Annotated in this window: 55 protein-coding genes and 1 tRNA gene (2 of these 56 running past the window's edge); 34 read left to right on the forward strand and 22 right to left on the reverse strand. The window is 72.8% G+C overall.

The genetic code is table 11. The features are described from left to right. Positions 1 to 352, forward strand: partial view of a DUF5926 family protein gene (locus tag J3P41_RS14565; RefSeq protein WP_210651084.1) — the end only. It extends 581 nt beyond the left edge of the window; only the last 352 of its 933 coding nucleotides appear in the window; its start codon lies beyond the left edge, outside the window; its stop codon occupies positions 350 to 352. 200 nt (positions 353 to 552) lie between these two features. On the opposite strand, the gene J3P41_RS14570 is transcribed toward J3P41_RS14565, so the two are convergent. Further along, on the reverse strand, positions 553 to 1290 hold the full coding sequence (locus J3P41_RS14570) for a GAF and ANTAR domain-containing protein (RefSeq protein WP_210651085.1): 738 nt from the start codon (positions 1288 to 1290) through the stop codon (positions 553 to 555). Between the two features lie 276 nt (positions 1291 to 1566). Between J3P41_RS14570 and J3P41_RS14575 the strand changes: the two genes are divergently transcribed. Continuing rightward, positions 1567 to 1998: a hypothetical protein gene (locus J3P41_RS14575; RefSeq protein ID WP_210651086.1), complete on the forward strand. Its 432-nt coding sequence runs from the start codon at positions 1567 to 1569 to the stop codon at positions 1996 to 1998. A gap of 33 nt (positions 1999 to 2031) precedes the next feature. Here the strand turns inward: J3P41_RS14575 and J3P41_RS14580 are convergent, their stop codons facing one another. The 6 genes from J3P41_RS14580 to J3P41_RS14605 all read right to left on the reverse strand — a co-directional run bounded on the left by J3P41_RS14580 (position 2032) and on the right by J3P41_RS14605 (position 7428). After that, positions 2032 to 3051 (reverse strand): adenylate/guanylate cyclase domain-containing protein, encoded by a 1020-nt coding sequence (locus J3P41_RS14580; protein WP_307862010.1) that lies wholly within the window; start codon positions 3049 to 3051, stop codon positions 2032 to 2034. A 5-nt stretch (positions 3052 to 3056) separates the two neighbouring features. Beyond that, on the reverse strand, positions 3057 to 3431 hold the full coding sequence (locus J3P41_RS14585) for a cyclic nucleotide-binding domain-containing protein (protein WP_210651087.1): 375 nt from the start codon (positions 3429 to 3431) through the stop codon (positions 3057 to 3059). A gap of 58 nt (positions 3432 to 3489) precedes the next feature. After that, entirely contained in the window at positions 3490 to 4725 is a 1236-nt protein-coding gene (locus J3P41_RS14590) for an arginine deiminase (protein ID WP_210651088.1), read from the reverse strand. An 84-nt stretch (positions 4726 to 4809) separates the two neighbouring features. Then, positions 4810 to 5952: a GNAT family N-acetyltransferase gene (locus tag J3P41_RS14595; protein WP_210651089.1), complete on the reverse strand. Its 1143-nt coding sequence runs from the start codon at positions 5950 to 5952 to the stop codon at positions 4810 to 4812. Continuing rightward, entirely contained in the window at positions 5934 to 6536 is a 603-nt protein-coding gene (locus J3P41_RS14600) for a TMEM165/GDT1 family protein (RefSeq protein WP_307862011.1), read from the reverse strand. The genes J3P41_RS14595 and J3P41_RS14600 overlap by 19 nt, the downstream gene beginning before the upstream one ends. Before the next feature lie 16 nt (positions 6537 to 6552). After that, positions 6553 to 7428 carry a prephenate dehydratase gene (locus tag J3P41_RS14605; RefSeq protein WP_307862012.1) on the reverse strand — a complete coding sequence of 292 codons (876 nt, stop codon included), beginning with the start codon at positions 7426 to 7428 and terminating at the stop codon, positions 6553 to 6555. Positions 7429 to 7497: 69 nt separating this feature from the next. Between J3P41_RS14605 and J3P41_RS14610 the strand changes: the two genes are divergently transcribed. The 8 genes from J3P41_RS14610 (at position 7498) to J3P41_RS14645 (ending at position 17876) form a co-directional block, all read left to right on the forward strand. Then, positions 7498 to 7896 (forward strand): DUF4446 family protein, encoded by a 399-nt coding sequence (locus tag J3P41_RS14610; RefSeq protein WP_210651090.1) that lies wholly within the window; start codon positions 7498 to 7500, stop codon positions 7894 to 7896. Between the two features lie 67 nt (positions 7897 to 7963). Continuing rightward, entirely contained in the window at positions 7964 to 9037 is a 1074-nt protein-coding gene (locus tag J3P41_RS14615; RefSeq protein ID WP_210651091.1) for an NADH:flavin oxidoreductase/NADH oxidase, read from the forward strand. A gap of 85 nt (positions 9038 to 9122) precedes the next feature. Beyond that, on the forward strand, positions 9123 to 10184 hold the full coding sequence (locus J3P41_RS14620) for a permease (protein WP_210651092.1): 1062 nt from the start codon (positions 9123 to 9125) through the stop codon (positions 10182 to 10184). 216 nt (positions 10185 to 10400) lie between these two features. Then, positions 10401 to 12059 carry a potassium-transporting ATPase subunit KdpA gene (gene kdpA / locus J3P41_RS14625; protein WP_210651093.1) on the forward strand — a complete coding sequence of 553 codons (1659 nt, stop codon included), beginning with the start codon at positions 10401 to 10403 and terminating at the stop codon, positions 12057 to 12059. Continuing rightward, complete coding sequence (gene kdpB, locus J3P41_RS14630; RefSeq protein ID WP_210651094.1) at positions 12056 to 14074, forward strand: potassium-transporting ATPase subunit KdpB; 2019 nt, start codon at positions 12056 to 12058, stop codon at positions 14072 to 14074. Before kdpA ends, kdpB begins: the two co-directional genes overlap by 4 nt. Before the next feature lie 13 nt (positions 14075 to 14087). Further along, positions 14088 to 14687: a potassium-transporting ATPase subunit KdpC gene (gene kdpC, locus J3P41_RS14635; RefSeq protein WP_307862013.1), complete on the forward strand. Its 600-nt coding sequence runs from the start codon at positions 14088 to 14090 to the stop codon at positions 14685 to 14687. A 4-nt stretch (positions 14688 to 14691) separates the two neighbouring features. Next, positions 14692 to 17202, forward strand: a complete 2511-nt coding sequence (locus tag J3P41_RS14640; RefSeq protein ID WP_210651095.1) for an ATP-binding protein — start codon at positions 14692 to 14694, stop codon at positions 17200 to 17202. Then, positions 17199 to 17876, forward strand: coding sequence for a response regulator (locus J3P41_RS14645; RefSeq protein WP_210651096.1), 678 nt, complete (start codon positions 17199 to 17201; stop codon positions 17874 to 17876). The genes J3P41_RS14640 and J3P41_RS14645 overlap by 4 nt, the downstream gene beginning before the upstream one ends. Positions 17877 to 18261: 385 nt before the next feature. On the opposite strand, the gene J3P41_RS14650 is transcribed toward J3P41_RS14645, so the two are convergent. Beyond that, positions 18262 to 19836, reverse strand: coding sequence for a YegS/Rv2252/BmrU family lipid kinase (locus J3P41_RS14650; protein WP_210651097.1), 1575 nt, complete (start codon positions 19834 to 19836; stop codon positions 18262 to 18264). A 116-nt stretch (positions 19837 to 19952) separates the two neighbouring features. On the opposite strand from J3P41_RS14650, the gene serS reads away from it, so the two are divergent. Genes serS through J3P41_RS14670 form a run of 4 tightly spaced genes read left to right on the forward strand, consistent with a single transcriptional unit; the run spans position 19953 to position 23497 of the window. Continuing rightward, complete coding sequence (serS, locus tag J3P41_RS14655) at positions 19953 to 21221, forward strand: serine--tRNA ligase (protein WP_210651098.1); 1269 nt, start codon at positions 19953 to 19955, stop codon at positions 21219 to 21221. Continuing rightward, positions 21211 to 22110 (forward strand): HAD family hydrolase, encoded by a 900-nt coding sequence (locus J3P41_RS14660; RefSeq protein ID WP_210651099.1) that lies wholly within the window; start codon positions 21211 to 21213, stop codon positions 22108 to 22110. The genes serS and J3P41_RS14660 overlap by 11 nt, the downstream gene beginning before the upstream one ends. A gap of 1 nt (position 22111) precedes the next feature. After that, entirely contained in the window at positions 22112 to 22915 is an 804-nt protein-coding gene (locus J3P41_RS14665) for a Cof-type HAD-IIB family hydrolase (RefSeq protein WP_210651100.1), read from the forward strand. A gap of 9 nt (positions 22916 to 22924) precedes the next feature. After that, positions 22925 to 23497, forward strand: coding sequence for a hypothetical protein (locus J3P41_RS14670; protein WP_210651101.1), 573 nt, complete (start codon positions 22925 to 22927; stop codon positions 23495 to 23497). Between the two features lie 15 nt (positions 23498 to 23512). On the opposite strand, the gene J3P41_RS14675 is transcribed toward J3P41_RS14670, so the two are convergent. The 4 genes from J3P41_RS14675 to J3P41_RS14690 all read right to left on the reverse strand — a co-directional run bounded on the left by J3P41_RS14675 (position 23513) and on the right by J3P41_RS14690 (position 26562). Continuing rightward, positions 23513 to 24139, reverse strand: coding sequence for a bacterial proteasome activator family protein (locus J3P41_RS14675; protein WP_210651102.1), 627 nt, complete (start codon positions 24137 to 24139; stop codon positions 23513 to 23515). 475 nt (positions 24140 to 24614) lie between these two features. Then, positions 24615 to 25580: an NAD(P)H-quinone oxidoreductase gene (locus tag J3P41_RS14680; RefSeq protein WP_210651103.1), complete on the reverse strand. Its 966-nt coding sequence runs from the start codon at positions 25578 to 25580 to the stop codon at positions 24615 to 24617. A 5-nt stretch (positions 25581 to 25585) separates the two neighbouring features. Further along, positions 25586 to 25909 (reverse strand): DUF6457 domain-containing protein, encoded by a 324-nt coding sequence (locus J3P41_RS14685; RefSeq protein ID WP_210651104.1) that lies wholly within the window; start codon positions 25907 to 25909, stop codon positions 25586 to 25588. Positions 25910 to 25983: 74 nt separating this feature from the next. Beyond that, complete coding sequence (locus J3P41_RS14690) at positions 25984 to 26562, reverse strand: molybdenum cofactor guanylyltransferase (RefSeq protein ID WP_210651105.1); 579 nt, start codon at positions 26560 to 26562, stop codon at positions 25984 to 25986. Between the two features lie 80 nt (positions 26563 to 26642). Here J3P41_RS14690 and J3P41_RS14695 point away from each other — a divergent pair, with 80 nt between their 5' ends. From J3P41_RS14695 to J3P41_RS14710, 4 genes are all read left to right on the forward strand, one after another. Next, on the forward strand, positions 26643 to 27410 hold the full coding sequence (locus tag J3P41_RS14695) for a carbon-nitrogen hydrolase family protein (RefSeq protein ID WP_210651106.1): 768 nt from the start codon (positions 26643 to 26645) through the stop codon (positions 27408 to 27410). A 284-nt stretch (positions 27411 to 27694) separates the two neighbouring features. Then, entirely contained in the window at positions 27695 to 28657 is a 963-nt protein-coding gene (locus J3P41_RS14700; protein ID WP_210651107.1) for a hypothetical protein, read from the forward strand. Positions 28658 to 28701: 44 nt separating this feature from the next. Further along, positions 28702 to 28929, forward strand: a complete 228-nt coding sequence (locus J3P41_RS14705; RefSeq protein WP_207083409.1) for a biotin/lipoyl-binding carrier protein — start codon at positions 28702 to 28704, stop codon at positions 28927 to 28929. A gap of 43 nt (positions 28930 to 28972) precedes the next feature. After that, entirely contained in the window at positions 28973 to 29977 is a 1005-nt protein-coding gene (locus tag J3P41_RS14710) for an aldo/keto reductase family protein (protein ID WP_210651108.1), read from the forward strand. A gap of 208 nt (positions 29978 to 30185) precedes the next feature. Here the strand turns inward: J3P41_RS14710 and J3P41_RS14715 are convergent, their stop codons facing one another. Further along, positions 30186 to 31472 carry an MFS transporter gene (locus J3P41_RS14715; RefSeq protein WP_210651109.1) on the reverse strand — a complete coding sequence of 429 codons (1287 nt, stop codon included), beginning with the start codon at positions 31470 to 31472 and terminating at the stop codon, positions 30186 to 30188. A 71-nt stretch (positions 31473 to 31543) separates the two neighbouring features. Here J3P41_RS14715 and J3P41_RS14720 point away from each other — a divergent pair, with 71 nt between their 5' ends. After that, positions 31544 to 31939: a helix-turn-helix transcriptional regulator gene (locus J3P41_RS14720; protein WP_210651110.1), complete on the forward strand. Its 396-nt coding sequence runs from the start codon at positions 31544 to 31546 to the stop codon at positions 31937 to 31939. Further along, positions 31936 to 32634: a cation diffusion facilitator family transporter gene (locus J3P41_RS14725; RefSeq protein ID WP_210651111.1), complete on the forward strand. Its 699-nt coding sequence runs from the start codon at positions 31936 to 31938 to the stop codon at positions 32632 to 32634. The genes J3P41_RS14720 and J3P41_RS14725 overlap by 4 nt, the downstream gene beginning before the upstream one ends. 3 nt (positions 32635 to 32637) lie before the next feature. Here J3P41_RS14725 and J3P41_RS14730 read toward each other — a convergent pair whose 3' ends face one another. Further along, complete coding sequence (locus tag J3P41_RS14730) at positions 32638 to 33249, reverse strand: vitamin K epoxide reductase family protein (protein WP_210651112.1); 612 nt, start codon at positions 33247 to 33249, stop codon at positions 32638 to 32640. Between the two features lie 139 nt (positions 33250 to 33388). Between J3P41_RS14730 and chrA the strand changes: the two genes are divergently transcribed. Beyond that, positions 33389 to 34753 carry a chromate efflux transporter gene (chrA, locus tag J3P41_RS14735; protein WP_210651113.1) on the forward strand — a complete coding sequence of 455 codons (1365 nt, stop codon included), beginning with the start codon at positions 33389 to 33391 and terminating at the stop codon, positions 34751 to 34753. Positions 34754 to 34757: 4 nt separating this feature from the next. Here the strand turns inward: chrA and J3P41_RS14740 are convergent, their stop codons facing one another. The 7 genes from J3P41_RS14740 to J3P41_RS14770 form a co-directional block, all read right to left on the reverse strand. Further along, positions 34758 to 35528, reverse strand: coding sequence for an HAD-IIA family hydrolase (locus J3P41_RS14740; RefSeq protein ID WP_210651269.1), 771 nt, complete (start codon positions 35526 to 35528; stop codon positions 34758 to 34760). Between the two features lie 79 nt (positions 35529 to 35607). Continuing rightward, the gene (locus J3P41_RS14745) at positions 35608 to 38115 is read right to left on the reverse strand and encodes an MMPL family transporter (protein ID WP_210651114.1); all 2508 of its coding nucleotides are present in this window, start codon (positions 38113 to 38115) and stop codon (positions 35608 to 35610) included. A gap of 32 nt (positions 38116 to 38147) precedes the next feature. Continuing rightward, on the reverse strand, positions 38148 to 38804 hold the full coding sequence (locus J3P41_RS18995) for a TetR/AcrR family transcriptional regulator (protein WP_210651115.1): 657 nt from the start codon (positions 38802 to 38804) through the stop codon (positions 38148 to 38150). 341 nt (positions 38805 to 39145) lie between these two features. After that, positions 39146 to 39235, reverse strand: a tRNA-Ser gene (locus tag J3P41_RS14755). Positions 39236 to 39279: 44 nt separating this feature from the next. Next, positions 39280 to 39744, reverse strand: coding sequence for a GNAT family N-acetyltransferase (locus J3P41_RS14760; protein ID WP_210651116.1), 465 nt, complete (start codon positions 39742 to 39744; stop codon positions 39280 to 39282). Further along, positions 39741 to 40223 carry a tRNA adenosine(34) deaminase TadA gene (gene tadA, locus J3P41_RS14765; RefSeq protein WP_246862233.1) on the reverse strand — a complete coding sequence of 161 codons (483 nt, stop codon included), beginning with the start codon at positions 40221 to 40223 and terminating at the stop codon, positions 39741 to 39743. The genes J3P41_RS14760 and tadA overlap by 4 nt, the downstream gene beginning before the upstream one ends. Further along, positions 40220 to 40705, reverse strand: coding sequence for a tRNA adenosine deaminase-associated protein (locus tag J3P41_RS14770; protein WP_210651117.1), 486 nt, complete (start codon positions 40703 to 40705; stop codon positions 40220 to 40222). Before J3P41_RS14770 ends, tadA begins: the two co-directional genes overlap by 4 nt. A 134-nt stretch (positions 40706 to 40839) precedes the next feature. Here J3P41_RS14770 and upp point away from each other — a divergent pair, with 134 nt between their 5' ends. After that, positions 40840 to 41481, forward strand: coding sequence for a uracil phosphoribosyltransferase (gene upp, locus J3P41_RS14775; protein ID WP_210651118.1), 642 nt, complete (start codon positions 40840 to 40842; stop codon positions 41479 to 41481). 389 nt (positions 41482 to 41870) lie between these two features. Here the strand turns inward: upp and J3P41_RS14780 are convergent, their stop codons facing one another. Further along, positions 41871 to 42884 (reverse strand): LacI family DNA-binding transcriptional regulator, encoded by a 1014-nt coding sequence (locus J3P41_RS14780; RefSeq protein WP_307862014.1) that lies wholly within the window; start codon positions 42882 to 42884, stop codon positions 41871 to 41873. Between the two features lie 172 nt (positions 42885 to 43056). Between J3P41_RS14780 and J3P41_RS14785 the strand changes: the two genes are divergently transcribed. From J3P41_RS14785 to J3P41_RS14840, 12 genes are all read left to right on the forward strand, one after another. Next, entirely contained in the window at positions 43057 to 44574 is a 1518-nt protein-coding gene (locus tag J3P41_RS14785; protein WP_210651120.1) for a sugar ABC transporter ATP-binding protein, read from the forward strand. A 62-nt stretch (positions 44575 to 44636) separates the two neighbouring features. Beyond that, positions 44637 to 45731, forward strand: coding sequence for an ABC transporter permease (locus tag J3P41_RS14790; RefSeq protein WP_210651121.1), 1095 nt, complete (start codon positions 44637 to 44639; stop codon positions 45729 to 45731). Beyond that, positions 45728 to 46804 (forward strand): ABC transporter permease, encoded by a 1077-nt coding sequence (locus tag J3P41_RS14795; RefSeq protein WP_210651122.1) that lies wholly within the window; start codon positions 45728 to 45730, stop codon positions 46802 to 46804. The genes J3P41_RS14790 and J3P41_RS14795 overlap by 4 nt, the downstream gene beginning before the upstream one ends. Before the next feature lie 21 nt (positions 46805 to 46825). Next, a complete protein-coding gene (rhaS, locus tag J3P41_RS14800; RefSeq protein ID WP_210651123.1) occupies positions 46826 to 47869 on the forward strand; it encodes a rhamnose ABC transporter substrate-binding protein in 1044 nt (347 codons plus the stop codon). Positions 47870 to 47963: 94 nt separating this feature from the next. Then, a complete protein-coding gene (locus J3P41_RS14805; RefSeq protein ID WP_210651124.1) occupies positions 47964 to 48341 on the forward strand; it encodes an L-rhamnose mutarotase in 378 nt (125 codons plus the stop codon). Beyond that, positions 48341 to 49519, forward strand: a complete 1179-nt coding sequence (rhaI, locus tag J3P41_RS14810) for an L-rhamnose isomerase (protein WP_210651125.1) — start codon at positions 48341 to 48343, stop codon at positions 49517 to 49519. The genes J3P41_RS14805 and rhaI overlap by 1 nt, the downstream gene beginning before the upstream one ends. Positions 49520 to 49594: 75 nt before the next feature. Next, entirely contained in the window at positions 49595 to 51637 is a 2043-nt protein-coding gene (locus J3P41_RS14815) for a bifunctional aldolase/short-chain dehydrogenase (protein WP_307862015.1), read from the forward strand. Positions 51638 to 51639: 2 nt separating this feature from the next. Further along, the gene (locus J3P41_RS14820; protein WP_307862016.1) at positions 51640 to 53157 is read left to right on the forward strand and encodes a rhamnulokinase family protein; all 1518 of its coding nucleotides are present in this window, start codon (positions 51640 to 51642) and stop codon (positions 53155 to 53157) included. Positions 53158 to 53166: 9 nt separating this feature from the next. Then, on the forward strand, positions 53167 to 56277 hold the full coding sequence (locus J3P41_RS14825) for a glycosyl hydrolase (protein ID WP_210651126.1): 3111 nt from the start codon (positions 53167 to 53169) through the stop codon (positions 56275 to 56277). Positions 56278 to 56279: 2 nt separating this feature from the next. After that, positions 56280 to 56495, forward strand: coding sequence for a response regulator transcription factor (locus J3P41_RS14830; protein ID WP_210651127.1), 216 nt, complete (start codon positions 56280 to 56282; stop codon positions 56493 to 56495). 42 nt (positions 56496 to 56537) lie between these two features. Continuing rightward, positions 56538 to 57335 carry a (Fe-S)-binding protein gene (locus tag J3P41_RS14835; RefSeq protein ID WP_210651128.1) on the forward strand — a complete coding sequence of 266 codons (798 nt, stop codon included), beginning with the start codon at positions 56538 to 56540 and terminating at the stop codon, positions 57333 to 57335. Then, a protein-coding gene (locus J3P41_RS14840; RefSeq protein WP_210651129.1) for a lactate utilization protein B crosses the window boundary here: on the forward strand, positions 57332 to 57408 show its beginning. Its footprint extends 1426 nt past the window's final position; only the first 77 of its 1503 coding nucleotides appear in the window; its start codon is at positions 57332 to 57334; its stop codon lies off the right edge, out of view. The genes J3P41_RS14835 and J3P41_RS14840 overlap by 4 nt, the downstream gene beginning before the upstream one ends.

Below are 57408 nucleotides of genomic sequence, written 5' to 3' on the forward strand. Positions count from 1 at the left end.
CAGTCGGCTCACGTCGGTCGAGGCGGCGTACTGGACCAACGTGGGCAGCAAGGAGCACCTGCGCTGGGTGATGCCGCACCCCGAGGACACGCTGCTCGACGCGCTGGCCCGGCTGCACGCGGCCGGGCAGGACTCGGTGGCCGAGGGATCGCGCCTCGTCGGCATGTTCCGGGCCCACGGCCTGCTGGCTCCGGTGTGGGACCTGCCCGTCGGCACGGGCGCGGAGGTGCTCGAGGAGCCCGCCGCCAGGTTCGCCGCCGACCTGGCGCAGGCGCTCGACGCGGGTGAGCTCAGCGCTGCCGAGAGGTCTGCTCGAGCCGGCCTGGCCAACCGGCAGGTGACCATCCGCTGAGGAGTGCCCCACGGCTTCTCCACGTGTCGAACACAACCTCCCCAACGGTTGTGCCTGCGCTCGCGGGCGGAGTAGATTCGTCAGTGCCCGGTCGTTGTTGTTTCCCCCGTCAACAACGGCCGGGCCTTTCCATGCCTAGGGCGGTGACGCCTCGCGGCCACCGCCGCCGCCCGCCGTCTTGAGCCGCACCACGGGTGCTCTCAGCGGTCGCGGTCCGTTGTTCCGGTCGGGATGACGCGGGTGCGGATCACCTCGGTGGCGACCTCGCGCAGCTTGAGCTGTTGCGCGGACGACAACCGGGTGAGCAGAGCGAATGCGGCTGTCGCGTCGATCTCGAACCGCTCCATCACGATCCCGCACGCCTGCGCGATGATCGTGCGCGAGTCCAACGCCGTCTCGTAGTGGTCGAGCTGTTGCGCTGCCAGCACGGCGATGGCGATGTGCGCCGCAAGCGCTAGGCCCTCCGCCTTGTCGTCGGCGTCGAAGGCGTCGGGCTGCGTGGAGTACATGCTCAGTGCGCCGATCATGTTCTGCATCGTGAACAGGCGGAACGTCAGGACGCTGCGAGCACCGGTCGACTCGACCAGTCGAGATCCCCACTCGGGCCATCGCTGGTCGTGGGCGAGATCGGGGACGTCGACGGTCTCCTCCTCCCACAGGGTGTCGAGTGCAGGTCCCTGGCCGAGCTCTGCCTGCAGTCGGTCGGCGGTCGCCGCTAGGTCGTCACTGGCCGCGGGCGTCTCCACGCGCCGCTTGCCGTACACCAGCGCGATGCTCGCCGAGTCACAGCCGTCGACGTTGCGGACGAGCATCTCCACAGCGGCCGTCACGGTCGCCTCGGGACCGTCCTGGTCCTGCAGCTGACGGGCAGCCGCAGCCATCCGCTCCGAGATCTCGCCGCTGTGCTCCTTCACGACCGGTCGCTCCTCACTCGTCACACTCCCATCCTCGCCCAGCGGCGGTCGGCCGACGGGGGCGGTCCACCGGGCCGTGTTTTCGACCCGGTGGACCTGGCGGCGCCGGCACGCGCGCATGACGGCGTCCGCTGCCGCGGCTGTTACCCACGTCCGCGCTCGTCATGCGCGCGGGCCATCGGCCGATGGGGGCGTCGCGTGACGCAGATCTCGTCCGCGCGGAGGACCCTGCTCCGTTTCAGGTGGTCGAGCCCGGGTAGACAGAGTCCGACATTCACGTATCGAGAGGTCATCATCACCATGCAACGCATCGCCACCCTTCTCGCCGCCGCCGCACTGTCGCTGGGGTCCCTGCTCGTGCCCGCGAGCGCGACGGCCGCGCCCGAGACCACCGTCGCGGCGCGTGCCGCGGGCGTCAGCTCGCCGTACTACGGCGAGAACCCCAAGCCGATCGCCAAGAAGCTCGGCCTGAAGCCCAAGGGCTCCGTCAAGGCCAAGAAGGGCGTTCAGCAGCTGACCACGGATGCCGCGATCATCACCACCTACCCGAGCAAGAAGCTGCAGGCGAAGGCCGCCAAGGCGACGCAGGAGGTCGCGACCGGCACCGGCGTGACCCTCAACACGGTGTACGCCAAGGGCGTCATCATCCTGGTCCTCGACAACCTCCCCGAGACGGCCACCGCGCTCGCCGACAAGCTCCCGGGTGCCAAGTTCAAGGCGTTCGCGCCCTGATCGCACGCTGATCTGGCGCCGGGTCCCGGCGGGTCAGTCCGCGTCACGCACCGGCCTGACCCGCCAGGCCTCGAGGTGGTCGAAGCCCTTGGCCGACACCCGGCGCAGCCGCCGCCAGCGCCACGTGGCCCCCTCGTCCTCGCCGTCGTGGCCGAGGGCCTCGTGGACGCCTGCGTCGACCAGCACGCTTCCTGGACGGGCGATCGAGGTCAGGCGCGAGGCCACGTTGACGGTCGAGCCGAACATGTCGCCGAGACGGCGTACGACGGATCCGTGGGCGATGCCGGCGCGCACGGCGGGGAACGGGTCGTGCTCGTCGTCGCCGCGCTCGGTCAGCGCGAGCGCGATCGACACCGCGGCAGCCGGGTCGGCGACGGTGAAGAGCACCTCGTCCCCGATGGTCTTGACGACCTGCCCGCCGTGGTCGACCACGAGGGTGGTGGTCTCCTGCTCGAAGCGGTCCACCCACGCGACCAGCTCGGCGCTGCCGAGGCTGCGACTCTGCGTGGTGTAGTCGACGATGTCGACGAAGCAGACCGACAGGCGCGACTCGGCGCGGGTGGGCGCGGTGGCGTCCTGGAGCAGGTGCTGAGCGGCGCTGGCCAGGTGCCGGCGCCAGACGTACGTCTGCAGCTCCTCGACGCGGGGGAGCACGTCCTCGACGAGATCGGCGAGCGACGCCGCGGGGTCGCCGCCGTCGACGGCCAGGCCGGCGAGCAGCGTGGTCTGCCACTCCGCCAGCCGGGCATAGCTGCGCCCCCACGTGCGGACCAGCGCCGCCTGTGACTCCGCGGGCAGGATGCCGATGCGCACGAGGTCCGCGGTCGACCGCAGCGCCGCGACGTCGCGCTCGGCGAAGGCGACGTCGTCGTCCCCGCGGTGCGGGAAGCCGAGCTGGTGCCACAGCGTGATCGCGAGCTCGAGCGGTACGCCCGCGCGCTCGGCGACCTGGACGCGGGTCAGGGTGGGCTGCTCGCCGAGCAGCATGGTCTCGAGGACCTCCGCCGCGTCGGCGGGCACCTGCGGGGCGGGGCGCTCCGCCTCCTCGCCCACCAGGCTCAGCCGCCCTGGACCCGCTCGGCCGCCGCTGCGCGCAGGGCGGCACCGAAGGCGGGGATCTCCTCGGACAGCTCCTCGATCCGCTCGCTCGTGAAGTGCACGACCCGCAGCGGGGTCAGTGCCACCACGGTGGCCGAGCGCAGGGTGCGGTTGACGATGGCGGCCTCACCCACGACCGAGCCGGGACCCAGGATGGCGATCTCCGTGCCGCTCCTGCGCACCGACACCTCCCCCTCGGTGATGAGGTACGCCTTGTCGGCGGGGGTGCCCGCGGTGATGGGCGACCAGCCCTGGGGGACCGTGACGGACCGGCCGGCGGCCAGCACGCGCTCGGCGTCCGCGGGATCCAGGGCGTCCAGGAACGAGTTCGTCATGCCGGATCAACGAGTCAGCGCGACGAACGTGATGCCGGTTCGGTCAACAGTTGTGCACTCAGTCGGCGTGCAGCGGCTCGCGGGCGATCGGGCAGCTCATGCACCGGGGCCCGCCGCGCCCGGAGCCCAGCTCGGAGCCGGCGATCCGGACGACCTCGATGCCGGCGTGCTCCAGGCGGTCGTTGGTCTCGTCGTTGCGCTCGTAGGCGACCGCGACCCGCGGCGCCAGGGCCAGGGTGTTGTTGCCGTCGTCCCACTGCTCGCGCTCAGCGGTGACCGGGTCCAGGCCCGTGTCGATCTGGTGCAGCGTGTCGATCTGCATGGCCTTCGCGGCGGCGACCAGGAACGGCTCGGACTCGCTCACGTCCAGGGTGAGGTCGGACTCGCCCGACCCTGGGTCCGCCACGGTCACGGTCACCGCGCGGAGCGTGTCGGCGACGTTGGGGTACATCACGACCTTGTCGACGTCGACCATCGTGCACACCGTGTCGAGGTGCATGGTCGCCCGCTCCTGCGTGATCGGGACCGCCAGCACGGTGTGGGCGAGGTCGGCGTGGAAGACCTGGCGCGCCAGCCGCTCCACGCCCGCGGGCGTCGTACGCTCGCCGACGCCGACCGCGATCACGCCCGGCGCCAGCAGCAGGACGTCGCCGCCCTCCACGTGCTCGTTGTGCCAACCGTGGATCTTCCGGGTGCCGGCGAAGCGGGGGTGCTCGGTGTAGATGAGCTCGGTGAGCTGGGTCTCCCGCTTGCGTGCCGGCATCGCGAGGCTGGTGACGGCCACCCGGTCGCGGACCCACACGCTGGAGTCGCGGGTGAAGAGCAGGTTGGGCAGCGGGTCGACGAGGAAGTCGTGAGGATCGAGCAGGCTGGTCACCAGTCCGTGGCCGCCGCGCACCTCGTCGTTGCGGATGCCGGCGGTGAGCACGTCGGTCAGCTCGGCGGGGGAGATGTCGCGCAGCGCCTGGGCCAGGTAGCGGCGCATGGTGTCGCCGAGGTGCAGCCCGGAGAGGGCACTGGTGATCGCGTGGTTGCGGGCCAGCTCGCTCTCGAGGGTCTCGGTCAGCAGGTCGGTGAGGTAGAGCACCTCCACCCCACGGTCGCGCAGCGTCTCGGCGAAGGCGTCGTGCTCCTCCTGCGCGCGGCTGACCCACGGGATGCCGTCGAAGAGCAGGCGGTCGTTGTTGCGGGGCGTCAGCCGCTTCAGCTCGTTGCCGGGGCGGTGCAGCATCACGGTGGCCAGTCGGCCGACCTCGCTGTCGGCCCCCAGGGGGCCGGTGGGGGTGGAGACCATGCCTCGGACTCTATCCCTGCGGCCGCTGCGAGCCGCCCGCGCACCGACCGCGCACCGACCGCGCCTGCGGTGCCCGGTCCGCGCTCAGTCGGGCGCTCCGGCGCGCCACTCCTCGGCGAGCAGGGCGTACTCGTAGGAGCTGGTCCAGGTGCCCTTGGACCAGAAGTCGCCCACGCGGTGGACCTCGCGCCGCATGCCCAGCCGCTCGCAGAGGGCGGCGGAGCGATCGTTGCGAGCGTCGAGGTTCGCCACGATGCGCCGCAGCCCGTAGTGCTCGAAGCCGAGGCGGAGCACGGCTCGGGCGGCCTCGGTGGCGAAGCCCCGGCCGGCGTGCTGGGGCAGGATCGTCCAGCCGATCTCGCCCTCGGTCAGACCGGTGCCCTGCAGGTGGAGCATCGAGTCGCCGACGACGTCGCCCGCGTGGGTGACCACCACCAGCCCGACGAACGTCCCGTCGCCGGGCTCGGTGCGGCGGCGCACCATCTCCTGCACCTCCGCGCGGTTCATCGGCCGGCTGAGCAGCATGCTGGTCCACTCCTCCGAGGCCCACGCGTCGACGAACGCGTCGGCGTCGGCGGGCTCGTGGGGGCGCAGCACCAGCCGCTCGGTCCGCAGCGGCCAGTCCGGCGGACCCGGGGTGAGGAAGGCGGCACGTGGGGCGTCGACCCACTGCTCGCGCAGGGTCGGGCCGCCGAAGCGGAGCCGGTCGTAGCCCGTCATCGGCAGCAGCAGCGAGTCCAGACCGGACACGGCGATCACCCCGTCGACCGCCTCGCCCAGCATGCCCCGCCCGAGCGGGTCGTGCGGGTCACGGCGCAGGAGGTCGACGGCGGCCGCAGCCTCCGCGACCCGCTCGGCCGCCTGCTTGATCCGGGTGGGAGTCACCTCGCGGAGGGCGACGTGCTGCCCGGAGAGGTACCTCGCCCACTCCTGCTGGCCGGTCTCGAGGTCTCCCTCCCAGAACGCCACGAACCAGTCGTGCAGCCGGTCGACGCCACCGGCGATGTCGGCCAGCCGGCCGTGCGCTGCCGGCACCATCGCAGTGCCGTCGCCGAGGACGTACGACGGCAGCGGCAGGCGGTCCTCGAGCATCAGCGCCATCGCCTCGTCGGTGGCGGGGACGAAGTGCTCGCGGACGTAGGCGTCGTCCGCGGCGGTCATCGGGTGCTCGCCGTTGACCGCGACGAAGCGGTCGTGGACGGCCTGCGTCAGCGCGTCATCTCCCACACGGTCAAGCCTGCCATCAGCACGCAGACCGTCGCACCCACATAGTGCAGGACCGAGAGCCGGACCCGCTGGAGCAGCAGGCGGCCGACGATCACCGCGAGCCCCGAGACCGCGAGCAGGGCGCCCCAGGCCCCGAGGAACACCGACACCGGGTCGTCGTACTTCGCGACCAGCGAGATCGTCAGCAGCTGCGACAGGTCGCCCCACTCGGCGGCGAACAGGACGAGGAACGACGTGACGACCACCTTGAGGCCGTGGGCGTCGGCGTCCGCCCGGGCGGCGAACTCGTCCTCCTGCCCGTCCTCGTCGTCAGCGGAGCGCGCCTCGCGGAACAGGATCACGGCCCCGACCGCGAACATCAGCGCGGCGACGGTGTGGATCAGCTGCTCCGGCAGGAACGACGCCGCCTTGCCGACGCCGACGGCGACCCCCGTCTGGACGAGGAACGCCAGGCCGACTCCGATCCAGACGAAGAGCGGCCGCATCTTCGTCGACATCACCAAGGTGGCGATGAACGTCTTGTCGGGCAGCTCGACGACGAAGATGGCGCCGAAAGCGAGCGCCACCACCAGCAGATCGATCACGCGGCGAGTGTCTCAGTCACTGCGCGCGGAACGGGTCGGCGGGGTAGACGCCGAGCACCTTGACCTCGGTGGTGAAGAACGCCAGCTCCTCGAGCGCGTTGCGTACGCCGGGATCCTCGGGGTGGCCGTCGACCTCGGCGAGGAACTGGGTCGCGGTGAACTGGCCGTCGACCATGTAGCTCTCCAGCTTGGTCATGTTCACGCCGTTGGTCGCGAAGCCGCCGAGCGCCTTGTAGAGCGCGGCCGGCAGGTTGCGGACGTTGAAGATGAAGGTCGTCACGACCGGTCCGACGCCCGCCGGCGCCTGCTCGAAGTCGCGGGAGAGCACCACGAAGCGGGTGGTGTTGTGCTCCTCGTCCTCGATCTCCTCGCGCAGCACCTGCAGGCCGTAGATCTCCGCGGCCAGGGGCGGCGCGATCGCGGCCTGGGTGGGGTCGCCGGACTCGGCGACCTCGCGGGCGGCCCCGGCGGTGTCGCCCGCGACGACCGGCGTGAGCCCGAGCTCGCGGATCACGCCACGGCACTGGCCCAGCGCGTGCACGTGGCTGTGGACGGTGCGCAGCGTGCCGATGCTGGCCTCCGGGAGGGCCATGAGGGAGAACTGGATGCGGAGGAACCGCTCGCCGACGATGTGCAGGCTGGACGTGGGCAGGAAGTGGTGGATGTCGGCCACCCGCCCGGCGATCGAGTTGTCGATCGGGATCATCGCGAGGTCGGCCTCGCCGGTCTCCACCGCGGCGAAGGCGTGCTCGAAGGAGGCGCACGCGAGCGGCTCCCAGTCGGGGTAGGCCTGCTGGCACACCAGGTGGGAGTTGGCTCCGGGCTCGCCCTGGTAGGCGATCCGGCGCACGGGTCCCGCCGTTCCGGCCTGCGCCGCCTCTGCGTCCGTCACCCGCGGGAGTCTTCCACGGGCGGCCGTGTCCGACCGGTCGTGACCGGCTCGCGAACATAGGGTTCGAGGGTGCTGGTCCTCTCCGTCGTCGCCGTCGTCCTCGCCGCCCTCGCCTGCGTGCTGGCCGCGCTCGCCCTGCGTCGTACGACGCCGCGCCCCGGCGGTGACGGCGTGGACGCGCTGCCCGAGGACGTCCACGGTCTCCGGCAGGAGGTCGCGGCGCTCAGGGTCGAGAACGCCGACGCGCTGCGGCACCTCTCGGTCGTGCGCTACGACGCGTTCGGCGACGTCGGCGGCCACCTCAGCTGGAGCCTGGCCGTGCTCGACGACGCCGGCAACGGCGTCGTCCTCACCTCGATCCACGGCCGCAGCGAGGCGCGCACCTACGCCAAGTCCGTCGCCGGGTGGACCTGCGAGCAGCAGCTCTCGCCCGAGGAGGAGGAGGCCATCCAGCACGCCCGGCCCTGACCGGAACAAGCCGGCCCGGGATGCGGTTGAGCCTCACGGACCGTCCCCCGACCAGGAGCCTTTCCCCGTGAGCCGTCTCTTCAGCCCGATCACCCTCCGCGACCTGACCGTCCGCAACCGCGTCTGGGTGGCTCCCATGTGCCAGTACTCCGCCGTCGACGGGGTGCCGAACGACTGGCACCTGGTCCACCTCGGCTCGCTCGCCCGCGGTGGTGTCGGACTGGTCCTCACCGAGGCCACGGCCGTCGTCCCCGAGGGACGCATCTCGCCCGAGGACACCGGCCTGTGGAACGACGAGCAGCAGGCGGCGTGGACGCGGATCGTGGACTTCGTCCACGCGCAGGGCGCGGCGGCGGGCGTCCAGCTCGCCCACGCCGGCCGCAAGGCGTCGACGTACTCCGGCTTCACCGCCGCGCGCGGCGGTGTTCCCGACGCCGACGGCGGGTGGCAGCCCGTCGGGCCCTCGCCCGTCCCCTTCGAGGGGCTGCGCCCGGACCCCGAGCCGCTGGACGCCGACGGCATCGCGCGCGTCGTGACGGCGTTCGGCGACGCCGCCGAGCGCGCCCTCGCGGCGGGCTTCGACGTCCTCGAGCTCCACGCCGCCCACGGCTACCTGCTGCACGAGTTCCTCTCGCCGCTGTCCAACCACCGTGAGGACGGCTACGGCGGCTCCTTCGAGGGACGGGCGCGGCTCCTGCTCGAGGTGGTGCGCGAGGTGCGCGGGCGGGTGCCCGCCGGGGTTCCGCTGCTCGTCCGCGTCTCGGCGACCGACTGGGTCGAGGGCGGCTGGACCGCCGAGGAGACCGTGCGGCTCGCCGCGCTGGTGCGGGAGGAGGGCGTCGACCTCGTCGACACCTCCACCGGCGGCAACGTGCCGCGTGCCGACATCCCGGTCGAGCCCGGCTACCAGGTGCGCTTCGCCCGGCAGATCCGCCAGGAGGCCGGCGTCCCGACCGGCGCCGTCGGTCTGATCACCGAGCCCAAGCACGCCGAGGAGGTCCTGGCCGACGGGTCCGCGGACGTCGTCCTGCTCGGCCGCGAGCTGCTGCGCGACCCCCACTGGCCGCTGCGGGCGGCCTACGAGCTGGGCGAGACCGACACCGGGCTGTGGCCGGTGCAGTACCGCCGCGCGGCTCCCTAGCCGCCTGGCCGACGGTCATCCCGACGGCCATCCCGACGGGTGGGTGACGCTTGTGCGCCGCCGCCCGCCCGGCCGACGATGAGCCATGTCCTTGGGAGCGCTAGCCGCACGCCGCCCCACCAGGGCGGGGATCGCCGGGCTCCTGGCCCTGACGGTCGTCTTCACGGTCGGCTTCGCCTGGTCGAAGTGGGTGCCGTACTGGGACCGCACGCTCGCGCTCGACGCGGTCCCGGCGTGGCCGTCGCCGCCCATCTTCGACGCCGCCGGCGACGTCCCGTCGCTGCGGGGGACGTGGGACTTCACGGTCGCCTACCTGGACGCGGTGTGGCGCGCAGTCCTGGTCGGCCTGCTCGTGGCGGCGGCCGTGGACGCGCTGGTGCCCCGGGGATGGGTGACGCGGGTGCTCAACCGTCGGTCCCCGGTCGGCCAGGCCGCGGCGGGTGGTGCCGCCTCGCTGCCGTCGATGATGTGCAGCTGCTGCACGGCTCCGGTGGCGGTCAGCCTGCGCCGCAGCGGCGTGTCGACCAGTGCGGCCCTGGCGTACTGGGTGGGCAATCCGCTCCTCAACCCCGCCGTCCTGGTCTTCCTCGCCTTCGTGCTGCCCGCCGAGTACGTCGCGACCCGCTTCCTGGTCGGGCTCGCCGTGGTCGTCGGGGCGAGCGCCGTCATCGGGCGGCCGCTCGACCGCCGCGCAGGGGGCGCCGTCGTCGCCGCGCCTCCGGTCGAGGAGCCGGCGGGCCTCGGCGAGCTGCCCGCGCGCTACGTCCGCTCCCTCGCGCGCTTCGTCCTCGTGCTGGTGCCGGAGTACGTCGCGCTCGTGTTCGTGCTGGGCCTGATCAGCCCCTGGCTCACCGACTTCGCCGACGTGGAGGCCGCACTCGGAGTCGCCGCCGTGCTGGTCGTGGCGGCGCTGGGTACCCTGCTGGTCATCCCGACCGGTGGCGAGATCCCGGTCGTCGCCGCGCTGCTCGCCGTCGGCGCTGGTGCCGGCACGACCGGTGCCCTGCTCGTCACGCTGCCGGCACTGAGCGTGCCGTCGGTCGTCATGGTCGGCCGCGCGATGGGCTGGCGGGCGACGTGGGCGATGACGGCCGCGGTCGTGCTGGGCGGGGTGGCCGCCGGGCTGCTGCTGGCCGCCGCGTCTTGAGCGAGCAGCGGTCCGCGCCGGACCGTCCGTGAGGTCCGCGCCACACCCGCGGCAAGAGCCCGTCAACGGGCGCTAAGACCGCGTCAAGGACGGTCGCGGACCGCATCCCCGGGCCTTCGATGGACGCATGAGCCTCTTCAGCGTCCTGCTCGTGGTCGCGGTGGTCGTGGTCGCCCTCTACGTCCTGGCCGCGCTCGTCGTCCCGGAGCGGTTCGAGTGAGCGACACCGCCGGCGGCCTGCTCTCCCTCGCCGCCCTCCTCGCCCTCCTCGCCGCCGCCTACGTCCCGCTCGGCGACCACATGGCGCGGGTCTTCACCAGCACCCGGCACCTGCGCGCGGAGCGCGCGGTCTACCGCCTCACCGGCGTCGACCCCGACGCCGAGCAGGGTGCCCGGTCCTACGCGACCAGCGTCGTCGGCTTCAGCGCGGTGGGGGTGGCCGTCCTCGTCGGCCTGCTGATGGCGCAGGCGGCCCTGCCCCTGCACCGCGACCTGCCGGGCGTGCCGTTCTGGATGTCGGTCAACACGGCCGTCTCGTTCGTCACGAACACCAACTGGCAGTCCTACGCCGGTGAGTCGACGCTCGGGTTCACCGCGCAGATGGCCGGACTGGCCGTGCAGAACTTCCTGTCCGCCGCGGTAGGCCTCGCCGTCGCGGTGGCGCTCGTGCGCGGTTTCGTCCGCTCGCGCAGCGGCACCCTCGGCAACTTCTGGGTCGACCTGACCCGCGGCACGATCCGGATCCTGCTGCCGCTGTCGCTGGCCGCGGCGCTGCTGCTGGTGGCCGGCGGCGTCGTGCAGAGCTTCGCCGACTCGACCATCAGCACCCTGGCGGGCCACCCGCAGGTGCTGACCGGCGGGCCGGTGGCCAGCCAGGAGGCGATCAAGCTCCTCGGCAACAACGGCGGCGGCTTCTTCAACGCCAACTCCGCGCACCCGCTCGAGAACCCCACCGCGCTGACGAACCTCCTCCAGGTCTTCCTCATCCTGGTGCTCCCCGTGTCGCTCACCCGGACCCTCGGCACGATGCTCGGCGCCCGTCGTCAGGGCCTGGCCGTGCTCGGCGTCATGACCCTGCTGTGGACGGTCTCCCTGGTCGTGACCACATGCGCGGAGGTCGGCGGACACTCGGCGGCGGCGCGGGCCGCGGGCGCCGCCATGGAGGGCAAGGAGACGCGATTCGGCGAGTGGGCCTCGGCGCTGTTCGCCGTCGCCACCACCGGTACGTCGACCGGCGCGGTCAACGCCTCCCACGACTCGCTCACCCCCGCCGGCGGCGGCGCCGTGCTCGCCAACATGATGCTCGGCGAGGTCGCACCCGGCGGCGTGGGCGCCGGTGTCTACGGCATCCTCGTGATGGCCATCCTCACGGTGTTCGTCGCCGGGCTCATGGTCGGGCGCACCCCCGAGCTGCTCGGGAAGAAGATCAATGCCGCCCAGATGACGTACGTCGCGCTCTACACGCTGACGACGCCCGTCCTCGTGCTCGTCGGCACCGGCACGGCGATCGCCCGCGACGACACCGCCGGCGCGCTGGGCAACCCGGGCGGTCACGGGTTCTCGGAGGTCCTGTACGCCTACACGTCGGCCGCCAACAACAACGGCAGCGCGTTCGGCGGGCTGACCGTGACGTCGGACTTCTTCCAGGTGAGCCTGGCCCTGGCGATGCTGCTCGGCCGGCTCGTGCCGATCGTCCTGGTGCTGCTGCTCGCGGGCTCGCTCGCGCGGCAGGGCACGGTGCCGCGCACCAGCGGCACGCTCCCCACCCACACCCCCCTCTTCGCAGCGATGCTGGTCGGCGTCATCGTGGTGATGACCGGCCTCACCTACTTCCCCGCGCTCGCCCTCGGACCGATTGCTGAGGCCCTGTCATGACCGGCACCACCTCCTTGTTGACCCAGGCCGGGCAGCAGCTGCCCGACGCCTTCCGCAAGCTCGACCCGCGGCACCTGTGGCGCTCGCCGGTGATGTTCCTGGTGCTCCTCGGCTCCGCGGCGACCACGGTCGCGGCCGTCGCGGACCCGAGCGTCTTCACCGTCGCCATCGCCGCCTGGCTCTGGCTGACCGTGCTGTTCGGCAACCTCGCCGAGGCCGTCGCCGAAGGACGCGGCAAGGCTCAGGCGGCCTCCCTGCGGGCGGCCCGCACCGACACGGTGGCCCGCCGGCTGGCTGCGGACGGCAGCGAGGCACCGGTCCCGGCCACCGCGCTGGCGGTCGGCGACCTGGTCGTCGTCGAGGCCGGTGACGTCGTGCCCGGCGACGGCGACATCGTCGAGGGCATCGCGTCGGTCGACGAGTCGGCCATCACCGGCGAGTCGGCCCCCGTCATCCGTGAGGCCGGCGGCGACCGCAGCGCCGTCACGGGCGGCACCCGCGTGCTGTCGGACCGGATCGTCGTCCGCATCACCGCCGCCGCGGGCCACACCTTCCTCGACCGGATGATCGCGCTGGTGGAGGGCACCTCCCGGCGTCGTACGCCCAACGAGATCGCGCTCTCCATCCTGCTCGCCAGCCTCACGCTGGTGTTCCTCGCGGCCGTCGCGACACTCGCGCCGATGGCGACGTACGCCGGCGCGCCGCAGGACGTGGTCGTCCTGGTCGCCCTCCTCGTCTGCCTGATCCCCACCACGATCGGAGCGCTGCTCTCAGCCATCGGCATCGCCGGCATGGACCGGCTGGTGCGGGTCAACGTGCTGGCCGGGTCCGGGCGGGCCGTCGAGGCGGCCGGTGACGTCAGCACGCTGCTGCTCGACAAGACCGGCACCATCACCCACGGCAACCGGCAGGCGAGTCGCTTCGTGGCGGCGCCCGGGGTGGGCGACGACGAGCTCCGCGACGCCGCGCGGGTCTCGAGCCTGGCCGACCGCACGCCGGAGGGCAGGTCCGTCGTCGAGCTCGCCCTCGGCCTCGGCGCCGACGACACCGACCTGCCCCGCGGGGCGACGTTCGTCGAGTTCACCGCCCAGACGCGGATGTCCGGTGTGGACCTCGCCGACGGGACCCAGGTCCGCAAGGGCGCCGGCTCGGCGATCGCCGGGTGGCTCGGCCGGGACCATCCGCAGGAGGTGCGCGACATCGTCGACGAGATCTCCCGCATGGGCGGCACGCCGCTGGTCATCGGTCTCCGCGACGGCGGGGGAGCCGGCCGGGTGCTGGGCGTGGTCCACCTCAAGGACGTCGTCAAGGACGGCATGTCCGAGCGGTTCGCCGCGCTGCGCGCGATGGGCATCCGGACGGTCATGATCACCGGCGACAACGCCCTGACGGCCCAGGCGATCGCGGCGGAGGCGGGCGTCGACGACTTCCTCGCCGAGGCCACGCCCGAGGACAAGATGGCCTACATCCAGCGCGAGCAGCAGGGGGGTCGCCTGGTCGCGATGACCGGCGACGGCACCAACGACGCGCCGGCCCTGGCCGCCGCCGACGTCGGGGTGGCGATGAACAGCGGCACGGCCGCGGCCAAGGAGGCCGGCAACATGGTCGACCTCGACTCCGACCCGACGAAGCTCATCGACATCGTCGGCATCGGGAAGCAGCTGCTCGTCACCCGCGGCGCGCTGACGACGTTCTCGATCGCCAACGACGTCGCGAAGTACTTCGCGATCATCCCGGCGATGTTCGCCACGGCCTACCCCTCGCTCGAGCGGATCGACCTGATGGGCCTGTCGTCCCCGCAGTCGGCGATCCTGTCGGCGGTGGTGTTCAACGCGCTGGTGATCGTGGCGCTCATCCCGGTGGCGCTGCGCGGCGTGCGGTTCCGCGCCGCCGACGCCGGCTCGGTGCTGCGGCGCAATCTCCTCGTCTTCGGCCTGGGCGGGCTCGTTGTGCCCTTCGCCGGCATCAAGCTCATCGACCTGCTCGTCTCCACCCTGCCCGGCCTGGGCTCCTGAAAGGGCTGACCCCGTGACCACCCTCCTCACCGACCTCGCCCGCCAGTCCCTGGCCGCGCTGCGCCTCCTGCTCGTGATGACCGTGCTGCTCGGCATCGGCTACCCCGTGGCCGTGTGGGGCGCCGGTCAGGCGTTCGGGGAGCGCGCCGCCGGTCAGCCGGTCCGCCTCGACGGCGAGGTGGTCGGCTCCCGTCTGCTCGGCCAGCACTTCGAGGGCGAGAAGTGGTTCCACGGCCGTCCCTCGCCCCAGGCGTACGACGCGCTCGCCTCGGCGCCCAGCAACCTCGGCCCCAGCAACCCCGAGCTGCTCGCCGCCATCGAGCAGCGACGCGCCGAGGTGGCGCAGCGCGAGGGCGTGCCGGCGGCCGAGGTGCCGGCCGACGCCCTGACGGGCTCCGGGTCCGGGCTCGACCCGCACATCTCGCCGGCGTACGCCCGACTGCAGGTCCCGCGCGTCGCGGCGGCCAACGGTCTGGGCACCGATGAGGTCGAGCGGCTGGTCGCCGCGCACACCGTCGGCCGCGCGCTCGGATTCCTGGGCGAGCCGGGGGTCGACGTCCTCGGGCTCAACCTCGCGCTGGTGCACGCCACGGGCGGCACCGGGGGAGACTGAGCGCATGGATCGCGGACGTCTGCGCGTCTACCTCGGCGCAGCGCCCGGGGTGGGCAAGACCTACGCCATGCTCGACGAGGGCCACCGCCGGCTCGAGCGGGGGACCGACGTCGTCGTCGGCTACGTCGAGACGCACGGGCGTCCGCGCACGTCGCGGCTTCTCGACGGGCTGGAGGTCGTCCCGCGGCGCCGCATCGACTACCGCGGCACGACCCACGAGGAGATGGATCTCGAGGCGATCCTCGAGCGGAGTCCGGGCGTGGTGCTGGTCGACGAGCTCGCCCACACCAACGTGCCGGGCAGCACCCATGCCAAGCGGTGGCAGGACGTCGAGGCGCTGCGCGAGGCGGGCATCGAGGTCGTCACGACGGTCAACATCCAGCACCTCGAGTCGCTGAACGACGTGACCGAGGCGATCACGGGCGTGCGCCAGCGCGAGACCGTGCCCGACCACGTGGTGCGCTCGGCCGACCAGGTCGAGCTGGTCGACATGAGCCCGCAGTCGCTGCGCAGGCGGATGGCGCACGGCAACGTCTACGCCCCGGATCGCGTCGACGCCGCCCTGTCTCACTACTTCCGCGAGGGAAACCTCGCTGCGTTGCGGGAGCTGGCGCTGCTGTGGCTGGCCGACCGGGTCGACGAGGGGCTGGGCCGCTACCGCGACCAGCACGCGATCGAGTCCACCTGGCCCGCACGCGAGCGCATCGTCGTACCGGTCAGCGGCGGACCGGAGTCGGCGACATTGATGCGACGGGCGGCGCGGATCGCGGATCGGCGCTCTGGCGGCGAGTGGCAGGCCCTGTACGTCACCCGCCAGGACGGGCTGCGCGGCATCGCACCCGCCGACCTGGGCAGCCTCGCCGCCAAGGCCGAGGAGCTCGGCGGCACCTTCCACACGGTCGTCGGCGACGATCCCGCTGCGGCCATCCTGGCCTTCGCGCGGGCGGAGAACGCCTCGCAGCTGGTCATCGGCGCGAGCCGTCGCGGGCGGGTCTCGACCTTGCTGCGACCGGGTGTGGGGGAGCGGGTGGTCGCCGGGTCGGGCGAGGTCGACGTGCACATCGTCTCCCACGACCACGCCCGCGGGCGCGCGTCGGACCGCCCGCCGCCCGCCGCCCTCGGAGCGCGCCGGCGCCTGGCGGGCCTCGTCTTCGGCGTGCTCGTGCCGGTGGGGCTCAGCGCGCTGCTCCACGCCACCCGCGGCCTGCACGGCCTGCCGATCGAGGCGATGTCGCTGATGCTCGTCGTGGTCGCGACCGCGCTCCTCGGCGGGCTGGCCCCCGCGGTCGTCTCAGCGCTGGCCAGTGCGCTGCTGCTGAACTACCTGTTCACCCCGCCCCTCTACACGCTGACCGTCGCCGAGCCCGAGAACGTCCTGACCATCGTGATCTTCGCGGCGGTCGGGATCGCGGTCGCGTCGGTCGTCGACAACGCCGCACGGCGCACGGCCGAGGCGCGCGCCGCGCGCGCGGAGGCCGACGCCCTGACCGTGCTCGCGCACACCCTGCTCAGCTCGAGCGACGACCTGTCCGGCCTGCTCTCGTCGGCCTGCCGCCTCTTCGGGGCCGACGGCGCGGCCGTGCTGCGGAGGGACGAGGGGGGCGGCGAGACCGTGGTGGCGCAGTGCGGGCACCCGCCCACCTCGGTCGAGCGCGCCGACATGGCGGCCGCCGTCGACGAGCGCAGCAGCCTCGTCCTCGCCGGTGCCGCCCTGCCCGCCACCCGGCGCGGCCTGCTCAACGCGTACGCCGCCTACGCCAAGGTCATGGAGGAGCGCCGGCGCGCGACCCGGGCCGAGGTCGAGCGGCTCCGGCTGGCCGAGGTCGACCGCACCCGCACGGCCCTGCTCGCGGCGGTGTCGCACGACCTGCGCAACCCGCTGGCCGCGGTCAAGGTCGCCGTCGCCAGCCTGCGCAGCACCGACGTGACGTGGTCGGCCGAGGACGAGGCCGAGCTGCTGCGCACGATCGAGGAGCAGGCCGACCGGCTCACCGCCCTGGTCACGAACCTGCTCGACATGAGCCGCATCAGCACCGGCTCGATCAGCGCCGCCGTCACCGAGGTGGCCCTGGCCGAAGCCGTACGCCGGAGCATCTCGCCCCTCGCCGGCGGCGAGCGGATCGAGGTGGCCGTCGCCCCGGACGTGCTGGTGCTCGCCGACGCGGGGCTCCTGGACCGGGTGCTCGCCAACATCTGCGAGAACGCGCTCAAGTACACACCGGCCTCGGCGACGGTGCGCGTGGACGCGAGCGTCGGCACGGCCCGCGTCGTCGTACGCATCGCGGACTCCGGCCCGGGGGTCCCGCGAGGCGACCAGGAACGGCTCTTCGCCCCCTTCCAGCGGCTCGGCGACGTACCGCAGCAGGACGGGGTCGGGCTCGGTCTCGCCGTGGCGCACGGGCTCACCGAGGCGATGGGTGGCACCATCACGACCGAGGACACCCCCGGCGGCGGCCTGACGTTCGTGCTGGAGCTGCCCGCCCCGACCCCGCCCAGCACCGAGGAGGCGCCGTGACGTTCGTGCTGGTCGTCGACGACGACCCCGCGATGCGGCGCACGCTCTCGATCAACCTGCGGGCCCGCGACTACGACGTGGAGACGGCCGGCGACGGTCGCTCGGCGCTGCAGATCGTCGACGAGCGGATGCCCGACGTGGTCCTGCTGGACCTCGGGCTGCCCGACCTCGACGGCGTCGCGGTGCTCCGCCGGCTGCGGTCCTTCACGCAGGTCCCGGTCATCGTGGTCTCCGCGCGCACGGAGTCCGACGACAAGGTGGAGGCGCTCGACCTCGGTGCCGACGACTACGTCACGAAGCCGTTCTCTATCGAGGAGCTGCTGGCCCGGGTGCGCGCCGCCTCGCGCCGCGTCGGTCGCGAGGAGCCGGACGTCGTGGTGGAGGTGGCGGGCCTGCGCCTGGACCTCGCCGACGGCCGGGCGACCCGCGACGGCGTCGAGGTGCACCTCACGCCGACCGAGTGGCGGATCGTCGACGTGCTCGCGCGCCAGCGCGGGCGGCTGGTGCGGCAGAGCGCGCTGCTGACCTCGGTGTGGGGCCCGGGCTACGACACGCAGACGAACTACCTGCGGGTCCACATGGCCAGCATCCGCCGCAAGCTCGAGGTGGACCCCAGCCGCCCGACGGTGTTCCTCACCGAGCCGGGGATGGGCTACCGCCTCGTCGTCGGGTGAGCGCGCCGTCCCACGCGCCCGTCGTTCATCAAGGTATGTCGCTGGATGGGCACTTCCCCCGTGGAGTTGACCGCGGGAAGTGCCCGTTCGGCTGGGGAACTGCTGGGCCGTCGCGGGAGGTGACGGTCCATCCGGGGGAGTGCCGGTCCGCCTAGGGGACCGTCGTCTGTACATCAAGGGATGTCGGTGGGTGGGCACTTCCCCCGTGGAGCTGACCGCGGGAAGTGCCCGTCCGGCTGGGGAACTGCTGAGACGTCGTCTGTCCATCAAGGGATCTCGCTCGACCGGCACTTCCCCGGCCAGCCGACCCCGGCACCCGCGCCCGGCGAGCCGACCCCGGCACACGCGCCCGGCCAGCCGGACCCGGGCGCGCGGCGGTCGGACCTCAGCGCGGGACGCGTACGAGCAGCCGCCCGTGCACGCACTCCATCCACAGCTCGCGGCCGACGCCGATCGAGTCGCCGTCGAGCTGGCGGGGAGTGTCGGCCGAGGCCTTGATCCGCACGCGCGCGCCCGTACGCCGGTCGATGAGCTCGTCGACGGTCGGGCTCCTGCGCAGCACCCGTACGGCGAGGGGGATCCACGACAGGAACTTCTTCGGGTGCAGGATCACCACGTCGAGCAGGCCGTCGTCGATCGCCGCGTCCGGCAGCAGCGGCATGCCGGCCTGCAGGGAGCCGACGTTGCCGACCACGACGGTGCGAGCCCGGTGCACGGTCGGCTCGTCGTCGTCGATCTGGATCTCGACCTTCATGGGCGGGAACATCAGCGACCGCAGCCCGGACAGGACGTAGGCGACCCAGCCGATCTTCTTCTTGATGTCCTCGTTGACGCCCTCCATGATCGCGGCGTCGAAGCCCATGCCGGCCATCACCATGAAGTGGGTGTCCTCGATGCCGTCCCCGCCGACGTCGACGAGGTCGATGGCGCGGTCCTGGCCGTTGAGCGCGACGTCGATCGCCGAGCGCAGGTAGAGCGGGATGCCGAGGTTGCGCGCCAGCAGGTTGCCGGTGCCGGCCGGGATGATGCCGACCGGGATGCCGGTGCCGGCGAGCTCGGCGCAGACCTCGCGGACCGTGCCGTCCCCGCCGCACACCATCACCAGGTCGGCGCCCGCGACGGCGGCGCGCTCGGCCATCCCGGTGCCGGGATCCTCGACGGTCGTGTACTGCCAGGTGGGCTCGGACCAGCCGGACTCCCTGGCCATCGAGGCGACGATGGAGCGGAACTGGCCGACGTCCTCGACCTTGACCGGGTTGAGGATCACCGCGAGGCGGCGCTGCGAGGCGTACACCTGCGGCAGCGGGTCGGCCTTGGCGGCGATCGACCGGGGGCGCGGGTCGATCAGGGCGAGCGTGACCAGGAAGATGCCGACGCCCAGCAGCGAGCCGGCGATCACGTCGCTGGGGAAGTGCCGGCCGAGCAGCACCCGGTCGACGCAGACCAGCAGCCACCAGGCCACGACGACCGCGATCCCGGTGCGGCGCAGGTTGGTGCGCCGCACGAAGAGCACGAGCAGCATCACCAGGATCGCGCCGAACGCAGCGGTCGACGAGGCGTGCCCGGAGGGGAAGCTGAAGCTCTCGTGCAGCCCCAGCGTGTCCTGCCAGGTCGGCCGGTCGCGGCCCAGCCACACCTTGAGGCCGGAGGTCGCGGCCGACGTCGCGACCATGACGACGACCGCGAGCACTGCCGCCCACCGCTGGCGTCGTACGACGAGCGCGAGCGCGAGCAGCACGGTGAGGACCGTCATCCCGATCGTGCCGAAGCTGACCTCGATCACGCGCAGCACGTCGACCAGCAGCGAGGAGTCGTCCGCCCAGTCCTCCAGGCGCCGCCCGTTGACGTCGAACGCGTCGAGGGGCGACCGGTCGCGCGTCACCAGGAAGCCCAGGACGCCGAGGAGCACGGCAGCGACGCCGGCCGAGGCGAGGCTGCGGGTGCGGGAGGCGGGGGTCACCCGCGAAGTATGCCCAAACCTGCTTGTTTTCCCCGAGCCAGCGGCGGCTACCCTCCCTGTGTGACCGCACCCCACGACGAGCCTCGCGTCGCTCCTCGCACCGCAGGGAGCCGGCGTTGATCGATCCCCGCCTGCTCCGTGACGACCCCGACCGCGTGCGCGCCGCCCAGGCCAAGCGGGGCCTGTCCGACGACGTCGTGGACCGGGCCCTGGCCGCCGACACCGCCCGCCGCCAGGCGATCGCCGACTTCGAGGCGCGGCGCGCTGAGCAGAAGGCCAGCGGTGCGCTGGTCGCCAAGGCGCAGGGCGAGGAGAAGCAGGCCCTGCTGGCCCAGGTGAAGGAGCTCGCTGCCGGCGTGAAGCAGGCCGAGGCCGCCCGCAACGCCGCCGAGGCCGCGTGGGACGAGGCGATCAAGGCCATCCCCAACCCCGCGGCCGATGAGGCGCCGGCCGGAGGCGAGGACGACTTCGTCGTCCTGGAGACGGTCGGCAGCAAGCCGGAGTTCGACTTCGAGCCGCGCGACCACGTCGAGCTCGGCGGGATGCTCGGCGCCTTCGACCTCGAGCGGGGCGCCAAGGTGTCGGGCTCGCGCTTCTACTTCTACACCGGCATCGGGGCCCGCCTGCACCGCGCGCTCGTCAACATGGCGATGGACATGGCGGCCGCCAACGGCTTCACCGAGGTCGTCGCGCCCGCGCTGGTGAAGTCGCGCGCGATGGAGGGCACCGGGTTCCTCGGCCAGGCCGCGGACGACGTCTACCGCATCGAGGGACAGGACCTCTACCTCGTCGGCACCTCCGAGGTGCCGCTCGCGGCCTACCACTCCGACGAGATCCTCGACGCCGCACAGCTGCCGCTGCGCTACGCCGCCTTCAGCTCGTGCTTCCGCAAGGAGGCCGGCTCCCACGGCAAGGACACCCGCGGCATCTTCCGGGTGCACTGGTTCGACAAGGTGGAGATGTTCGTCTACACCACCGTCGAGGAGTCGTACGCCGAGCACCAGCGGCTGCTGGGTTGGGAGAAGGAGTTCCTCGACGCCCTCGAGCTGCACTACCGCGTGATCGACGTGGCCGCCGGCGACCTCGGCACGTCCGCGCAGCGCAAGTTCGACTGCGAGGCCTGGATCGCCTCGCAGGGACGCTTCCGCGAGCTCACCTCGACGTCCAACTGCACCGACTTCCAGAGCCGCCGCCTCGACATCCGCACTCGCGGGGAGTCCGGCACGGTGCCCGTCGCCACTCTCAACGGCACGCTGTGCTCGACCAACCGGCCGATGATCGCACTGTTGGAGACCCACCAGAACGAGGACGGCTCGGTCACCGTCCCCCAGGCGCTGCGCCCCTACTTGGGCGGGCTGGAAGTGATGAAGCCCCTTGACCGCTGAGGACGTCCGCCCGGTCGACGAGGCGGCACCGCGCGCGACGGCGGCCCCGGACGCCGGCTGGACCCCCAAGCTCGTCGCCCTCGACATCGACGGCACGCTGCTGGCGTGGGTCGACGGGCAGACCGAGGACTACGAGACCATCACCCGTCCGGTCTACGAGGCGGTGCACCGTGCGCTCGACGCCGGTGCGCACATCGTGCTGTCCAGCGGTCGCTCGCCCCACGGGATGACCCGCATCGCGGACCTCCTCGACATCCCGCGCGAGGACGCCGACCAGCTGTGGGTGGTGGCGTCCAACGGCGCGGTCGTCTTCCGCTACCCGCCGATGGAGGTCGTGCACGAGGAGACCTTCGACGCCGCGCCGGCCGTCGCCGCCGTGCTCGAGCACCACCCCGAGGCCCTCGTCGCGGTCGAGGAGCGCGGGGTCGGCGGCTACCGCGTCAACCGGGTCTTCCCCGAGGGCGAGATCTCGGGCGAGCAGATCATCACCGAGGTCGACGACATCGTGGGCGAGCCGGTGAGCCGGGTGATCATCCGCGACCCCGCCGCGACGGCCGAGGATTTCCTCGCGCTCGCCGACAAGCTGGGCCTGCACGGCACCGACTACGTCGTGGGCTGGACCGCCTGGCTCGACCTCTCCCCGGTCGGCGTCTCGAAGGCGTCCGGCCTGCAGCACGTGTGCGACCGGCTCGGCCTCACCGCGGCCGACGTCCTGGCCATCGGCGACGGGCGCAACGACATCGAGATGCTGCGCTGGGCAGGTCGCGGCGTCGCGATGGGGCAGGCGGTCGAAGAGGTGCGGGCCGCCGCCGACGCCGTGACGGCGCCCGTCCACGAGGAGGGCGCCGCCGTCGAGCTGTCGCGCTGGTTCCCGCCTGCAGGTGACTGAGGTGCGGGCCGCGCGCCCCCGCCTGGTCGCCACCGACCTCGACGGCACGCTGCTCGACCCGGAGGGCCGGGTCTCCGCCCGCACCCGCGCGGTGCTCGACGAGCTCGACGCCGGCGGCGTACCCGTCGTGTTCACCACCGGCCGGCCCGTGCGCTGGATGGAGGAGCTGTGGGAGGCCGTCGGCGGCCACGGGCTGGCGATCTGCAGCAACGGCGGGATCGTGTACGACGTCGCCGCCCGCCGGGTGCGCGACTTCCGCGCGGTGCCGCGCGAGGTGGGCCTAAAGGTGGCCGAGCTGGTGCGCGCGGCCGTGCCGGGAACGACGTTCGCGATCGAGCACACCTCGGGGTGGGCGAGCGAGACGACGTTCCCGCGGCACCCCGACGACCAGGACTCCGACCGCGGCGAGTGGGAGTCCATCTGGACCGACGACGTCGTCAAGGTGCTCGCCGTGCACGAGGACCTGGACCCCGAGGACTTCTGGCGACGCGTCGAGGCCGCCGTCGGCACGCTCGCCACCACGACCTGGTCGTCCACGTTCGCGCTGGTCGAGATCAGCGCCGCGGGGGTCACCAAGGCGACGACGCTGGCCACCATCGCGGCCGAGATGGACCTGGCGGCCGAGGACGTCGTCGCCTTCGGCGACATGCCCAACGACCTGCCCATGCTGGAGTGGGCCGGCACCTCCTACGCGATGGCCAACGCGCACCCGTCGGTGCGCGACATCGCCGACCACCTCGCGCCCGGCAACGACGAGGACGGCGTCGCGACGGTGCTCACCGACCTCTTCGGCCTGTCTCGATAGGCTGCCGGCATGCTCCGTGCCGTACGCCTCGCTGCCGCGCTGCTGCTCGCGTGCCTCGGCCTGGTCGCGACGACCAGTGCCCCGGCATCCGCCGCGTGCACGTGCCGGCAGGGCCAGCTCGAGCAGCAGGTCTCCCGCGCGGACGTGGTCTTCCTCGGCACCGTCGACCGGGTCCAGCAGCAGGGGGACGGGCACGCCTACGAGATCACCGCCTCGCGGACCTACCAGGGCACCCCGGAGCGCACGACTGAGGTCGTCTCCGCCGGTGGCCGCAACGCCTGTGGGCTCGGTGCGCTCGACGTCGGTGACAGCTTCGTCTTCCTCGCCACCGGCACGGCCGCCCCCTACGAAGCCGACAGCTGCGGCGGCACGAGCGTGGCCAACCCCGCCACGGTCGAGCGGGTCGAGGCGCTCCTCGGCGAGGGCACCTCGATCGAGCCGCCCCCGCCGCCGACGGCCGAGCTGACGCGGGTGGAGGACTCCCCGCCCGCCGGCTTCGCGCGCACGGCGGCTCCCGGGGCCGCGGCCGCGATCATCGGCCTCCTCGGCCTGGTCGTCGTACGCCGTCTCGCCCGCCGCTGAGCGGGCCCGCCGGCGTCAGAGGTACATGCCGCCCGAGTGGCCGCCGGACTCCGGCGCCTCGCCGCCGGGCATGGCGGGCCTGGCGCCCGGCTGCTGCTGCGGCTGTCCGCCCTGTCCCATCGGGAGGGCGCGGCGCATCTGCTCCAGCTGGGCGCGCGAGGCCATCTGCTGGGCGTAGATCGCGGTCTGGATGCCGTGGAAGAGTCCCTCCAGCCAGCCCACGAGCTGCGCCTGCGCGATCCGCAGCTCGCCCTCGGACGGGGTGCCGCCCTCGGTGAAGGGCAGCGAGAGACGCTGCAGCTCCTCGACCAGCTCGGGCGCGAGGCCCGACTCGAGCTCCTTGATCGAGGCGCCGTGGATCTCCTTGAGGCGCTGGCGGCTCGCCTCGTCGAGCGGGGCCGCCTTCACCTCGTCGAGGAGCTGGCGGATCATGCTCCCGATCCGCATCACCTTCGCCGGCTGCTCGACGAGCTCGGTGATGTGGCGCTCGCCGTCACGGTCCTCGCCGTCGCCGCCGTTCGCGACCTGCTGCTGCGTGGGGAGCGCGCTCGCCGGGATGGTGCCGATCGGCTGCCCGTCGGGTCCCACGACCACGACCTGGTCGTCGTTCGCGGTGGGCTCGGGCTGCTGGTGCTCGGTCATGTCCCCACCCTAGAACGCCGTCCGTGACGCGCTCCCGGCGAGCGGTGGCTGAGCCACATGCGGGCGGCTGGGGATGTGGCTGGCGCACCGCTGGGGTCGGGTTGTACGCCGGGTGCTGGGGTGGCGGTGGCTGAGCCACATGCGGGCGTTCGGCGATGTGGCTGGCGCACCGCTGGGGGTCGGGTTGTACGCCGGATGCTGGGGTGGCGGTGGCTGAGCCACATGCGGGCGGCTGGGGATGTGGCTCACGCACCGCTGCGGGGACCGGCGTACGCCGAGACGCCGGGGGCTGGGGCAGCGGTGGCTGAGCCACGTCCGAGCGGCCAGAATGGTGGCTCACGCACCGCTACGGGGACCGGCGTACCCCGAACCCCTGGCAGCGGTGGCTGAGCCACGTCCGAGCCGCCAGAAATGTGGCTCACGCACCGCCCACCCGAAACCCAGGGCGCAAACCCGAAGCCGAGGGCGGTGGAACTCACAGGGTGAGCACGATCTTCCCGGCCCGCCCGCCGTCGTCCATGAGCTGGTGGGCCCGGGCCACGTCCTCCAGCGGCATCGTGGTCTCCACGATGGGACGGACCTGTCCGGAGGCGACGAGCGGCCAGACGTTCTCGACGACGCCGCAGCAGATCGCCGCCTTCTCGGCCACCGGGCGCGCGCGCAGCGAGGTGGCGGTGACCGAGGCGCGCTTGCGCAGCAGGGCGTTGATGTCGAGCTCGCCCCTGCTGCCGCCCTGCATGCCGATGATCACCAGCCGTCCGCCGGTGGCCAGCGCGGAGACGTTGCGCTCGAGGTACTTCGCCCCCATGTTGTCGAGGATGACGTCGGCGCCGCCGGCGTCGCGGAGCACCTCGGCGAAGTCCTCGTCGCGGTAGGAGATCGGCCGGGCGCCGAGGGAGCGGCACAGCTCGAGCTTCTCGGGCGAGCCGGCGGTCGTGTAGACCTCCGCCCCGCGGGCGGCCGCGAGCTGGATGGCCATGGTGCCAATGCCGCCGGCACCCCCGTGGACCAGGAAGCGCTCGCCCTTCTGCAGGTGGGCGGTCATGAAGACGTTGGACCAGACGGTGGCCGCCACCTCGGGCAGGCTCGCGGCCTCGACCAGCGAGACGCCGGCCGGCACGGGCATGACCTGTCCGGCCGGCACCGCGACCCGGGCGGCGTACCCGCCACCGGCGAGCAGGGCGCACACCTCGTCGCCGACCGACCAGCCCTCGACCCCCGCCCCGACCTCGGCGATCCGGCCGCTGCACTCGAGACCGATGACGTCGGAGGCGCCGGGCGGAGGCGGGTAGAAGCCCTGCCGCTGGAGGGTGTCGGCACGGTTGACGGCGGTGGCGACGACGTCGACGAGCACCTCGCCGGCACCGACGCTGGGGTCGTCGACCTCGCCGACGGACAGGACCTCGGGACCACCGGTGCCGGTGGTGACGACCGCGCGCACGCCGCTCAGTCCTCGTAGAGGTCGGTGGAGTGGTCGACCGTGGAGTCGTCGGGCACGTCGTCGTCGATGTCGTCGGGATCGCGCGCGTCGGCGGGACGGTCCCAGCTCTCCGCGAGCTGCTGGGCACGCGCGGCGAGGCGCTCGACCGCCTCGGGGTCGGCGCCGCGGGAGCCGGCGGCGATCCCCAGGAGGTACGCCGTGATCGGCGCGGCGGTCTTCTGCACGTTCTGGGCGGCCGTCCGAGCCAGGTCGAGGACCAGGCCCTCGTCGACCTCGGCCTCGACGTCGAGGACGTCGCTCAGCTCATCGATCCAGTCGTGAAGATTCACGACCCCAATGTCTCGCAACCCACCGGCGCGCGGCAAGGGAGCCGGTACGCGGCCCGGGACGCTGCGCGAGCGGCTCAGCCGCGCAGGTCGCGCAGGTCGGCCCAGGTGTCGACGTCGACCCCCTCGTCGCCCGCAGCGCGGACCTCCGCCAGGTCCAGCGGAGCCAGCAGGCGGTGCATCGCCATGCCGTGCTGCTGCTCGCGGTCGGGGCGTACGCCGTCCAGCCGCGCCGCGTCGAGCACGCCCGCGAGCTGCCGCCGGCCGTCGCCGTCGACCAGGAACGCCCCGTCGTGGCCCTGCGCCGCCGCGCGTAGCCGCCGCAGCGTCGACGGCGTCACCCGCGGCATGTCGACCGCCAGCACGCCGACGACCCGGGGGCGGTGCAGCAGCGCGTCGACGCCGGTCAGCAGTCCCGCCACCGGCCCGCCACGGGGCGGGTCCTCCCGTACGAACGTCACCGGGCGTTCGGTCCGGACGCCGTCCGGGCCGACCACGACGACCTCGTCGGCGTCGACGAAGGCGTCGACCGCGTACGCGAGCAACGTCCGACCTGCCAGCTCGACGCTCGCCTTGTCGACGCCGTCCATCCGGGCCGCCGTACCTCCGGCGAGCACGACGCCGCAGAAGCCTCCGGCGCTGACGTCGACGTCCATGCCGGCATCCTCCCAGCCCGACGAGGATCGGGCTGGGAGGATCGGGGGGTGTGCCGTGACGTCTCTGGCACCCTGGACGCATGAGCGAGCAGCTGCGGGTGCGCGTCCACCAGTGGGCGAGCGGGCTCGACCCCGCCGAGAACCGGGCGCGGCTGGGCGCCGGCGTGACGCCGGGCGCCGACCTGGTCGTCTTCCCCGAGGCGTTCGCCCGTGACTTCGGGCAGGCCGGCTCGGACGTGAGCGGCTTCGCCGAGAACCTCGACGGGCCGTTCGCCCGCGAGCTCACCCGCGTGGCGGACGCGGCGGCGTGCACGGTCGTCGCCGGGATGTTCGAGGCCGCCGACGACCCGTCGCGGCCCTTCAACACCCTCGTCGTCGCGGGCGCGAGCGAGGCGGCGTACCGCAAGATCCACCTCTACGACTCCTTCGGCTATCGCGAGTCCGACCGGCTCACCGCCGGGCGCCCGGAGCCGGTGGTCGTCGAGGTCGCGGGCTGGCGGGTAGGCCTGATGACCTGCTACGACCTGCGCTTCCCCGAGCTCGCCCGGATGCTCGTCGACGCCGGCGCCGAGGTCCTCGTCGTCCCTGCCGCGTGGCTGCCCGGCGAGCGCAAGGTCGAGCACTGGCGCACCCTGCTGGCCGCGCGCGCCATCGAGAACACCTGCTTCGTCGTGGGCGCCGGACAGCCGGCGCCGCGCTACAGCGGGCACTCCACGGTCGTCGGGCCGCTGGGCGACACCCTGGCCGCGGCCGACGGGGAGGAGCAGACGCTGGAGGTGGTGCTGGAGCGCGCCGACCTCGAGGCGGCACGTCGTACCAACCCGTCCCTGGCCAACCGCCGGCTGTAACCTCCTCGGCCGTGCCTTCCTCCGACAGCCGCCGCGGGTCGTCCCGCGGCAAGCGGGCCGCCGAACGGCCGCCCTCGCGGCTGCGCCGGACCCGGAAGGCGGATCGGAAGGCGGACCCCGAGACGAGCCCTCTGCCGGAGCCCACGCCGGGTCCCGCGCCGGGTCCCGTGCCAGGTCCCGCGTCGGAGCCCACGCTGGGCTCGGGGCCCGGTCCGGTGCCGGAGCCGACGCCGGCGCCGTACGGTCCGCCCCGCTCCGTGCTGGCGGCCTGGTTCAGTGTCCTCGTGCTCGGCAGCGCCGCGTTGGCGTGGTCGGCGGTCACCGGGGTCCTGTCCGGCGGTGAGGGATCGGCTGGTCCCGGTCCCGCGCCGGAGTGGCTGGACGGAGCGGGTGGCGTCGCCGTGGTCACGGCGCTCACCTGGCTGCTCGCGACCCGCATCGCGGGCCGCGCCCTGATCTGGGCCGCGCTCGCTCTCGTGCTCGCGGCAGGCAGCCTCGTGATCGGGGGTCGCGTGCTGCCCACCGGCGCTGCGGTCATCACGTGCGTGGTCGGGGGCGTGTACGCCGTGATGGTGACGGTGCCGGCGGTCACGTGGTGGCGGGCCGTGCGCGAGGTGCTGGTGAGCACCCTCGTGGCCGTGGTGACGGCCTTCGCGGCGGTGGGCTTCGAGCCCACGGTGGTCCCGGAGCGGTTCGACCTGGTGGCGCTGCTGCTGGCGCTCGGGCTGGTGTTCACGGTCGTCTACCGCCTCGGTGCCGGCCTGCACGGACTCGGCCGCCGCGGCCTGATCGCCGTCGCCATCGGGTTGGCCGTCCTCGTCGCGACGCTCGCCTACGCCGAGCTGCTGCGTCGCTACGGCGCCCAGGCGTTCGTGTCCACCGTCCTCGACTTCGCCGACGCGACCAGCGAGCGCATCGGTGCCTTCCCCCGGCCGCTCGTCGTGCTGCTCGGGATCCCGGCCCTGGTCTGGGGCACCCACCTGCGCGCCCGGCGCCGGCAGGGCTGGTGGGTGTGCGCGTTCGGCGTCGCCGCCACCGTGCCGCTCGCGACAGGCCTCGTCGCGCCGGATACCTCGTACGCCGCGGCCGGCCTGCGGGCGGCGTACTCCCTGGTGCTCGGCCTGGTGGTCGGCTACCTCGTCATCCGCGCCGACCTCGCGCTCACCGGCCCGAAGGGACGCCGTGGGCGCCGGGCCGAGGAGGCCGGTCCGCACCGGCCCGAGCCGCGTCGCTTCGCCGAGCTCTGAGGCCGATCGAGGGCTACGCCGCGGTAACCGCTAGCGTCGGGGGCATGGCCCGCACCACGTCGCTCGAGATCGTCTCCGAGCTGGTCGCCAACGTCTTGACCATCGAGGTCGCCGAGGGTGACCGCGTCGAGGCCGGCGACACCGTCGTGCTGCTGGAGTCGATGAAGATGGAGATCCCGATGCTCGCCGAGCGCGCCGGCACCGTCACCGCGATCAAGGTGACCGTCGGCGACGTCGTCCAGGACGGCGACGTCCTCGTCGTCCTCGACTGAGGCCAGGCCTCGAGGGCGACCGGCCCCTCGCTAGGTTGGCGGCATGGAGTTTCGATACCTCGGCAACAGCGGACTCAAGATCTCTGAGATCACCTACGGCAACTGGCTGACCCACGGCTCGCAGGTCGAGAACGACGTCGCGACGCAGTGCGTGCGCGCCGCGCTCGATGAGGGGATCTCCACCTTCGACACCGCCGACGTCTACGCCAACACCGCGGCGGAGACCGTCCTCGGCGAGGCCCTCAAGGGCGAGCGGCGAGAGTCGCTGGAGATCTTCACCAAGGTCTACTGGCCCACCGGACCGGGCGGCAAGAACGACACCGGCCTGTCCCGCAAGCACATCATGGAGTCGATCAACGGATCGCTGCGGCGGCTGCAGACCGACTACGTGGACCTCTACCAGGCCCATCGCTACGACGTGGAGACCCCGCTCGAGGAGACGATGCAGGCCTTCGCCGACATCGTCCGGCAGGGCAAGGCGCTCTACATCGGCGTGAGCGAGTGGACCGCCGACCAGATCCGCGCCGGCGTGGAGCTCTCCAAGGAGCTGGGTTTCCAGCTGATCTCGAGCCAGCCGCAGTACTCGATGCTGTGGCGCGTGATCGAGGACGAGGTGGTGCCCACCTCGCGCGAGCTCGGCGTCTCGCAGATCGTGTGGAGCCCCATCGCGCAGGGCGTGCTGACCGGCAAGTACAAGCCCGGCCAGGCGCCGCCGGAGGGCTCGCGCGCCACCGACACCAAGGGCGGGTCCAACATGATCGCTCGCTGGATGAAGGACGACGTCCTCACCGCGGTGCAGGACCTGAAGCCGATCGCCGACGACTGCGGCCTCACCATGGCCCAGCTCGCGGTGGCCTGGGTGCTGCAGAACGACAACGTGGCCGCCGCTCTCGTCGGCGCCTCGCGCCCCGAGCAGGTCGCCGACAACGTCAAGGCCGCCGGGGTGAAGCTCGACGCCGACGTGATGAAGCGCATCGACGACGCGGTCGGCTCGGTCGTGATCCGCGACCCCAAGCTCACCCAGGTGCCTGAGGGCCGCGTCGCCTGACCGGTCCGGGGGCGCCGGTGGGCTGGCGGAGCCGGCGGGCTGGCGGGGCTGGCGGCCCACGTTCATCACGGTATGTCGGTGGATGGGCACTTCCCGTGCCGAGTTGGCCCGGGGAAGTGCCTGTTCAGCGACATCCCTTGATGAATGGGGGGCAGTTGGTGCGCGGCCCCCGGTGCGCCCGGGCGCGGACCCGCCCGCCCGCGCCCCGCTACCCGGCCGGCGACGACCCAGCCGCGGGTCGCGTGATGCGGTAGCGCACGAACGCCGGCACGGCCAGCGCGGCGAGGACCGTCGCGACCACGACCAGTACGCCGCCGCCCGCGGCCGCGACCGCCGCGCCGGTGGTGGCCGCGGCCGCGCCGTGCGCCACGTCGGCGACGCGGGGGCCACCGGCGACCACGACGATGAAGATGCCCTGCAGCCTTCCCCGCACCTCGTCGGCGGCAGCCGACTGCAGCATCGACATGCGGAAGGCCGACGACGCCATGTCGGCGGCGCCGCCGACGGCGAGCATCACCACGGCGACGCCGAGCATGACGGCGGGCGCGTGCGGGGCGAGCATCGCCGCGACGCCGAACCCGGTCATCGCCAGTCCCCACACGACGACGGCCACAACCACCGCGAGTCCCTGCCGCTCCACGTGCGACACCCAGCCCGACAGCACGCCGCCGGCCACCGCCCCGGCCGGGATCGCCGCGAAGAGCAGCGCGAACGCCAGGCCGCCCTCGCTCGGGCCGCCGAAGTCGACGTGCGCCATCTCGGGGAACAGCGCTCGCGGCATCCCGAAGACCATCGCGATGAGGTCGACGACGAAGGACATCATCAGCACCGGCTGGGTCCGCAGGTAGCTGAAGCCGTCCACGACCGCCCGCAGCCCGGGAACCACGCTCGCGCCGATCACCGGCATCGGGGGCAGGCGTACGACGGCGCCGAGGGTCGCGAACAGGGTGAGGGTGTCGAGCAGGTACAGCCAGGAGTACCCGACCAGGGGGATCAGCGCTCCGCCGACGAGCGGCCCGGCGATACCGCCGGCCTGCATGACAGTCGTGTTGAGGGAGTTCGCCGCTGGCAGCAGGTCGTCGTCGAGCAGCCGGGGCAGCAGCGCCGACCGGGTGGGCTGGTTGACGGCGAAGAACGCCTGCTGCAGCGCGAACAGGCACAGCAGCAGCCACACGTCGTCACCGCCGAAGGCGGCCTGCAGCCAGAAGCTGGCGCTCGTGGCGATCAGCCCGGTCGTGGTGACGAGCAGCAGGGTGCGCCGGTCGAACGCATCCGCGAGCGCCCCGCCCCACAGTCCGAACACCACGAGCGGCACGAGGCCGAAGACCCCGGTCAGGCCGACGTACGCCGACGAGCCGGTCATCGCGTAGATCTGCGCCGGCACGGCGACGACGGTGAGCTGCGCGCCGATGACGGTGACGATGTTGGCCCGCCAGAGCCGGCGGAAGTGCGGGTTGGCGAGCGGGCGGGTGTCCGCCAGCAGTCGCCTCTCCACGTCCGCAGGCTAGGTCACGTGCTCCCCGACGGAGGCGCCGGTACGCCGCTGCGCGGTGCTAGCATCGGCGTATGACGATGACAGCGGAGATCGGCGTCGATCCGTCCGGAGCGGACCTGACCGCGGCCGCGTGCCTCTTCCACGGGTTCTCCGACCCCTCCCGCCTCTCGATCCTGCGCCACCTGGCTCTCGGCGAGCACCGGGTGGTCGACCTGACGGCGCACCTCGGGCTGGCGCAGAGCACCGTCTCCCAGCATTTGGCGTGCCTGCGCGACTGCGGTCTGGTCGCCTCCCGGCCCCAGGGCCGCGCCTCGATGTGGTCGCTGCAGCACGCCGACACCGTGCTGGAGCTGTTGGCGGCCGCCGAACGCCTGCTCGGCCTCACCGGGTACGCCGTCACGCTCTGCCCCATCTACGGCCCGGACGCGCTGCACGGCCCCGAGGCGCTCGACGGGGACGACCGATGACCGCCCACGTCCACGCGACGGTCACCACGACGGCCGAGTGGGCGCGGCTCGGCCGCCGGGCGCAGCTCCTGGCGGCCGCCTCCGTCGGCTACAACGTGGTCGAGGCCGTCATCGCCATCGCGGCCGGGCTGGTCGCCGGCTCCGTCGCCCTGCTCGGCTTCGGGCTCGACTCCGTCGTCGAGGTCTCCAGCGGGCTCGTCGTGCTGTGGCTGTTCCGGCACCCCGTGCCCGAGTCCCGCGAGCGAGCGGCGCAGCGGCTGATGGCGGTCTCGTTCCTCGCGCTGGCCGCCTACGTCTCGGTGGAGTCCGTCCGCGCCCTGCTGGGCGGGCACGAGCCGGACGCGTCCCCGGTCGGGATCGCGCTGGCGGCCGTGTCGCTGGTGGTCATGCCGTTCCTGTCGTGGGCACAGCGGCGTACGGGCCGGGCCCTCGGCTCGGGCGCGGTCGTGGCTGACTCGACGCAGACGCTGCTGTGCACCTATCTCTCCGCGGTCCTGCTGCTCGGGCTGGTGCTCAACGCGGCCCTCGGCTGGCACTGGGCCGACCCGGTCGCGGGCCTGGTGATCGCCGGAGTCGCGCTCAAGGAGGGACGCGACGCCTGGCGGGGGGAGAGTTGCTGCGCGCCGGCCGCGACGGGACACGGCGACCTCGTGGCGACCGGCTGCGGCTGCGGGTCGGGCTGCGCCTGCGGCTGAGCCTCAGAGCAGCGTGGACCAGTAGTCCCAGAACCGCTGCAGGATGAGGAGCAGCACGAGCAGGTACGCGCCGAACAGCAGCGGGGCGCGCCAGTCCTGCAGCACCGCCTCCGCCCTGCTGTCGGCGGCCGCCTCGCCGAGGACCCCGGCGGACAGGTTGCGGAGCGTGACGTACCAGAAGATCGGGAGGACCACCGCCCAGACGACCATGCAGTAGGGGCACAGCGCCCCGATGCGGTAGAGGCTCTGGAACACCAGCCACGCGATGAGGGCGAAGCCGGCGGTGACGCCCGCCTGCAGCCCGAGCCAGTACCACCGCGCCAGCCGGCCCCCGGCCAGGAGTGCCGCGCCGGTGGCGATGACGACCGGGAAGGCGGCCACGCCGATCACCGGGTTGGGGAAGCCCAGCAGCGCCGCCTGGGCGGACTCCATGACGTTGCCGCAGCTCAGCACCGGGTTGATGCTGCAGCTGGGGACGTACGAGCTGTCCTCGGCCAGCCGGATCCGCTCGATGAGCAGGACGGCGGAGGCGACGAGGCCGACGAGTCCTCCGACGACCAGGCCGATGGCGAGCGGGCGTTCCTGCGGCTCGTCGTCGACGGCGTGCTGGCTCATGGGTGGCGCGATCTCCTGGTGGGCGGTCGGTCGGGTCGGCCCCATCCTGTCACCGGGTCAAGGCCCCGGACGTCGTGGGAGCCCGCCGGCTCGACCGCTCGCCTTGACTCCCGCCGCCCCGGGACGGTTCGGTTCCTCCATGGCCGCACCCCCGCCGGCGACGCGCGACGTCGTCCCGCTGCGCCAGGCAGCACGCACCTGGTTCGCGATCTCCCTGCAGACCTTCGGCGGTCCGGCCGGACAGATCGCCGTCATGCAGCGCACGCTGGTGGAGGAGAAGCGCTGGATCGGCCAGCAGCGCTTCCTGTTCGCGCTGTCCTACTGCACCCTGCTCCCGGGACCGGAGGCGCAGCAGCTGGCGACGTACGTCGGCTGGTTGCTCAACGGCGTCCGCGGCGCGCTGGTCGCGGGGATCCTCTTCATCCTGCCCGGCGTCGTGGCGCTGCTCGTGCTGTCGGGCGTCTACGTCGCGTTCGGCGACACCACGGTCGTCGAGGCCCTCTTCCTGGGCCTGGCGCCCGCGGTGATCGCCATCGTGCTGCAGGCCGTCCTGCGCGTCGGGCGCAAGGGGCTCGGGCACCCGGCGCTGGTGGCGATGGCCGTGCTGTCGTTCGTCGCGTTGACCTTCTTCGGCGTGCCGTTCCCGGTGGTGGTGCTCGCTGCGGCCGCGCTCGGCTGGGGCATCGGGCGGCGGCTGCCCGGGCTCACCCGCCCGCCCGGGACGGTCGCCGCGGACGGCCCCGAGCCGCTCATCAGCGACGACGCGCTGCACACCGAGCGGCCGTCGGGACGGCACGCGGCCACGACGCTCGTCCTGGGGTTGGTGGTGTGGTCCGCGCCGGTCGTCCTCGCCGCCGCCCTCTTCGGCCGCTCCAGCATCTTCGTCGACCAGGGGCTCTTCTTCTCCGGTGCCGCCGTGGTCACCTTCGGCGGTGCCTACGCCGTCCTCGCCTACGTCGCGCAGCAGGCCGTCGAGGTCTACGGCTGGCTCGCGCCGGGTGAGATGGTGCGAGGGCTGGCGCTCGCCGAGACCACGCCCGGACCGCTGATCATGGTCGTCCAGTTCGTCGCCTTCGTCGGCGCCTACCGCGCGCCCGGCGAGCTGGACCCCTGGGTGGCGGCGGTCGTCGCGGCGCTGCTGACGACCTGGGTGACCTTCGTGCCGTGCTTCCTGTTCATCCTGCTCGGGGCGCCGTACGTCGAGCGCCTGCGGGGCAACCGCGACCTCGCCGCCGCGCTCGCAGGGATCACCGCCGCGGTCGTCGGCGTGATCGCGAGCCTGGCCGTGTTCTTCGCGCTGCACACGCTGTTCGACCAGACCGGACGCGTCACGGCCGGGCCGCTGGACTTGGAGTACCCCCACCTGGACTCCGTGCAGTGGGCGGCCGTGGCGATCACCGCGCTCGGCTGCGCGCTGGTGTTCTGGCGACGGTGGTCGGTGCTCCGCACGCTGGGCGCGTGCGCGCTGGCGGGGATCGTGCTGGGGCTTGCCGGCGCGGCCTGACCGCTCAGGCGTCCTCGGGCAGGCAGCGCTGCGCGACGTAGGGGACCACGTCGGCGATGGAGTCGACCACCTTGGTCGGCCGGTAGGGGAAGTCCTGCACCTGGTGCCGCTCGGTCGCCCCGGTGGCGACCAGGACGGTGCGCATGCCGGCCTCGAGGCCGCTAATGATGTCGGTGTCCATCCGGTCGCCGATCATCACCGTGGTCTCGGAGTGCGCCTCGAGCCGGTTGAGGGCGCTGCGCATCATGAGCGGGTTGGGCTTGCCGATGAAGTACGGCGAGCGCCCGGTCGCGGTGCTGATGAGGGCGGCGACCGAGCCGGTCGCCGGCAGCATCCCGGCCGCGCTGGGGCCGCTGGGGTCGGGGTTCGTCGCGATGAACCGGGCGCCGTTGTTGATCAGCCGGATCGCGCGGGTGATCGCCTCGAAGGAGTAGGTGCGGGTCTCGCCGAGGACGACGTAGTCGGGGTCCTGGTCGGTCATCACGTAGCCGATGTCGTGCACCGCCGCGGTGAGCCCGCTCTCGCCGACGACGTACGCCGACCCGCCCGGGCGCTGGTCGTCCAGGAACTGCGCGGTCGCGAGCGCGGAGGTCCAGATGGCGTCCTCCGGCACGTCGATCCCGCTGCTGCGCAGCAGCCGGACGCGCAGGTCGCGCGGGGTGAAGATCGAGTTGTTCGTCAGCACGAGGAACGGCACGCCCTGCTCGCGCAGCGCCGCGATGAACTCCTTCGCGCCGGGGATCGGGTCCTCCTCGCGCACCAGGACGCCGTCCATGTCGGTCAGCCAGGTGTGCACAGGTCGCGGTTCGCTCACGGGCACATCGTCCACCAGGCGTGCGGTGGGAGGCGAACCCTCACCGCCGCGCGTGCGTGCCCCCGTGGTCGGGCGAGGCCGCGCCCGGGTGGCTGCGCTCGAGCCTGGCGCCCTCCACGTCGACGTCCGGCAGGATCCGGTCGAGCCAGCGCGGCAGCCACCACGCCTTCTCGCCCAGCAGGTGCATCGCCGCAGGGATGATGAGCATCCGGACCACGAACGCGTCGAGCAGCACGCCGAACGCCAGGCCGAACCCGATGGGCTTGATGGTCGCGTCGTGGGAGAACACGAAGCCGGCGAACACCGAGATCATGATGATCGCCGCGGCGGTCACGACCGCCCGGCCGGCGTGCAGCCCGTGCTGCACCGCGACGCGCGCCGGGGCGCCGTGGGCGTACGACTCGCGCATCCCCGAGACGAGGAAGAGCTGGTAGTCCATGGCCAGGCCGAACAGGATGCCGGTGGCGATGATGGGCAGGAAGCTGAGCACCGGCCCGGGCTCGTGCACGCCGAACACGTCGGCGAGGAAGCCCAGCTGGAAGATCGCGGTGATGCCGCCGAACGCCGCGAGCAGCGACAGCACGAAGCCCAGGGTCGCGGTGAGCGGCACCAGGATCGAGCGGAACACGACGACCAGGATGAGCAGGGACAGACCTACCACCAGGACGAGGTAGAGCGGCAGCACGTCGGCGAGCTGCTCGGAGATGTCGATGTTGGCGCTGGCGTTGCCGGCCACGCCGAGCTCCGCCTCGCCGCCGGCTGCGGTCTGCGGGGTCAGCTCGCGCAGCTCGTGGACGAGCAGCTCGGTCGACTCGCTGGAGGGCCACCGCTCAGGCACGACCTGGAACGCGAGCGACGTACGGTCCTCGGACGCGCCGATCGGCACCACCGCGACGACGTCGCCGACGTCGTGGATCGCCTGGCCGATGGCTGCCTGCTCGGCGAGCACCTCGTCCTCGGCGACGGCGGCGGGCAGGTCGGCGACCACGAGCAGCGGTCCGTTGAAGCCGTCGCCGAACTTCTCCGCCTGCACCTGGTAGGCCCGGTAGCCCGACGAGTCGGGAGGCTGGGTGGAGCCGTCGGGCAGGCCCAGGCGCATCTGCGTCGCCGGTGCCGCGACCGCCAGCAGCGCGGCGATCCCCAGCGCCAGCACGGCCCAGGCCCGCGTGGTGCTCATCGGCCGGTCGCGCTCGGTGACGGCGTCGGCGCCGTCCCGCTCGCCGGCGGCGAGACGCTCGCGCTCGCGCCGGCGCAGGATCCGGTTCCCGACCAGGGAGAGAATCGCCGGGGTCAGCGTGATCGCCATCAGGATTGCCACCAGGACGGCCACGGCGCCGACGGTGCCCATGAGGCCCAGGAACCCGACACCCGTCACGTTGAGCGCCAGCAGCGCGACGATGACGGTCACGCCGGCGAAGACGACAGCGTTGCCGGACGTGCCGTTGGCCAGGCCGATGGACTCGTGGAGCGCGGCGCCCTGCTTGAGCTGGCGCCGGTGCCGATTGATGATGAAGAGCGAGTAGTCGATGCCGACGGCGAGCCCGAGCATGACGCCCAGCACCGGCGTGACCGAGACGAAGTCGACGATCCCGGAGAACGACAGCGACGCCAGGGAGGCGACCCCGACCCCGAGCAGGGCGGTCACCAGCGGCAGGGCGGCGCCGAGCAGGGTGCCGAGCATGACGGTGAGCACGATCGCGGCGATGACCACGCCCGCGATCTCGCCGGGGCCGAGGATGGACGGCACGGTCTGCGCGATGTCCTGCGAGGCGTGCAGCTCCACGCCGTCGACGCCCGCGTCGGAGACCAGGTCCTCGATCTCGGTCTTGGCCTCGGCGCTGACCTCGTTGATCGCCACGTCGAAGGTCACGTTGGCGATCGCCGCGCTGCCGTCCTCGGACACGGTGCGGTAGGGGGCGGACAGGCGGGACACGGTGGCGCCCAGCTCGAGGGGGGCGGACCGCTTCTCCACCGCGGCACGCTGCCGGTCGAGCTCGGCCTGCCCGGCGTCGAGCCGCTGCTCGGCGGCTTCGAGCTGCGGACGGAGCTGGGCCAGCGTGCCGGCCGCCCGCGCCTGGGCGCGCTGCTGGGCGAGCGCCTCCCGGCCCGCGTCGATCTGCGCCTGTCCCGCGTCGAGCTGCGCGAGGCCCTCCTCGAGGCGACGCCGGCCGTCGGCGACCTGCTGCTCGGACTCGTCGAGCCGGTCCTGCGTGGCGAACGGGTCGGCCACCTCGGCGACGTCGTCCACCGCGGCGACGCGGTCGAACAGCTTTGCGAGCTCGCGCTTCTGGGCGTCGGTGAAAGGCGAGCCGTCCGTGGTCTCGACGACGATCGCGCCGTTGCCGCCGCCGGTGCCCTCGAAGTCGCGCTCGAGCTGCTGGGACACGCGGGTGGTGGGGGTGTCGGGCAGCGTGATGTTCGAGGACAGCGCGCCGGCGAACGACACGTACGTCACCGCGGTGACCGCCAGCAGCGCCAGCCAGGAGCCGATGACGGTCCAGTGGCGGCGGGCCGCGAAGCGACCGATGCGGTAGAGGAGCTCAGCCATGACGGGGCGGGCCTTTCAGGTGGGGGGAGGGGTCAGCCGGCGTGGCCGGAGCGGAGCAGGTGCAGCAGGCGGTCGAGGAGTCGGTCCCAGTCGGCGCGCGCGGCAGGGGGTACGTCGGCGCGGAGGTCCGGGTGCGCCTCGAGCCAGTGCCCCGCCAGGGCGGCGAGCCCGCTGGTGAGGAAGGCCAGCTCGAGCTCGAGGTCGAGGGGGTCGAGGTCGGGGAGCCGGCCCAGCAGCCGCTCGCGCAGCCGGCCGACGACGTGCTCGAACGCCGTACGAGCGATGCCGTCGGCCCGCTCGTCGCCCGGAGCCGGCCCGCCGAGGGCCTGGTGGATGGTGACGATGGCGGTGGGCAGGTCGACCCCGCGGGTCGCCTCGCACAGCGCGTCCAGCGCGGCGCGACCGCCCGCCGCGCCGGGTGGGAGGTCGACGAGGCCGCGGTCGACGGCCGCGAGGAGGTCCAGCGTCGCCTCGGCGAGGATCTGCTCGCACACCGCCACCAGGAGCTGGTCGAGGCCGGCGAAGTGGTTGAACACGGTGCGCCGCGAGACTCCCGCCAGCGCCGCCACCTGGTCGACGGTGAAGCCGTCGGCGCCGCGCTCGGAGGCGAGCGTCCGCGCGGCATCGACGATGGCTCGGTGCCGCTGGTCGCGGGCCCCCCTGCCGTCGTCGGCGCGCGCTGTGCTCACCCGACAAGTGTTGCACTCAGTGCAAATCTGGCCGCCCCGGACGTCATACGGAGGGGCGACCGCCTGACCCGACCGTATGACGTCCGAGGGGGGACCCCGGACGCCGGTCGTGCCCTCGATCGGGTGAGGCGGTCGGATGGCGGCACGGCGCGGGGGTACCGGCCAGGCGTCCCGACGACCTCGAAGGAGCCCGCATGTTCCTGTTCTTCAGCAACCGGCTCGGCTGCGCCACCTCGCTGCTGATCTCGGTCGCGATCACCGCGCTGCTGCTGGTGCTCTTCGTCCTCTAGCCCCAGACGCAGATCGGGCCGGTCCGCGAGGGACCGGCCCGATCAGTTGGCTGGCGGTGGCGGTGGGATTTGAACCCACGGTGGGTTTGACCCCACACATCATTTCGAGTGATGCACCTTCGGCCGCTCGGACACGCCACCGCGCGGAACGATACCGGAGGCTGAGCGGGAGCCGGAAACCGGCGTCAGGCGGTGGGCCCGACGTAGCAGAGCATCCGGTAGTCGACGCCCTCCTCGATGGTGACGAAGCCGTGCCGCTCGTAGAACCGACGCGTGTCCTCGTCCACCTCGTCGACGTTGATGTGCATCTCGGGGGAGCCGAGCTCGCGGACCAGGCGGCGGGACAGCTCGAGCAGCTGGGTGCCGATGCCGCGGTCGCGGCGCTCGGGCACGACGTAGAGCTCCTCGAGCTGGGAGACCGGGCCGTCGAACCAGATGGCCGGCCGCAGGCTCACGAGGGCGAACCCCACCGGCTCGGCGGCGTCCTCGGCGAGCACCGCCACGATCTCGTCGAGGCGCAGCAGCCGGTCGAACCGGGCGGTGAGCACGTCGGCGTCGTCGGTCTCGGTGTCGAACTCGGTGTTGAAGTCCCACAGCAGCCGGGCGAGCACGGGTGCGTCGTCGACGCGTGCTCGGCGTACGGCGGTCACGGCAGGCGCTCGCGCTCGAGGCGGTGGGCGGCGAAGAAGTCGTCGAGCAGCGCGGTGGACTCGGCGGCGAGCACTCCGGCGACCACCTCGGGCCGGTGGTTGAGGCGGCGGTCGCGCACCACGTCCCACAGCGAGCCGACCGCGCCCAGCTTGTCGTCGTAGGCGCCGAACACGAGGCGGTCGACGCGGGCCAGCACGAGCGCGCCGGCGCACATCGTGCAGGGCTCGAGGGTCACGACCAGCGTGCAACCGGACAGTCGCCACTCGCCGCGCGTGGCCGCCGCGGCGCGGAGGGCGACGACCTCGGCGTGACCGGTGGGGTCCCCGTGCGACTCGCGGGTGTTGCGGCCGGTGCCGATGACCGTCCCGCCGGCGTCGACGACGACGGCACCGACCGGTACGTCGTCGCCCTCCAGCGCGACGCGCGCCTGGTCCAGGGCCAGCCGCATCGGCTCGTCCCAGGGTCCGCGACGGCTCATGCGGAGGTGAGCCCGACGGCGTCGTCGAAGAGCTCGCCGAAGCCCAGGCGGCGCGCGACCTCGGACAGCATCTCGTCGGGATAGAGCTCGACGTCGTCGAGCAGGGCAGCCATCTCGATGGCGTTCAGGCCCAGGTCGCCGAGGAGGCCAAGGTCACCGGCCGGCTCCTCGACGTCGTCGTCCTCCGGCGGCGGCAGGTGCAGGAAGTCGATGGCCGACTTGGCCAGCTCCCACTCGTCGGCCGCGGTGACGTCGGAGAGCAGCACCCGGGTGGTCGACCCCGCGACCCGCACCAGGACGAAGAAGTCCTCGTCGACCGCCACCATCCCGACCGCGCCCGACTCGCCGGAGACCTGCCGCAACGCGTGGGCGAGCGACTCGACGGACTCGAAGGCGGGCGAGGCGATGTCCTGCAGCTCCCAGACCCCGTCCTCGACGAACGCGGCGAGCGCGAAGTCGACCTCACCGGCCTGCTCGGACATGGACCCTCCCCACGAGCGCTGCGGACCCGTCCAATGTCCCAGAAACACCCGGGTGCGCCAACCCTCTTTCGACCCCGACGGCCACGCAGGCGGCCACGGGGTCGGGCTCGCGGTCGGCCATTAGGGTGACCCCCATGCGCCTGCACGTGGTGAACCACCCGCTCGTCTCGCACAAGCTGACCGTCCTGCGTGACCGGGACACCGACTCCCCGACCTTCCGCCGGCTGACCGACGAGCTCGTGACGCTGCTGGCCTACGAGGCCACCCGCGAGGTCCGCGTGGACCCGCTGGACATCACCACGCCCGTCGGACCCACCACGGGCGTCTACCTCGCCCAGCCCAAGCCGATGGTGGTGCCCATCCTGCGCGCCGGCCTCGGCATGCTCGACGGCATGATGCGGCTGCTGCCCACGGCGGAGGTCGGCTTCCTCGGCATGCTGCGCAACGAGGAGACGCTCGAGGCGTCGACGTACGCCGAGCGGCTGCCCGAGGACCTGTCCGGGCGCCAGTGCTACGTCCTGGACCCGATGCTCGCGACCGGTGGGACGCTGGCCGCCGCGATCCGCTTCCTCACCGACCGCGGCGCCGACGACATCACGGCGATCTGCCTGCTCGTCGCGCCCGAGGGTGTCGACAACCTCGAGGCCGGGCTCCGGGGCCTCGACGTCCCCGTCACCGTGGTGACCGCGGCACTCGACGAGCGGTTGAACGAGAAGGGCTACATCGTCCCGGGCCTCGGCGACGCCGGCGACCGGCTGTACGGCGTCGCGCACTGACCCTCGCTTGCCGCGCCTGGGCGGCCGGGCGGGGCGGTGCGTGAGCGACATTCGCAGCGCTCGGGATGTGGCTGGGGCACCGCTGGGGCGCGGGTTGCGCCGGGGTGGCCGGGGGCGGTGCGTGAGCGACATTCGCAACGTCCGGGATGTGGCTGGGGCACCGCTGGGGCGCGGGTTGCGGCCGGGGTGGCCGGGGAGCGGTGCGTGAGCGACATTCGCAGCGCTCGGGATGTGGCTGGGGCACCGCTGGAGGCCGGTTCAAGCGAGGCGGCCGGGCAGCGGTGCGTGAGCCACATCGCGAAGGCCTTCGATGTGGCTGGGACACCGCCAGGGGGAGGGCCTGCGCAACGTCCGCAATGTGGCTGAGCCACCGCCCAGCAGGAGCGCCCTCAGCCCAGGGTGGAGCGGCGAGCGATGAGCTCGGGGGTGAAGGTCACCTGCTGGTGGACGTGGTCGGGGTCCTCGGCCTCGTCGAGGACGAGCTCGGCGGCGCGACGTCCGAGCTCCTGGCGCGGCTGCCGCACCGACGTCAGGGGTACGGCGGCGGCGCTGGCGTACTCGATGTCGTCGTAGCCCACGATGGCCAGGTCGCCCGGCACGCTGGCCCCGGACGTGCTGAGCTGCTGGAGCAGCCCCAGCGCGAGGAGGTCGTTGGCGCAGAAGGCCGCGGTCGGACGACGGCGCTTGCTGATGCCCATCACCCGCTCGCCGGCCGAGCGGCCCTCGACGACGGTGAGGCTCGCGGTGGGGACGATGGTCAGCTGGTCCTCGGGCAGGCCGGCGTCGGACCAGGCCCGGCGGGCGCCCTCGAGCCGGTCGCGCACCTGGCCGATGCTGTCCGGCCCTCCGATGAAGGCGACCCGCGTGTGACCGGTGTCGATGAGGTGCTCGACCGCGAGCCGGCCACCGAGCACGTCGTCGACGGCGACCGAGCAGAACTCGTCGTCGGAACGGGTGCGGTCGACGATCACGACAGGGGTGCCGTTGCGGCGCACCTCGGCCAGCGCGGCGGCGTCCGGGTCGACGGGCGTCACCAGGATCCCCTGCACCCGCTGCTCGACGAGGTGGGCGAGGTAGTCGCGCTCGCGCGCCGCGCGGTTGTCGGAGTGGCACATGAACAGCGACAGCCCGGCGCCCTCGGCGGCCCGCTCCGCCCCTTCGGCGACGTCGGTGAAGAACGGGTTGCGCGCGTCGAGCAGGACGTAGGCGAGGGTCCGACTGCGTCCGGCGCGCAGCTGTCGGGCAGACTCGTTGCGCACGAAGCCGAGGTCACGCATCGCCTGCTCCACCCGGGCACGTGTGTCCGGCGAGACCCGCTCGGGGCGGTTGAGCACGTTGCTGACCGTTCCCAGCGACACGCCGGCGCGTGCCGCGACGTCCTTGACCGACGAGGCCTTGGCCACCGTCTCCCCCTTGCGTCGCGTGCGTTGAAACGATCTGAAGCGGAGCGTACGGCATGTGCCGCCTCGGCGGGCCGGTCGAGGAACGACTTGGGAGACACGCATGCGAACCCCTTGACAGATGTGACGACCCTCACCTACGGTCCCGTTGAAACCTTTCAACCCAAGGAGTTCCATGTCCCCGAGCGACACCGCTGCACCGGTGCTCGAGCTGCGCGACGTCTCCAAGTCGTTCGGCCCCGTCGTCGCCCTGCGCTCGGGCAGCCTGCGCGTCGACGCCGGCTCGATCCACGCCCTCATCGGCGAGAACGGCGCCGGCAAGTCCACGCTGGTGAAGGTCGTCGCCGGCGTGCACCGCCGCGACGCCGGCACCTTCGAGCTGGGCGGCGAGCCCGTCGACTTCACCTCCACCGCCGAGTCCAAGCAGGCCGGTGTCGCGGTGATCTACCAAGAGCCCACGCTCTTCCCGGACCTCTCGGTCACCGAGAACATCTTCATGGGCCGCCAGCACCGGGCGCGCGGACGACGCATCGACCGGCCGGCGATGTACGCCGAGGCCGAGCGCCTCTTCTCGCGCCTCGGGGTGCGGATCGACCCGCGGCGCCCCGCCGAGGGACTGTCCATCGCCGACCAGCAGATCATCGAGATCGCCAAGGCCATCTCGCTCGACGCACGGCTCCTCGTCATGGACGAGCCCACCGCAGCGCTGAGCGGGGTGGAGGTGGAGCGCCTGTTCGCCGTCGCCCGCAGCCTGCGCGACGAGGGCCGCGCCCTGGTCTTCATCTCCCACCGCTTCGACGAGGTGTTCGCGCTCTGCGACACCGTCACGGTGATGCGCGACGGCTCCTACGTGGACACCCGCCGCATCGACGGGACGACGCCGTCCGAGCTGGTCTCGCTCATGGTGGGTCGCGACGTCGACGAGCTCTTCCCCAAGGTCGCCGCGGAGATCGGCGAGCCGGTCCTGCAGGTGCGGGGGCTGAGCCGCGCCGGGGTCTTCCACGACATCGACCTCGAGGTCCGCGCCGGGGAGATCGTCGGCCTGGCCGGGCTCGTGGGCGCCGGACGCAGCGAGGTCGCCCGCGCCGTGTTCGGCGTCGACGCCTACGACTCGGGCACCGTGACGATGTCCGGCAAGCCCGTCAAGGCGCGCGACCCCCGCTCGGCCATCCGCGCCGGCATGGCGTTCATCCCCGAGGACCGGCGCAAGCAGGGCCTGGTCATCGACTCCTCGGTCAGCCGCAACGTCGCCGGCGTCATCCGCCGGAGCATCGCCAAGGCCGGCCTGCTGACCGGCGCCATGGAGACCAAGGCCGCCGGGCCGTGGGCCGGACGCCTCGAGGTCAAGACCAGCGCGCTGGACATGAACGCCGCCACCATGAGCGGCGGCAACCAGCAGAAGGTCGTGATCGCCAAGTGGCTGGCCACCAACCCCAGCCTGCTGATCATCGACGAGCCGACCCGCGGCATCGACGTCGGCACCAAGGCCGAGGTCCACCGCCTGCTGTCCGAGCTCGCCGGCCAGGGGCTGGCGATCTTGATGATCTCCTCCGAGCTGCCCGAGGTCCTCGGCATGGCCGACCGCGTCCTCGTCCTCTGCGAGGGCCGGATCACCGCCGAGCTCGACCGTGCCGAGGCCACTCCCGAGGCGGTCATGCACGCCGCCACCCACCACCTGGAGGAGGCCCGATGACCACCCCACGGCGTTCTTCCTCTCCGCTCCGCTCCCCCGAACCCCGCGAGGACCCCGGACAGATGAGCCACACCGACGTCGAGCGCCCCGGCTCCGGCCCACAGGCCGCCCCGGACGTGTCCACCGGCGAGGCCCTCCTCGTGGAGCCCAGCCGGCTCTCGCCTACCCGCCGCGCCCTGACCAGCGTCCTGCGCTCGCGCGAGCTCTCGATCTTCCTGGTGCTCGTCGCCGTCGTCGTGCTCGCCACGACCAAGAACAGCAGCTTCCTGTTCAGCGCCGACGGGTGGCGCAACTTCCTGCTCAACCCGTCGATCCTGCTGCTGCTCGCGGTCGGCCAGGGCGTCGTCATCATCACCCGCAACGTCGACCTGTCGGTCGGCTCGGTGATGGCGCTGACGGCGTACCTCACCGGCCGGCTCTTCATCGAGCAGCCCAATCTGCCCATCGTCGCGGTCGTGGCCGCCTGCCTGCTGCTCGGCGCGGTCCTCGGGCTGGTCAACGGCGTGCTGGTGGCGTACGGCAAGGTGCCGGCACTCGTGATCACGCTCGGCACCATGTACATCTTCCGCGGGATCATGCTCACCTGGGCCGGCAGCGACCGGATCAACGCCGGCGACATGCCGCGCGAGTTCCTCAGCCTCGGCACCCAGACCGTGCTCGGCATCCCGCTGCTCACGATCGTCGCCGTGCTCGTGCTGGCCGCGGTCGGCTACTACCTCCACACCGCCCGGGGCGGCCGCGAGCTCTACGCCATCGGCTCCGACCCCGACGCCGCGGTCCTCTACGGCCTGCCCGTACGCCGTCGCCTGCTGGCCGCGTTCGTGCTGAGCGGCGCGCTCGCCGGCCTGGCGGGCGCCCTCTACACCGCCCGCTACGGCACGGTGAGCTCGAGCGTCGGCAACGGCATCGAGCTGCAGGCCGTGGCCGCGGCGGTCATCGGCGGCATCGCGATCTTCGGCGGCAGCGGCACCGTGTGGGGCGCGGCCATCGGCGCGTTCCTGCTGATCACCATCAACCGGGCCCTGCCCAGCCTCGGCATCGAGGACTTCTGGCAGCGCGCCGTCGTCGGCGTGCTCATCCTGGGCGCCATCGTCCTCGACCGCGTCCTGGCTCGCCGACAAGCACGCAAGCTCGCCGAATCGAGGGACCACGCATGAGCACCCAGGCCCCGGCGCCCGCCGCCACCCGCACGTACGCCGCCCACTCCGCGCCCCTGTGGAAGCGCTGGCTGCTGACCCGCGAGACCGCCGTCATCGTGCTCACCGCCGCGGTGGTGCTCTACTCGATCGCCAACGTGCCGAACTTCGACGGTCCGCTGACCCTGAAGTTCCTGCTCCAGGACATCGCGCCGATCCTGCTCATCGCCCTGCCGATGACCCTCGTGATCATCACCGGCGAGATCGACCTGTCGGTCGCGAGCATCATGGGGCTCAGCAGCGTGCTCCTCGGCGTGCTGCACGAGAGTGGGATGTCCGTGCCCGCCGCCGCCCTGCTGGCCCTGCTGGCCGGCCTGGCCTGCGGTGCGCTCAACGGCTTCCTCATCGCCTACGTCGGGCTGCCGTCGCTGGCGGTCACCATCGGCACGCTGGCGCTGTTCCGCGGCATCGCGGTCGGCCTGCTCGGCACCACGGCGATCACCGACTTCACCGAGAAGTGGTCCGACCTCGCGACGGGCACCATCGGCGAGACCCGGATCCCGCTCGTGATGATCCCCTTCGCCGTGCTCGCCGTCGGCTTCGTCGTCCTGCTGCACTTCTCGACGTTCGGCCGCGGGGTCTACGAGATCGGGCTCAACGACGAGGCGGCGCACTTCACCGGCGTCGACGTCCGGCGGACCAAGCTCATCCTGTTCGTCCTGTCCGGCGTGGTGTCCGCGCTCGCCGGGATCTACTTCACCCTCCGCTACGGCTCGGCCCGTGGCGACAACGCCACCGGCTACGAGCTGCAGGTCATCGCGGCGGTGCTGCTCGGCGGCGTGTCGATCTTCGGCGGCCGCGGCCGGCTGCACGGCGTGCTCGCCGGCGTCGTGCTGATCGGCGTCATCTCCAGCGCGCTGCGCCTGGAGAGCGTGACGGTCAACGTCACCAACGTCATCGTCGGCCTCCTCCTGGTGGCCTCGGTGATCCTTCCCAGCGTCCTTGGGTGGGCCGGCTCTCGGCTGCCCCGCAAGGCGTCAGCGGCCCCTGCGGGACCGCGCTCCGACAAGGACACGGCGACCGCCGGCGTCTGAGACCCCGAAAGGTAGAGACAGATGAAGTTCCACAAGAGGCGGCCCACCGCCCTCGCCGCGCTCGCCCTGACCGCGACCTTCGCCTTCGCCGGCTGCGGCGGCGACGACGGTGGCGACGGCGGCTCGGCCGGCGGTAGCGGCGGTGGCGAGCTGAGCATCACGATGCTCCCGAAGAACCTCGGCAACCCCTACTTCGACACCAGCACCGACGGCGCCGAGGCGGCCGCCGAGGAGATCGGCGCCGACCTCGAGGAGGTCGGTCCCGAGACCGCGAGCCCCGACGCCCAGGTGTCCTACATCAACACCGTTGCCCAGCAGGGCCAGGACGCGCTGATCCTGTCGGCCAACGACCCCGACGCCCTGTGCGACGCGATCGACGAGGCGCGCTCGGCCGACGTGAAGGTCGTGACCTTCGACGCCGACACCAACCCCGAGTGCCGCGACCTGTTCGTCAACCAGGCCACCGCCGAGGGCATCGCCGCCAAGCAGCTGGAGCTCATCTCCGAGCAGATCGGCGGCGAGGGCGAGATCGCGATCCTGTCCGCCGCGGCCAACGCGACGAACCAGAACGCGTGGATCGAGATGATGGAGACCGAGCTCGCGGAGAACCCCGACTACGCGAACATCGAGCTGGTCGACACCGTCTACGGCGACGACGAGGACCAGAAGTCCTTCGACCAGACCGAGGCGCTGCTGCAGAACCACCCCGACCTCAAGGGCATCATCTCGCCCACCACGGTCGGCATCGCCGCCGCGGCCCGCTACCTCTCGGACTCCGAGTACAAGGGCAAGGTCGCGCTGACCGGCCTCGGCACCCCGAACCAGATGCGCGAGTACGTCGAGAACGGCACCGTCGAGGCGTTCGCGCTGTGGAACCCCGAGGACCTCGGCGCCCTGGCGACCTACGCCGCTGCCGCGCTGGCCAACGGCGACATCTCCGGCGAGGAGGGCGACACCTTCGAGGCCGGCGACCTCGGTGAGTTCACGGTCGACGCCGACGGGGTCGTCCTGCTCGGTGAGCCGTTCACGTTCAACGCCGACAACATCGGCGACTTCGACTTCTGAGTCGGATCCCCACCGCACCACCTCGTCCCGGGGCCGCCGGCCACCAGCCGCCGGCGGCCCCGGGCACACCATCGAGCCACGCGAGGAGACGGCGATGCACCGTGTCTGCTTCACCCTCCAGGTCCGCCGCGACCGGATGGGGGAGTACGCCGAGCGCCACGCAGCCGTGTGGCCCGACATGCTCCGTGCCCTCCACGACACCGGCTGGCACAACTACTCCCTCTTCCTGCGCGAGGACGGCCTGCTCGTCGGCTACCTCGAGACCCCGGACCTGGCGGCCGCGCAGGAGGGCATGGCCCGCACCGACGTGAACGCGCGGTGGCAGGCCGAGATGGCCGAGTTCTTCGAGGACCTCGACCTCCCGCCCGACCAGGGCTTCTGGCAGCTGAGCGAGGTCTTCCACCTCGAGGACCAGCTCGCCGCGCACACCAGCGCGACCACCGATCTCCCCACCCAGACACAGGACCAGTGATGACCAGCTTCTCCGACATCAGCGACCGGCTCGGCGACCTCGCGATCGAGGTCCCGTCCTGGGCCTACGGCAACTCCGGCACCCGATTCAAGGTGTTCGGCTCGCCGGGCACCCCCCGCACGGTCCAGGAGAAGATCGCCGACGCCGCGGCCGTGCACCGCTTCACCGGCCTCGCGCCGACCGTGGCGCTGCACATCCCGTGGGACAAGGTGGACGACTACGCCGCGCTGGCGGCGTACGCCAAGGAGCAGGGCGTCACGCTCGGGACGATCAACTCCAACACGTTCCAGGACGACGACTACAAGCTCGGGGCGCTCACCCACACCGACCCGCGGGTGCGGCAGAAGGCGATCGACCACCACTTCGAGTGCATCGAGGTGATGAACCAGACCGGGTCGCGCGACCTGAAGATCTGGCTGGCCGAGGGCACCAACTACCCCGGCCAGGGCGACATGCGCGCCCGCCAGGACCGGCTCGCCGAGGGGCTGCGCACGATCTACGACCAGCTCTCCGAGGACCAGCGGCTGGTGCTGGAGTACAAGTTCTTCGAGCCGGCGTTCTACCACACCGACGTGCCGGACTGGGGCACGTCGTACGCCCACGTCGCCGCCCTCGGCGACCGCGCCAAGGTGTGCCTCGACACCGGCCACCACGCGCCGGGCACCAACATCGAGTTCATCGTCGCCCAGCTGCTGCGCCTGGGGAAGCTCGGCTCGTTCGACTTCAACAGCCGCTTCTACGCCGACGACGACCTGATCGTCGGTGCGGCCGACCCGTTCCAGCTGTTCCGCATCATGGTCGAGGTCATCCGCGGCGGCGGCTTCGGCTCGGCCGCGGACGGCACGCCCAACGACGTGGCCCTGATGCTCGACCAGTGCCACAACATCGAGGACAAGATCCCCGGCCAGATCCGATCGGTGCTCAACGTCCAGGAGATGACGGCCCGCGCGCTGCTCCTCGACACCGAGGCGCTCGACGAGGCCCGGAGCGCCGGCGACGTGCTCGGCGCCAACGCGATCTTCATGGACGCCTTCTACACCGACGTCCGCGGCGACCTCGCCGCCTGGCGCGAGCAGCGCGGTCTGCCGGCCGACCCCATGCGGGCCTACCTCGACTCCGGCTACCAGCAGCAGATCGAGGCGGACCGCGTCGGTGGCGTCCAGGCCGGCTGGAACTGACGCGCACGTCCTCGCACCACCTCTCCGCCGCATCCCCGCACCCACCTCCCCGCGATCCCGAAGGAACCCCGCACCGTGAGTGACCTCAACCCCACCGTCGCCGCGCTCGTCGAGCGCTCCAACCGGCTGGGCGCCGACCCGAAGAACACCAACTACGCCGGCGGCAACACCTCCGCCAAGGGCACCGAGACCGACCCGGTCACCGGCGAGGACGTCGAGCTGCTGTGGGTGAAGGGGAGCGGCGGTGACCTCGGCACGCTGACCCCGGGTGGGCTCGCGGTGCTGCGCCTGGACCGGATGCGCGCGCTGGTCGACGTCTACCCCGGCGTCGAGCGCGAGGACGAGATGGTCGCGGCCTTCGACTACTGCCTGCACGGCAAGGGCGGTGCCGCCCCGTCGATCGACACGGCCATGCACGGCCTCGTCGACGCGGCGCACGTGGACCACCTGCACCCCGACTCGGGCATCGCCATCGCGACCGCTGCCGACGGCGAGCGGCTGACCGGTGAGATCTTCGGCGACAAGGTCGTGTGGGTGCCGTGGCGCCGTCCCGGCTTCCAGCTCGGTCTGGACATCGCCGAGATCAAGGCGAAGAACCCGCAGGCCGTGGGCTGCATCCTCGGCGGGCACGGCATCACCGCCTGGGGCGACACGAGCGAGGAGGCCGAGCGCAACTCGCTGTGGATCATCGACACCGCCGCCGCGCACATCGCCGAGCACAGCCGGCCGGAGCCGTTCGGCCCCGCGCTCGACGGCTACGCCCCGCTGCCCGCCGACGAGCGTCGCGCCAAGGCCGCGGCCCTCGCGCCGACGATCCGCGGCATCGCCTCGGCCGACCGCCCGATGGTCGGCCACTTCACCGACTCCGACGTGGTCCTCGACTTTCTCGCCCACGCCGAGCACCCCCGGCTGGCCGCCCTCGGAACCTCGTGCCCCGACCACTTCCTGCGCACCAAGGTCAAGCCGCTCGTGCTCGACCTGCCCGCGTCGGCGAGCGTCGAGGAGTCCCTCGCCCGCCTGCAGGAGCTCGCGGTGGCCTACCGCGAGGACTACCAGGGCTACTACGACCGCAACGCCACCCCCGACAGCCCGGCCATCCGCGGCAAGGACCCGCTGATCGTCCTGGTCCCGGGCGTGGGCATGTTCAGCTTCGGCAAGGACAAGCAGACCGCCCGCGTCGCCGGTGAGTTCTACGTCAACGCGATCAACGTGATGCGCGGCGCCGAGGGTCTCTCGACGTACGCCCCCATCGACGAGGCCGAGAAGTTCCGCATCGAGTACTGGGCGCTGGAGGAGGCCAAGCTCCAGCGGATGCCGAAGCCCAAGCCGCTCGCCACCCGCGTCGCGCTGGTCACCGGCGCCGCCTCCGGCATCGGCCTCGCCACGGCCAAGCGGCTCGCCGCCGAGGGCGCGTGCGTCGTCATCGCGGACCTGTCGCTGGACAAGGCGCAGGCCGCCGCGTCCGAGATCGGCACCGCCGACGTCGCCGTCGGCGTCCAGGTGGACGTCTCCGACGCCGCGGCCGTCGAGGCCGCGGTCCAGGCCACGGTGCTCGCCTTCGGCGGCGTGGACCTCGTGGTCAACAACGCCGGCCTGTCGCTGTCGCGCTCGCTGCTCGAGACCACCGAGAAGGACTGGGACCTCCAGCACGACGTGATGGCCAAGGGGTCGTTCCTCGTCGCCAAGGCCGCCGCCAAGGCGATGATCGAGCAGGGCATGGGCGGCGACATCGTCTACATCTCCTCGAAGAACTCGATCTTCGCCGGCCCCAACAACGTCGCGTACGGCGCCGCCAAGGCCGACCAGGCCCACCAGGTGCGGCTGCTCGCGGCCGAGCTCGGCGAGCACGGGATCAAGGTCAACGGCGTGAACCCCGACGGCGTCGTGCAGGGCTCGGGCATCTTCGCCTCGGGCTGGGGAGCCAACCGCGCGGCGGTGTACGGCGTGGAGGAGCAGGACCTCGGCAAGTTCTACGCCCAGCGCACGATCCTCAAGCGCGAGGTGCTTCCGGACAACATCGCCAACGCGGTCTTCGTCCTCTGCACCGACGAGCTCAGCCACACCACGGGTCTGCACATCCCTGTCGACGCCGGCGTGGCCGCGGCGTTCCTCCGCTAGTCGTGGCGCAGGTACGCGCGCGGCGGGAGGCGGGGGACCCGACGCTCCGCCTCGCGGCGGTCGACCTCGGGGCCACCAGCGGCCGGGTGATGGCGGCGACGGTCGGGCCCGGCCACCTGACCCTGCAGGAGGTGCACCGCTTCCCCAACGGCGGCGTGCCGGTCGGCGGGTCGCTGTTCTGGGACGTCCTGGGCATCCACCGCGAGGTGCTCGCGGGCATCGCCGAGGTGGCCCGCAGCGGTCCGCTCGACGGGATCGGCATCGACTCCTGGGCGGTCGACTACGGCTTGCTCGACCGTGACGGCGAGCTGCTCGGCAACCCCTACAGCCACCGCGACCCCCGGACGCGGGACGTGCCCGAGCTGGTGGCGCAGACGGTCTCCGCGCAGCAGCAGTACGCCGTCAACGGGCTGCAGCAGCTGCCGTTCAACACCGTCTTCCAGCTCGTCGCCGCCCGCGGCACGGCGTCGCTGGAGGCCGCGCACTCGCTGCTGCTCCTCCCCGACCTGCTGGGCTACTGGCTGACCGGGGAGGTCGGCGCGGAGCGCACCAACGCCTCCACGACCGGCCTGCTCGACGTGAGGTCCGGCGAGTGGTCGAGCGACCTCGCCGCGCGCCTCGGGCTGCCGTGGTCGATCCTGCCTCCGCTGCGCGAAGCCGGATCGGTCATCGGCCCGCTCCGCGCGGAGGTCGCGGCGGCCCTCGGCGTCGCCGACGGCGTGCCGGTCGTGGCGGTCGGGTCGCACGACACGGCGTCCGCCGTGGTCGCCGTGCCGGCGACGTCGGACGGGTTCGGCTACATCTCGTCGGGCACCTGGTCGCTCGTCGGGCTCGAGCTCGACGAGCCGGTGCTGAGCGAGGAGGCGCGGCTGGCCGACTTCACCAACGAGGGGGGCGTCGACCAGACGGTCCGCTTCCTCAAGAACGTGATGGGCCTGTGGGTGATCTCCGAGTGCGTCAAGGCGTGGGCCGACCGCGGCACCCCCGCCACGGACCTGGCGTCCCTGCTCGCCGGCGCCGGCACCGCGGCCCCGCTGCGCACCGTCGTCGACATCAACCACCCGTCGCTGCTGGGCCCCGGCACCCCGACCGACCCGATGCCCGAGCGCGTCGTCGCCCTGGCCCGGGCCGCCGGCGAGCCGGTGCCGCAGACGCCGGGCGAGATCACGCGGTGCGTCCTCGACAGCCTGGCGCTCGCCTACCGGCGCCACCTCCGCACCGCGGCGCGGCTGGCCGGCCGCGAGCTCGACGTCGTCCACGTCGTGGGCGGCGGCTCCCACAACCACCTGCTCTGCCAGCTGACCGCGGACGCCCTGGGCGTGCCGGTGCTGGCCGGTCCCGCCGAGGCGGCAGCACTCGGCAACGCCCTGGTCCAGGCCCGCGCCCTCGGCGCCGACCTCCCCGACCTGGCGGCCATGCGTGCGCTCGTCCGCGAGACGCACGACGTACGACGGCACGACCCGCGTCCCGGACTCGACTGGGACGCCGCCGACCAGCGCGTCGGTCCCCCCACCACCTAGGAGCCCCCGATGGACCCGCACGTCCCGACCTCGACCGAGCGCTCGACCTGCCGCCCGACCTCGACGCACCTGACCCGCCGCACCATGATCGGTGCCTCGGCGGCCGCAGCCGGCTTCGTGGCAGCGTCGTCGTCGTCCGCCGCGGCCGCGCCCGGCGGCGCGTCCGCGGCCACCCAGTGGCTGCCCAAGGACCTGGTCCGTCGCTTCGCCGAGCCCGGCACCGCGACCGCCGCGGGCTTCCGCTGGTGGTGGCCGCACGGCCTCGTCGACCCGGTCCAGATCGCGCGGGAGGTCGACCAGGTCGCCGACGCCGGCTTCGGGGTCCTGGAGGTCGCGGACGTGACCCACAGCCTCCGCGCGCGCGACATCTCCATCGACGTCGCCACCCACGGCTGGGGCACCGCCCCCTGGGTCGCCGGCGTGAAGGCCGCGCTGACCCGCGCGGCGGAGCGCGACGTCCGCATCGACATCACCGTCGGCCCGTCGTGGCCGGCCGCCGTCCCCACGATCACGCCCGACGACGAGGCCGCGTGCACCGAGCTCGCACACGGTCGCGCCGACCTCGCGGCAGGGGCGACGTACGACGGTCCCGTGCCGGAGGCCGTGCTGCACGCCGAGGGCGCGACGAAGCAGACGCTGGTGGCGCTGCAGGCGCACCGCTACACCCCGTCCAGCAACACCCGCGTCCTGCCGCAGATCGACCCTGACTCCTACGTCGACCTCCTCGACCGGGTCGTCGACGGCCGCATCACCTGGACCGCTCCGGCCTCGCCCGCCGGCGGGTCCTGGGTGCTGCTGTCCTTCTGGCAGCGCGGGTCGGGCCAGGAGCCCGAGGCCGGGCCGCACACCGACCCCCGCTCCTACGTGGTCGACCACTTCAGCGCCGCCGGCTCCCAGGCCGTCGTCGACCTGTGGGAGGACACGGTCCTCGACCGTGAGCTGCGCGCCCTGCTCGGCAGGGCCGGCGGCTACCTGTTCGAGGACAGCCTGGAGATCGAGACCGAGGCGACGATCTGGACGCCGCGGATGTTCGAGGAGTTCGAGAAGCGCGCCGGCTACGACCTCCGGCCGTGGCTGCCGGTCGTCATGGAGCTCAAGGAGAAGTACCTCTTCGACCTCGGCACCGGCCCCCAGGCGGCGACGACCGACGCCCTGCGCACCAACCAGGTCCGCGACGACTACAACCAGGTGCTCTCCGACCTCTACCGCGACCACCACCTGCTGCCGCTGCAGGCCTTCGCCCGCTCGCTCGGCATGGGCCTGCGCGTCCAGGCCTACGGCCTCGAGACCGACACCGTCGAGCACTCGGCGCTGCTCGACATCCCCGAGACCGAGTCGCTGGGCTTCAAGAACCTCGACGACTACCGCGTGATGGCGGGCGGTCGGGACATGGCCGGGCACACGATCCTGTCCTGCGAGGCCATCTGCTACAACGGCGCGGCCTACAACACGATGCTCGGCGCCAACAGCGCCAGCCCGACCGCGCAGAACCAGGCGCTGTTCACGCTCAACAGCATCTTCGCCGCCGGCGTGAACCAGGCGATCATCCACGGCTTCCCCTACGCCGACGCGCCGGGCGTCACCTGGCCCGGCTTCGCCGCGTTCTCGCCCTACTACAACGGCGCGATCGGCTTCGGCGAGGCGTGGGGCCCCCGCACGCCGCAGTGGCAGCACATGCCCGACGTGGCGGCGTACCTCGCCCGCACGCAGCTCGTCCTGCAGACCGGCACGCCGAAGTACGACGTGGTGTTCCTGCGGCAGAAGGGGTGGGCCTCGACCGGGATCGGTGCCTTCTGGGCGACCAACGACGGCATCCCGCTGGGCTGGACGCACTCCTTCGCCACGCCGGCGCTGCTCGACCTGCCGCTCGCGAAGGTGCGCGACGGCCGGCTCGCCCCCGACGGCCCGGCCTACAAGGCGATGATCATCGGCACCGACCAGTTCCGCGGCCAGGTCGCGACGATGGCCGTCGCGACCGCGCGCCGGGTGCTCGAGCTCGGTCGTGCCGGGCTGCCGATCGTCTTCGTGCGCGACTGGTCCGACCCGCGGCCCGTCGGGCTGCCCGATGGCGCGCCCGACGGGGAGGCCGGCGAGCTGCGCGACCTCCTCGCCCGGATCAAGGCGCTGCCCACGACCCGCACCGCCGCGACCGACGCCGACATCCCGGGCGCGCTGGCGTCGCTGGGCGTCACCCCCGACGTGGAGCACGAGCGGTCCACCGTGATGACCGTGCGCCGGGTGCTCGGCGACGTCGACCTCTACTACGTCGCCAACGCCCGCCACGCCGAGAACCGGCGCCTCACCGCCGTCACCCAGGACGTGTGGCTCACCGCCACCTCGCCCCGCGCCGTACCGGTCCAGCTCGACGCATGGACAGGCGAGGCGCGACCGGTCGGGCTCTGGGAGCGCCGCGGCGACCGCGTGCGGGTGCGGGTCGACCTCGCACCCGGCCAGTCGACGGTCATCGCGCTGACCGCCCCCAGGTCGGCCGAGGCGGCGGACCTGCATGCCGTCGCCACCACCGGTGCCGACGTCCTCAAGCAGCCCGGGAAGCTGGTCGTGCGCGCCGCCACCGCCGGCGAGCACACCGTGACGCTCGGCAACGGCCGCACCATGCGGACCACCGTCTCGCGCGTCCGTGGCCCCGTCGTCCCGTCGTCGTGGCGGCTCGAGGTCGAGGACTGGCAGCCGGGCGCGACGGCGACCGACACGGTCAAGCCCGTCCGCACCGTCGAACTGACCACCCTCGTGCCGTGGAGCCAGGTGCCGGGCCTCGAGGACGTCTCCGGCATCGGCCGCTACACCACCGAGGTCGACCTCGGCAGCGACTGGAGCGACCAGGACGGTGCCTGGCTCGAGCTCGGCGAGGTGACCGACACCTACCGCGTCACCGTCAACGGCGTCGCGGTCGGCGGCTGCGACCCGCTGCGGCCGCGGGTCGACGTCGGCCACCTGCTGCGGCGTGGGCGCAACGTTCTCGAGGTAGAGGTGGCCTCCACGCTCCTCAACCGGCTGCGCACCGTCACACCGGCGGTGTACGGCGTGGCGCAGCGGCAGGCGTACGGCCTGCTCGGGCCGGTCCGCCTGGTGCCGTACGTCGACCAGCCGGTCCGCCGCTGACCATGGACGGCAGCCCGGAGCGTCAGGCGGTCCTCGACCGCGACGAGCTCGCCGTCCTCCGCCTGATGGCGGAGGGGCACACGGTCGAGTCCGTCGCCCGACGCCTCGACGTCTCCGAGCGGACCGTTCGACGCAAGGCACGCAGCGCGTGCGACAAGCTCGAGTGCGACTCCACGATCGAGGCGATCGTGTGGGCCGTGCGCAACCGGCTGTTCTAGGCCAGAGGAGCACACTGTGAGGCAGACGAGAGGAACGGTGACGTGAAGGTCGCTCTCCAGGTCACGTGCGTCAACGACGCGATGTTCCCCGACACGGGGAAGGCGGTGGTCCGCCTGCTGCGCCGGCTCGGCGTGGACGTCGACTTCCCAGCCGCCCAGACGTGCTGCGGGCAGCCGATGGTGAACACCGGCTACCTCGACGAGGCCGTGCCGGTCGTCCGTGCGTTCGTCGACGCCTTCGCCGGCTACGACGCGATCGTCACGCCGTCGGGCTCGTGCGCGGGCTCGGCGCGGCACCAGCACGCGATCGTCGCCGAGCGCTCCGGCGACCCGGCCCTCGCGAAGGCCGTCGAGCAGACGGCTCCGCGCACCTACGAGCTCACCGAGTTCCTGGTCGACGTGCTGGGGGTGACCGACGTCGGGGCCTACTTCCCGCACCGGGTGACCTACCATCCGACGTGCCACAGCCTGCGCATGCTCGGCGTCGGCGACCGGCCCCGGCAGCTGCTCGAGCAGGTGCGCGGCATCCAGCTCGTCGACCTGCCGATGGCCACCGAGTGCTGCGGCTTCGGCGGCACCTTCGCGCTCAAGAACGCGGACACGTCCGTGGCGATGGGTGCCGACAAGGCCCGCCACGTCCGCGACACCGGCGCCGAGGTGCTCGTCGCCGGCGACAACTCCTGCCTGATGCACATCGGCGGGATGCTGTCTCGGCAGCGCGCCGGCGTACGCGTCATGCACCTCGCCGAGGTCCTGGCCGCCACCGAGGCCTCCGAGGGCGACTCCGACGGCCCCGCCGTCGACGCCCGGGCGGAGTCGTTCGAGGGAGACGCCCGATGAGCGGCACCTTCGTGGGCATGCCCGCCTTCCCGACCGCTGCCCGCGCTGCGCTCGGCGACACCCAGCTGCGCCG

This window comes from Nocardioides sp. SYSU D00065, assembly GCF_017916425.1.
Taxonomy (GTDB): Bacteria; Actinomycetota; Actinomycetes; order Propionibacteriales; family Nocardioidaceae; genus Nocardioides.

Coding starts and splice junctions, on each gene's coding strand:
- J3P41_RS14575 (WP_210651086.1), top strand. CDS start 1,567: ATGCAACGCATCGCCACCCTTCTCGCCGCCGCCGCACTGTCGCTGGGG.
- J3P41_RS14585 (WP_210651087.1), bottom strand. CDS start 3,431: ATGACGAACTCGTTCCTGGACGCCCTGGATCCCGCGGACGCCGAGCGC.
- J3P41_RS14590 (WP_210651088.1), bottom strand. CDS start 4,725: ATGGTCTCCACCCCCACCGGCCCCCTGGGGGCCGACAGCGAGGTCGGC.
- J3P41_RS14620 (WP_210651092.1), top strand. CDS start 9,123: ATGTCCTTGGGAGCGCTAGCCGCACGCCGCCCCACCAGGGCGGGGATC.
- kdpB (WP_210651094.1), top strand. CDS start 12,056: ATGACCGGCACCACCTCCTTGTTGACCCAGGCCGGGCAGCAGCTGCCC.
- J3P41_RS14640 (WP_210651095.1), top strand. CDS start 14,692: ATGGATCGCGGACGTCTGCGCGTCTACCTCGGCGCAGCGCCCGGGGTG.
- J3P41_RS14670 (WP_210651101.1), top strand. CDS start 22,925: ATGCTCCGTGCCGTACGCCTCGCTGCCGCGCTGCTGCTCGCGTGCCTC.
- J3P41_RS14675 (WP_210651102.1), bottom strand. CDS start 24,139: ATGACCGAGCACCAGCAGCCCGAGCCCACCGCGAACGACGACCAGGTC.
- J3P41_RS14690 (WP_210651105.1), bottom strand. CDS start 26,562: ATGGACGTCGACGTCAGCGCCGGAGGCTTCTGCGGCGTCGTGCTCGCC.
- J3P41_RS14695 (WP_210651106.1), top strand. CDS start 26,643: ATGAGCGAGCAGCTGCGGGTGCGCGTCCACCAGTGGGCGAGCGGGCTC.
- J3P41_RS14705 (WP_207083409.1), top strand. CDS start 28,702: ATGGCCCGCACCACGTCGCTCGAGATCGTCTCCGAGCTGGTCGCCAAC.
- J3P41_RS14710 (WP_210651108.1), top strand. CDS start 28,973: ATGGAGTTTCGATACCTCGGCAACAGCGGACTCAAGATCTCTGAGATC.
- J3P41_RS14720 (WP_210651110.1), top strand. CDS start 31,544: ATGACGATGACAGCGGAGATCGGCGTCGATCCGTCCGGAGCGGACCTG.
- J3P41_RS14725 (WP_210651111.1), top strand. CDS start 31,936: ATGACCGCCCACGTCCACGCGACGGTCACCACGACGGCCGAGTGGGCG.
- J3P41_RS14730 (WP_210651112.1), bottom strand. CDS start 33,249: ATGAGCCAGCACGCCGTCGACGACGAGCCGCAGGAACGCCCGCTCGCC.
- chrA (WP_210651113.1), top strand. CDS start 33,389: ATGGCCGCACCCCCGCCGGCGACGCGCGACGTCGTCCCGCTGCGCCAG.
- J3P41_RS14740 (WP_210651269.1), bottom strand. CDS start 35,528: ATGGACGGCGTCCTGGTGCGCGAGGAGGACCCGATCCCCGGCGCGAAG.
- J3P41_RS14745 (WP_210651114.1), bottom strand. CDS start 38,115: ATGGCTGAGCTCCTCTACCGCATCGGTCGCTTCGCGGCCCGCCGCCAC.
- tadA (WP_246862233.1), bottom strand. CDS start 40,223: ATGAGCCGTCGCGGACCCTGGGACGAGCCGATGCGGCTGGCCCTGGAC.
- J3P41_RS14770 (WP_210651117.1), bottom strand. CDS start 40,705: ATGTCCGAGCAGGCCGGTGAGGTCGACTTCGCGCTCGCCGCGTTCGTC.
- upp (WP_210651118.1), top strand. CDS start 40,840: ATGCGCCTGCACGTGGTGAACCACCCGCTCGTCTCGCACAAGCTGACC.
- J3P41_RS14785 (WP_210651120.1), top strand. CDS start 43,057: ATGTCCCCGAGCGACACCGCTGCACCGGTGCTCGAGCTGCGCGACGTC.
- J3P41_RS14790 (WP_210651121.1), top strand. CDS start 44,637: ATGAGCCACACCGACGTCGAGCGCCCCGGCTCCGGCCCACAGGCCGCC.
- J3P41_RS14795 (WP_210651122.1), top strand. CDS start 45,728: ATGAGCACCCAGGCCCCGGCGCCCGCCGCCACCCGCACGTACGCCGCC.
- rhaS (WP_210651123.1), top strand. CDS start 46,826: ATGAAGTTCCACAAGAGGCGGCCCACCGCCCTCGCCGCGCTCGCCCTG.
- J3P41_RS14805 (WP_210651124.1), top strand. CDS start 47,964: ATGCACCGTGTCTGCTTCACCCTCCAGGTCCGCCGCGACCGGATGGGG.
- rhaI (WP_210651125.1), top strand. CDS start 48,341: ATGACCAGCTTCTCCGACATCAGCGACCGGCTCGGCGACCTCGCGATC.
- J3P41_RS14825 (WP_210651126.1), top strand. CDS start 53,167: ATGGACCCGCACGTCCCGACCTCGACCGAGCGCTCGACCTGCCGCCCG.
- J3P41_RS14830 (WP_210651127.1), top strand. CDS start 56,280: ATGGACGGCAGCCCGGAGCGTCAGGCGGTCCTCGACCGCGACGAGCTC.